Genomic DNA, 57,551 nt, shown 5'->3' on the forward strand with positions numbered 1-57,551 from the left:
CACGCTGGAGGTAGGCGGGCAGGTCGTTCATGCTCACACCCCGCCGCCGGCGGACGTGGCCGTGCTTATCGAGTCACTGCCAAAACCTGACTAAGATGAGCCAAGTCAGGTTAGAATGACGGAAAGTACAACAAAGGAGTTGTTATAACGATGAGCCTGGGTCAGAGTCTGCTTAAGAATTTTGCGCGGCGCACGTACGGCGTTGCGGGTGCGCTGTTGGTCATCGCGATTTTCCTCCAGATTGCGGGGCCCTTCGCCATGCTGGAGCTCAATGAGCTTTCCGCTGGCACCGCGGATCCGGTCAAGGTTGGCTTGGCCTATGTGGTCAAGGTGCTCATGGACATCTTTACCCTGCAGCTGGCCGGGGTTGCCGCGCTCATCGCTTTCCTGGCTCACCCCGTGCTGACCTCGGTGGTGAAAGAGGAGGGGAGCGGGGCGGGCGGCGTCGTCGTACCTAACGGCGCAGCGGAAGAAACCACGGCGCACTAAACTCTCCGCGCAAGTGCGTGAGCTAGTTAGCACCCGGGCGGTTCGCGCGCGGTGCCAAAGTCCCGAGTGCGCGAAAATCTTCGCGGCTCAGGGCGAAAACGCCGAGTTAATCACGGCCTGAGCATGACGCGCGCGGGTGTTTTGAGAGACAATAGAAACAGCGGATATTCCGCGCAGGTAGCCACAACTATGTGGCACGGTCTATATGAAGGAGTACCTGTGGCATTCATTGAGGCAGTTAACGCCCGCGAAATTCTCGACTCCCGTGGCAACCCCACCGTTGAGGTTGAAGTTGTCCTGGATGATGGCACCTACAAGCGCGCATCGGTTCCCTCCGGCGCGTCCACCGGCGCCTTTGAAGCCGTGGAAAAGCGTGACGGTGATAAGGGTCGTTACCTCGGTAAGGGTGTCGAGCAGGCAGTGGAAGCGGTGAATGAAATCATCGCTCCGGAAATCATTGGCATGGACGCCAACGATCAGCGCGCTCTTGACGCGCTGCTCATTGACCTGGACGGCACGGATAACAAGGGCAAGCTCGGCGCGAACGCCATCCTGGGTGTGTCCCTCGCCGTGGCGCACGCCGCCGCCGAATCGGCCGGCCTGCCGCTCTACCACTACATTGGCGGCCCGAACGCCCACATCCTGCCCGTTCCCATGATGAACATCCTCAACGGTGGGTCGCATGCCGATTCCAACGTTGATATTCAGGAATTCATGATCGCCCCGATCGGCGCCGAAACCTTCAAGGAAGCGCTGCGCTGGGGTGCTGAGGTGTACCACACCCTCAAGAGCGTTCTCAAGGAACGCGGTCTGGCCACCGGCCTGGGCGATGAGGGCGGCTTTGCACCCAACCTTGATTCCAACGCCGAAGCTCTGGACCTCATCGTCGAAGCGATCGAGCGCGCCGGCTACACCCCGGGCAAGGACTTCGGTCTTGCCCTGGACGTTGCCGCCACCGAATTCTTCGAGAACGGTGTTTACAAGTTTGAGGGCGGCACCAAGTCCTCGGACGAAATGATCGCCTACTACGAAGAGCTCGTGGAGAAGTACCCGCTCGTGTCCATCGAGGATCCGCTCTCGGAAGACGAATGGGACGCCTGGAAGAAGCTCACCTCCGAAATCGGTGACCGCGTCCAGATCGTTGGTGACGACCTCTTCGTCACCAACCCCACCCGCCTCCAGAAGGGCATCGAAACCAAGGCCGCGAACGCGCTCCTGGTGAAGGTGAACCAGATCGGTTCGCTGACCGAAACCCTCGAAGCCGTGGAGCTCGCGCACCGCAACGGCTTCCGCACGATGACCTCGCACCGCTCCGGCGAAACCGAGGACACCACGATTGCGGATCTCGCGGTGGCCACCAACTCCGGTCAGCTCAAGACCGGTGCTCCGGCCCGCGGCGAGCGCATCAACAAGTACAACCAGCTGCTGCGCATCGAAGATGAACTCGGTGAGGACGCAGTCTACGCCGGTCGCGCTGCTTTCCCGCGCTTCAAGGCCTAAGCTTCTGGAAGCTCCGGGCTGGCTAGCTGGGTAATCAGGTAGCCCGGTGGCCCACGGATAGCGCTGAGCGCCGCTCCTTCCTTTCGGGGAAGGGGCGGCGCTTTGTTGGGTGGCCGTTTGGTGCGCGCATCCGAATCGCCGCGGCGGCAGGTGCGGGGTGTTTTTCCGAGGTGTACTTCGCATGTACGACATCTGCACTACATCTCTGAAAACATATACTGCCCGGCCTGGGCCTCGTGTGACTATTGGGCGTTGTGAAACTCGTGAGATTCTTAGGGGATGATCGTCGCGTTTACCCGAAAACAAAATGCAACGGCAGCTACGTTGAGAAATTGTTTTGATGTCGTCAGGTTGCTGTGAGGGACTTGATCACTAGGTTGCATTGTGTGACCTTGGCGGGGGCGCGCCCTATTCGCGGGCGGTGATGCCGGGCGCCTAGACTGGTAGCCATGAGTGTTCGCCGTCCCCCCTCGCGCCCCGAGCGTAACCGCCGCATCTCCGCGCGCGGAGTTCTGGGGAATCAAGGATCTGAAGCGAACCAAGGAAATCAGGCGAAGCGCCGCGACGCGGCGCTAAACCGCAGGGATGCTGCGCCGAATCCCCGGGACGCCGGGGCAAACCCCCGCTCAAGTGGTACCCGGCGAAAAGGATCCGACCTCATGCCGCGCGGTAAAGCAGGTAGTCGGAAACCGAAGCGACCCGATAGGGGAGCGCGCGGCGATGCGCAGGCGCGTTCAGCCCACTCAGCAGCCCGTTCACCTCACTCGGCTGCTCGTTCAGCCAGCTCTCCGGCTCGCGCCGGGGCTGCTTACCGCAGTGAAACGCCATCACGCCCGGGTGCTACCCCGCGGCCCGGAACCAAGCCCCGCACCGGAGGAAAACCGTGGCAGGGGGGAAATCAGCGCCAAGCCGCCAGTAACCGCTCGGATAAAAGCAGCCGGCCCGGGCGGGGCGGTACGCCAGCGAACAAAGGCGGGAGAAAAGGTCAGCGCCGGGCCATAAAAGTGGAATCCGGCCAGCGCCAGCACACCGTGAGCTTGCGAGCCGTAGCTATCGCGCTTTTTACGATCCTCGCCATTATTATTGTGACCCCCACGGTTTCGCGCTTCTCAGAACAGCAGCACGAATTGCGGGCGGTGCGTGCGGAGCTGGAAAATGTGCAGCAGCACACCCGGGAACTCGAAGTGGAAAAGGCCCTGTGGAACGACCCGGATTACGTGCGGGCCCAGGCTCGGGTGCGGCTCGGCTACGTTGTTCCCGGCCAGCGGCTCTTCGTGGGCGCGGACCCGAACGAGGGCACCGCCCAGGAGCAGCTGGAAGAACGGGTCGCCACCGTCAATCGCGAACGTCGCGCGAATACTCCGTGGTACATCACCGGCTGGGATTCCATCACCATCGCGGGTAATTCCGTGGACGGGCAGATCGATAACCCGGACGAAGCCCCAATGTACACGCCGCCCACGCCGCAACCGGCTGGAGCCACGCAACCGGAAGTCGAAACCCCGGCGGATGGCTCGGCTCCCGCCCAGGCAGATCAGTCCGCAGAACAACCCGCAGAACAACCCGCGCCGGAAGACGCCGCAAACCAGGCACCCGATACCGCGCCCGCCCCCGAAGGAGAATAAGCATGACCGATGTCCTCACCGAGCGCGACGTCACCCCGGAGCTCCTCACCCGCATTGCCGCGAATGCCACCCCGCTACGTCCCACCGACCGCCCCGAGGTAGCCGCCCAACTCGGGCGCGTTCCGCGCGGCCTCGTCGGCATCGGGGCACGCTGCGCCTGCGGCCGCCCCGCGGTCACCATCACCCTGCCGCGTCTCGGCCACGGCGAACCCTTTCCGACCCTCTTCTACCTGTGCCTGCCCTACCTGGTCAAAGAGATTTCTCGCCTGGAAGCGCGCGGGGAAATGGCCACCATGACCGCTGCTTTATCCGACGACGCCGCATTGCGCGCCGCTCACCTGGCCGCCCACGAATCCTATATAGCGCGCCGCTCCCTGCTCGGTGAGGTCCCGGAAATTGCCGGGGTATCCGCCGGGGGTATGCCCGAGCGGGTCAAATGCCTGCACGCGCTGGCCGGCTACGCGCTGAGCGCGGGGCGGGGAGTATGCCCGCTGGGGGACCGTGCCCTTGAGCTCGTCGGCTGGGACGCCACCACCTGCCACTGCGAGGATGCACCCGCCGCGCCCTCGCAGCGGGTTGCCGGTATTGACTGCGGCACCAATTCCATTCGCCTCCTCATTGCCGATGTTCCCGGAACGGACGGCAGCGCCCTGAGTGACGTCACCCGCCAGATGGAAATTGTGTACCTGGGTCAGGGGGTGGATGCTACCGGGCACTTCGCCCCCGAAGCCCTCGAACGCACCCTCAACCAGGTTGATATATACGCGCGCCTCTGCCGGGAAGCGGGGGTGACGTCCATTCGCTTCGCTGCCACCTCCGCTACGCGTGATGCCTCCAACCGGGCGGACTTCCTCGATGGGGTAGTGGCCCGGATCGGGGTGCGCCCCCAGGTGCTCACCGGCGCCCAAGAAGCCCAGACGTCTTTCTCCGGCGCAATTTCCGCGCTGAGTTCGCCCACCTCCCCGGTGCTCCTTATTGACCTCGGGGGTGGCTCCACCGAACTCGTGCTCGGGCGCGCGGACGGCAGCGTGATAGCCAGCCATTCCATGGATATTGGCTCGGTGCGGATGCGCGAACGCCACCTGCGTCACGATCCGCCCACCCCGAGCGAACTAGAAAACGCCCGCGCCGATATCCGCGCGGCCTTGGACGAAGCAGAGAAGCACGTTCCCCTCGGGAAGGCCGAACAGGTGGTCGGGGTGGCCGGTACCGTCACCTCGGTAACCGCCACCTGGCTGGGCCTGGACACCTACGATTCGGCGGCCGTGCACGGCACCGCGATGCCGCTCGCCAGTATTGAGAAGGTCACCGACTGGTTTATCCACGCGCCCCTAGAGGAGCGCGCCGCGCTCGGCTTTATGCACCCGGGGCGGGCCCCCGTGATCGGAGCCGGGGCGCTGGTCTGGCAAGAAGTGGTGCGCCGCATCGCCCAGCGCCGCGCCGCCGCGGGCCGCCCGCTCGCCACCATCACCACCTCGGAACACGACATCCTTGACGGCCTGGCCCTGTGGGCTGCCCGGGAACCCCAGCCTCCCGCCCGACCCGCCGCTTAGGAGGCAGAGTCCGGGCTGCTACTGGCGGCGTCGTCGTGCAAGGTACCGGCGGCGCGGTGATGCCGCACCCGCACCCGGGTAGCGAGTGCCCCGAGAACCACAGAGAGTAGTGTGCCGAGGAGTACGCCCACGCGCGCGTGAGCTTCGTGCGGGTCGGTGGGCGCGAAGGAGAGCTGCGCGATAAGTAGCGATACCGTGAAGCCGATGCCGGCCAAAATCGACATGGGGAAAATATCGCCCAGGTGCAGGCCCTCGCCCAATTTAAGGCGGAAAACTTTCACGAAAAGCCAGGTGCCGCAGAAAATGCCGAAGAATTTGCCCAGCGGGAGACCTAGGTAGATGCCGATGGCAACCGGGTCGGCGAGCAGCGCGGTGATCCCGCCGGCATCGGTAATATTCACACCCGCGGCGAAGAAGGCGAAAATGGGTAGCGCAATCCCGGCCGACCAGAAAATAAGCCGTTCGCTATAGCGTTCCGTGAGCGGAGTGTCATCCGCGTCGGTGGTGGACGTGGGGATCATGAAGCCGAGGACTACCGCGGAAATGGTGGCGTGTACTCCGGCGCGGAAGAAGCAGTACCAGCACACCAACGCGAGCGGCCACAGCAACCACCAGCGATTCCAACCTTTCCAGCACAGCAGCCCGAACACGGCCGCCACCAGCAAGCCGCCGCCCAGGAAGAGCACGTTGACCCCCTCCGAGAAGAAAATCGCGATGACGATAATTCCGCCCAGGTCGTCGGCCACCGCGAGCGTCATGAGGAAAATACCGGCGGCTTTCGGTAGCCCTTTACCCACCAGCGCCAGCACCCCGAGCGCGAAAGCGATATCGGTGGCAACAGGAATGGCCCACCCGTCATAAATATGGGCGCCGGAAATGGCCTGGGTGGCGCAATACACCGCGATCGGCCCGAGCATGCCGGTCACCGCAGCCAGCACCGGCAGGGCTGCTTTGCGCGGGTCGTTGAGGGAACCGATGGTGAATTCCTGCTTGAGTTCCATGCCCACCACGAAGAAGAAAAGTGCGAGCACGAAATCCGCTGCCCAGTGCGCCAGGTCCAGGTGGAGCCCTAAGCTTTCCGGACCGATTTTCGTGGCTGCCAGCGCGAAATAAGTATCGCGGCCCGGGGAATTGGCCCAGATGAGCGCCACGACCGCCGAAATGACCAAGACCAGCCCGGCAAAAGATTCATTACGCAGTGCCTCGCTGTAGCGTGTGACCGGCGCTGCGAGTTTCCCCACCCGGCGCAGGCCCGTGCGGAGCTTGCGCTGCCCGGTTTCCGCGGTGGATTCGGGTGTGGTGGCCGATTCGTGAGTGGTGTCGTGGTTCTCGCGCTGTGTCATTCCCTCTCGATTCTGTCTGCCCAGGTTTTGGTGGTACGACGGCGCAGCTAGCGGCCGGCGGCCCCTTCTCAGGTAAAAGCCGGTGAAGCGACGCGCTTAGGATCCCTCCTACTCTACAGGGTGGGGCAACAAGGTAGTATTCTAGGGATGTTCATACGGGCCGGCGTGCTCGCATGTTCAGCCCCCGTAGCCCAATTGGCAGAGGCACCCGACTTAAAATCGGTTCAGTGTCGGTTCGAGTCCGTCCGGGGGTACTGATTGGATATACCATGTTTCGGGAGCTGATGCTCGGGGGTAATCGCGGAGGTGGTTCCGGGTTTATTCCGGTTTATTCCCGGAAACAGTGATCTTAGGCTGATTGAGGAAAACCAAGAAGTCTTTCAGGAAAAATTCAGGCACGGGCTTGAGAATAACCCTGGAGACGATAGTGGACGAGTTATAACCAAGTTTCTACATAACCTGGATGCTAACCGGACGATGGTCGCGTCTGACAGTAGGCGGGCCGCCTATCCGGCGGTCCACCACAATACAGGAGGGTATTTTGTCGAATCCCGTGATGAGTAACAACCCGTATTTCCGCAAGGGTGCTGCCACACCGAACCAGCAGTTCCGCGGTGGCAATATTGCAACGGAACCGCGCCAGGGGTACCAGGCCGGCCCGGGTGTTTATGAACAGCCGAGCGGTTACGGTACGGAACAGCCCGGCTGGCACAACCAGTACAATTTTGCGCATCCGGACTACGGTCAGGCTTATCCGCAGCAGGACTATGACCAGTACGCGGGCGGCTACGGGCAGCCCGGTGCTTTCGGGGCTCCGGCTACCGCCACCATGACCTATGACGATGCCATGGTGAAAACCGCGATTCTGCTGGCGGTCTCCATCGTTGCCGGCGCGGCCACCATGCTTTTCGTGCCGCTGGACTACGCGATGATGCTCGCTATCCCGGCCTCCCTCATCGCTTTCGCGGTGGGCATGTTCGGGGCTTGGCGCCCGATGGTTGGCCCGGGTATCTCGATTGCCTACTCCCTTTTCCAGGGCGTGGCTCTCGGTGCGATCACCAATGCTTTTGACACTCTCTATCCGGGGGTCGCTTTCCAAGCGATTCTGGGTACCGCGATTGTGGTGGGTGTGGCGGTGTTCCTCCACATGTCCGGCAAGGTCCGCACCACGGCCAAGGGCCGGCGCGTGGTCCTTACCATCATGATCGCCTACATTATCTTCGGTTTCGTCAACCTCATTCTTATGCTGACCGGCGTGACCAACTCGCTGCGTAATATTACGGTGGGTGGCTTCCACCTCGGAATCATCCTCGGTCTGGTTATGATCGCGGTGGCAGGCTACGTGCTCATCTCAGATCTGGAAACCGCCAAGCTCGCGGTGGAACGCCACGCCCCGAAAGAATTCGCGTGGACGGCAGCTTTCGGCATCGTTATGACGGTCCTGTGGATCTACCTTGAAGTACTGCGCATCGTGGCCTACCTGGCCGCATCCTCGCGGAACTAAGGCTGATAGCTCAAACGAAGGCCGGGACGGAAAAACATCCGTCCCGGCCTTCGGTGGTTTCTGGTAATGGTCCGGGGCTAGCCGAGCGGGCCAGCACCCGGGAGCGGGCAGGCGATTCCAGTGCGCGCATGGCATTGGTAGCCGTGCGGAACCTTATGAAGATATCCCTGGTGCTCCTCTTCGGCCAGGTAGAAAGGCCCGGCAGCCAGGGCCGGTACCACTTCCGTCACTATAGCTCCCCGCCCGGCCGCCCGAAGAACATCCTCATAACCGGCAATCATGGCCCGAGCGGTGCGCTCCTGGATGTCCGTCGTCGTAAAAATAGCGCTGCGATACTGGGTGCCCACATCGTTTCCCTGCCGGTTAAGTGAGGTCGGATCATGGGACTCGAAGAAAAGCTGAAGTAACTTCTCCAGCGGAAGCACACGCGGATCAAAAACCACCCGCACCGTTTCCGCGTGCCCGGTGCGGCCCGTGCACACCTCCGCGTACGTGGGATTCGGCGTGGTGCCGCCCATATAGCCAACCGCGGTGCTCAGCGCTCCGGCCTCCCAAGCCAGCTTTTCCGCACCCCAAAAACACCCGGAGGCCAGGTAGATAAGCTCCTCACCCGGACCGGGTTCGGCAAGCACGGGCGTACCCAGAACCACGTGCGGCGCCGGATTCGGATTAATCGGATCGGGCCGGCCGGGCAGTGCGGGGGTAGCAGACAGATTCACGATCAGCTCCTTAGCTCTTACCTAAATGTTCGCCTTGCTTTCCGCTTTCCTTGGTGCCTTCGCGTGGCACCTTAGCCTTCTAGCTTCCTAGCCTTCGTAGGGCTTGATATCAAGGATTTCCACCTTGACGGGGCGGCCCAGGCGGTTCTTGAAGGTGGTTTTCTCCCCCTTCTTCAGGCCCAGGATTGCTTGCCCGAGCGGCGCGCTTTCCGGATACACTTCCATCCCCACAATATCCGCGGCCTCCCGCGAACCGAGGAGGAAGGTTTCTTCCATGCCGCCAATGGTGGCTGTCACAACCGTGCCGGAGGCCACCTCATCACCCGAGGGAGGCTCGGATACATGGGCGTTTTCCAGCAGAGCGGTCAGCTCTACGATCCGCCCCTCCAGTTTCGACTGCTCTTCGCGAGCCGCCTGATAGCCACCGTTCTCCCGCAGGTCACCTTCCGAGCGGGCCGCTTCGATCTTCTTGGCGATCTCCGCGCGCTGGACGGTAATCATGTCATTGAGTTCGGCCTTGAGGTGCTCATACGTTTCGGGGGAGAGCCACGCTCCCTTGGTGTTTTCAGACATCTCTTCTCTTTCTCGTCACGGGGTGGGTGCGAGATATGCACCTACCCGGTTGGTCATTCGGTTATGAGTCCGCGCTCGCGCGGCGCAGCTCGGCACGCCTTCGTGCGGCGATGCGGTTGCGGGGGCCCGAGCGCTGGGCGCGGGTGGGACGCCCCACTCGGATAAAAAAATTCATGCCCTGACAGGCATGTTTCTCCGGCTAAGCATACCAGCCTTCCGCGGCTTGCAACATTCCCGTGCGTATTCCAAGATTCCACCATGTCACGATCCCACGATTCCCTCCCGGCACCCAGCCGTGTTCCACTCCGTTATCGCCCCGCGGCAGTGCCCGGAGCATCTTGGTAGAGTAGCGCGGTGAATCGGCCCGGTGGCAGCCGCGCCCATGAGCGCACGTCCACAGGCCCGTATCACTAGCACAAAACCCGCGAGCTAAGCCCAAAAGCCAGCTGCGGAAGGAGAAGGATAATGGACGAACGCCGCCTCCTTAGCGTCCACGCCCACCCGGACGATGAATCATCAAAAGGCGCAGCTACGCTGGCTAAATACGCCCGCCTCGGCCGGGTCCGGGTGGTCACCTGCACGGGTGGAGAACGCGGAGATATCCTCAATCCTTTATTCGACGGCGCAGCTCTGGCCGGGCGCACCATGGCGCAGCTACGCCGGGAAGAAATGGCGGCAGCAGCCCGCATTCTCGGTATTGAGCACGTTTTCCTCGGCTTTGTGGATTCCGGACTCCCCGAGGGCTACCCGGATGTTAAGCTGCCCGCCGATAGTTTCGCTCGGGCCGCGGATACGGATGTACACCGCGCCCTCGTGGCCCAAATCCGCGAATTCCGGCCCCAGGTGGTGACCACCTATGACGAAAACGGCGGCTACCCGCATCCCGATCATGTGCGCACCCATACCGCGACCCTCGCGGCGGTGCGGCTGGCGGGAGAGCCGTGCTGGCCGGAGCTGGGTGAGCCCTGGAAGATCTCCAAACTTTATTACGACGCCAATCTTTCCTTCACCCGGCTGAGCGCTTTGCACGAAGCGATTCTCGCAGCCGGCCAGGTCAGCCCATTTACGGAGTGGCTCCAGGAGGCCGCGCAATTCCCGCGCCCGCGGCATGCCGCAAGCACCCGGGTCGGCGTCGTCGCATATTTCCCACTACGTGATGCGGCCATGCGTGCCCATGCTTCTCAAATCGACCCGAACGGGCTTTTCTTCGCTGCGCCGCGGGATCTGGAGGCGCAGGTGTGGCCGCACGAGGATTTCTACCTGGCGGCCTCCACCGTGGGTCCGGCCCCAACGGAGGGTGAAACGGACCTCTTCGCGCGGGTACCCGGACTGGAGAGCGAAGAACCGGCGGCAGCGCGTTACCGTTAGTTACTGCCCGTTCCCCACCCGTTCCCCGGCATCTTTGCGGGCGTCTTGCGTGATGAGCTTTTCCACGCCGTTGCGGTAATCCTCGGATTCAGCGGCGACATCCTCCGCCTCCGCACGGAGTTCTTCCACGGAGAGCTGCGCGGTGTGGCGGGGCATGGTGGCGAGCACCTGCGCGGCCTGGGTACGCGGATCCCAGCGGACCTCCGGCCAGCGCGGAGCCAGCCGGGCCAGCGCCTGGGCGAGGAGCTCGGTTACCGCGAGCCGCGCGAACCATTTACGATCTGCCGGCACCGCATACCACGGGGCATATTCCGTGGAGGTACGCTCGAACATCGCCTGGTAGGCATCCATATAGGCGGGCCACTGGGCGCGCGCGGCCACATCAGAAGGCGAATACTTCCAGTGTTTATCGCGGCGCGCCAGCCGGCGCAGCAGCCGGAAACCCTGTTCCTCATAGCCGATAAGCAGGGCCACCTTGACGAGCGTATATCCAGCATCCACGAGTTCACGTTCGAACTCATTGATTTTTTCGTACCGCTCCTCAATTTCCGCGGGAGTGGCCAGCTCATCTACCTTCCCGACCAGCACATCTTCATAATGCGAGCGATCAAAAACCCCGATCATCCCGGCCGGTGGTAGCGCACGCCGAATCCGCCACAGGAAATCGTGGGAGAGTTCCTCCGCGGTGGGTACCCCGAAAGACCGGAGATGCACGCCCTGCGGATCGACCATCCCGAGCACATGCCGGCAAATACCGCCCTTACCTGCGGTATCCATCCCCTGCACGATGAGCAGCACTCGCCGCTCGCCGCCCTGACGCGCTTCGGCATAGAGCCGTTCTTGCAGCTCCGCAAGGAGCTTCCCACGCTCCTTCATGGCGGCTTTCCCGGCCTTTTTATCCCCGTGCCAGCCAGGTGTGGATCCGGTAGCAACGGAGGCGATCTGAAAACCAGCCCGGATTTGCAGCGCAATACCGGGTGCCGTGGTCCAGCTACTTTCCCGGTCCCGCGCCTCCGCGTTTTTCTTTGTGCTCATTTTCGCTCCTGTGCCTGAGAAGTTTCGTGTGATGCTGCGCACCATTCTAGAGGAGGGGTACGACGTCGCCCGCGCCCTTGCGGGTCGCGGGGAGTAGGCGGGCGGCGGGCTGGCTAGCCGTTGGCGCTGAGGCGGCCGGCACCACTGCGCTGCCTGGGCTTATTATGCGACAGCAAAGAGGGTAAGCCAGACCGCCACCGCGTGGCAGGCGTAACCCGCCACTGTTCCGGAATGGAAGAATTCGTGGAATCCCCAGGTGCGCGGCCAGGGATTGGGCCAGCGGAAAGCGTAGGCGAGCGCACCTACTGTGTAGCAGATCCCGCCGGCAATGATGAGCCAGACGATAGCCGGGCCACCGGCTTCCCACATATCGGGGAGGAACCAGATGGCCACCCATCCGAGCGCAATATAGAGGGGAACGTACAGCCAGCGCGGTGCCGCCGGCCAGAAATTGGAAAGCGCAATCCCGCCGAGCGCCCCGCTCCACACAATGGCCAGTACCAGCGCGGCGGTGCCGCCCGGTAGCAGGGCGAGGGAGAGCGGGGTGTAGGTTCCGGCGATGAGCAAGAAAATATTCGAGTGATCCAGGCGCCGTAAAATAGCGTGCACTTTCGGCCCCCACGAACCCAGGTGATATACCGCAGAGTGCCCGAATAGCACGACGGCGCTCAGCCCGAACACGATGACTCCGATGGTGAGGGCGGCAGTGGGCGCGAAAACTATTTGCACGATCATATTTGCCAGTGAGAGTGGGGCAATAATGGCGTGCTGCCAGCCGCGCAGAGCCGGTTTCGGGAGTAAGGATGCGGGTAGCGAAGGTAAATTGTGCGCTGCCCGGGGCCGCCCTGCTGCGGCACGAGAGTTCCGGTCTTTCTTTTCGCCATGTGGTGGCTGAGAGAGGGTATTCGCGTGGCGTTCGCTAGTGGCGTGACAAGGACGGGTCATGGTGCTCCCCACGTGGTCGGTGAATACCTCCGGGATGTCCGAAGATCAACAAACGCGGCGGTGGGCAAGGCGGGAGGTGTGGCTCCGGTTCGCCGCACCGCTTTGAGTCGCTGGCGCAAGTGTACGCCGCTTCCCTGAATATTTTCCGGGTATCTTTTCCTGTTCCCCCAGGATGGGCGGGCTACAGTTAAACGGTTAGGCATCTGGTTGCGCGGCTCGGCTCCGGTTCTGACGGGGTGCGGCTCGGGTGCAGCCTTGCCGGGCGCGGCTCGTGCCACAGTGGCTAGAACGAGGGAGGGGAAGAGCGTGGGAATGTCATCATGGCTCTACGCAGCCTATGAGCGCCGCTTGGTGCGTGAGCTTTCCGGGAAGCGTATGCCGCAGCATGTGGCAATTATGCTGGACGGAAACCGCCGTTGGGCGCGGGAACTGGGTGAATCTGCTACCTTCGGTCACCGGGCGGGGGCTGAGCGTATCGCTGAAGTCCTCGGTTGGTGTGAAGACGCTGGAATTGAGGTGGTGACCCTGTGGTTGCTCTCCACGGATAATCTTTCCCGGGCAGCCGAAGAAGTGGGTCCGCTACTGAGCATCATCTGTGAAACTGTCGAAAATCTGGCGCGCTCTAGCCGTTTCCGCCTGGTGGCGGTGGGGAATCTCGATCTTCTTAGTGAGGAATATGCCCAGCGCCTGCGTGCCGCGGCCGCGAGTACCGAAGCCTGTACCGGTTTACATGTGAATATTGCGGTGGGCTACGGCGGGCGTCAAGAAATTACCGACGCGGTGCGTTCCTACCTGCGCGACCAAGCAGCAGCCGGGCGTAGCCTCGCGGAGGTTGCCGAAGATTTTTCCCTCGCGGATATTACCGATCATCTTTATACCCGTGGCCAACCGGATCCTGACCTGGTGATTCGCACGAGCGGGGAGCAGCGCATGAGCGGTTTTATGCTCTGGCAGTCCGTGCACACCGAACTCTATTTCTGCGAAACCTACTGGCCGGATTTCCGGCGCGTGGATTTTTTGCGCGCGCTACGTGACTATACGCAGCGTGATCGACGCCGCGGGCGCTAGGCCGGGCGCTACAAAATCAAGCTCTTATAACACCGTGACCGTGGCGCCTATGCCCGTTGAAGCGCGCTAAATTAGACCTTCGCGGCTCTGGTATTCGAAGAAGCCTTCGCTGAGTTCATTGCGGGTGAGCGGTTCCCAGCCTGCATGTGCGGTCATGAGGCTGCGCGCGGTGGTGGCGAAAGCCCCCACGGTGTACAGGTGGGACATGGACATGGTGGCGAGTCCGGGGCTGGCTTCCCGCCCGAGCAGACTCACCCGGTCCAGGGTATCGATGGTGGTGGCTATAAAAGCGCTGCGAGCTCCCGCAACATCCACAAAGGGGCGCGGGAGGGAAGCTACGTGGAGGCGGTCACCCGAGGCGGTAATCATGAGCGCGGCACCGTCCTCAAGAAGAATAGCCACGAGCCGCGGCCCGAAACTGAACCAGTGTTCGGCCACCGCGGCGAACTCATTTTCGGGGCCGCTGATACCGTAGAGAAGCCGGATGTCTTTTGAGGTTGCGACGACGACGTCACTCAGCTGCAAGAAACTTTCGGCTTGGATACGGACCCGATCCAGGTTGCGGGCCCGGGGGTGGCGCAGCGCCGGCGAGTAGATGATGGTGGAGGTGGATCGGCACACCCGCAGCCATTCGCGGACGGTGTGGGCTGCGGGCATGGCATGGCAGGCATCTCCACCGAAAATAGTGGCCGAGGGGCTGAAGAGATCAAAATCTAGTTTGCGGGCGCCACGTTCCGGAGCCGGCAAAATATCCCAGCTTTCTTCCGGATCCCCGTGTCCCTCCCCGTAATGAGCTTCGGTGAAAGCAGCCGGGGGTGGGGTGGGCAAGCCGGAGGGGAGAGCGGCGCTGGCCGGAGGTGAAGCGGGGCGCAAGAGGAGCTCTACGCCGTGCTCGGCGGCGTAATCACGCACGACCTGCGGATCGGAGGCTTCGGAGATATCGGTGACCATTCGCACTTCGCGTGCCAGGTGGGCTAGATTAACCGCCACCTTAAACATGGTACCGGCACGAAAAGGGGTTTCCTGTTCGCGCTGGTTGGCGATGGCATCGCCAATGACAAGAACTGTCATGCGAAATCCTCGGGATGGCGGGTGAGTGGGGTGGTATCAAGACCCGTTCCGTCCGCGAATTCTTCCGGGTCGAAATCGTCATCATCGCCGGCCGGCGGGTTCGTAACGGAAGGCTGCGGGTGAGCGGTGGCGCCACCGGGTGCGCCGGGGGGAGCTGCCGCACCGCGTTGGGTAGCGGGGGCTGCCGCACCGCGTTGGGTAGCGGGGGCTGATGCGGCCTCGGGTACGGGTTGAGGAGCTGCCTGAATAGCCGGTACATCTTCGGCGCGTACTTCGCGTACCGCTTCCCGTAGGGCAGCCACCCGGTCTTCTTTGGATGCCTGCGGTGGGATAGCGGGTGCAGGTGCCTGATAGCCGCTTGCTTGTACCGCGGTCGAGGGGGCTTGATGAGTGGGAGCGGTAGGCGGAACAGGGGTTCCTGTGGTTCTTGCCGGCCCCGCGGCCTGGGCTGGAGCGGTAACCGAGCTAGTCGAGTCGGAGAGATCCGCGAGGCTTTCGCCGCGTTCGGCCGCATCAATACGGGCCGCAGCGCCATCAAGCCAGCTCTGGCAGTGGCGGGCCAGAGATTCCCCTACCTCCCACAGTCGCAGGGATTCTTCGAGAGGGATGGAGCCCTGCTCCAGGCGGGAAACAATATCGACAAGTCGGGCCCGGGCTTCTTCGTAGTTGAGGGTAGCCACGCGCGCCTCAATATCTTCGCGCGGGCGGGGTACGGATGCGCCTGATGCGTGGGGTGAGTCTGGCGCTGGTGCCGGGGGTGCGAAGCCCTCAGGAGTGGTTCCCTTAGCTACCATGCGCGCTCCCTTTCACTTCGAGATGGAGGGTTCCGGCGGCCAAAATGGCACGCAGGTGTTCTCCGATTCGGACGTCGTTTTCTTGTGAGACTACTCTGTTGTCCCCGCTTAGGATAACCGAATACCCGCGTTGCAGTGTTGCCTGGGGTGAGAGGGCCCGCAGCTGGGAAAGAAGTGAGGAGATATCTTGGGAGCTGGAAGCCATATCGCGCCGGATATGGGCCCGCAGCCAGGAGCGCAACGACTGGATATCCTGTTCGCGCACTTCCACCATAGTTCGGGGGCGGGCCAGGACGGGCCGGGCGCGTAATGCTTCGAGTTCTTTGGTGGCACGGTCGAGTCGATGGCGCATACCCTGGCGCAAGCGGCGCACGGCTGCCTGTACCCCTTCACGTTCAGCTTCCCGATCCGGAACGATGCGCTTGGCGGCATCCGTGGGCGTGGAAGCTCGTAGATCTGCCACGTAGTCACTGATGGGATTATCGCCTTCATGCCCGATAGCGGAGACCACCGGAGTGTGGGTAGCCGCAATAGCACGCACGAGGTGCTCATCGGAGAAGGGGAGGAGGTCTTCCACGGACCCGCCCCCGCGCGCCAGCACAATGACATCCACTCCCGGGTGGGCATCTAGCTCGCGCAGGGCCGGAATCATCTGGGCCACGGCATCCCGGCCCTGTACTGCTACTTCGCGCACCTCGAAACGTACCCCGGGCCAGCGCAGCGAGGCGTTAATAATGACATCCTCTTTCGCTTTGGTATTGCGCCCCACGATAAGACCCACCGTGCGGGGTAGGAAGGGGAGGGGCTTTTTACGTTCCGGTGCAAACAGTCCTTCGGAAGCGAGTTTGGCTTTCAGAGCCTCCAAACGCGCGAGAATATCACCCACGCCAACGGGGCGGATTTCCTGTGCCCACAGGGATAGCGAGCCATTACCGGTATAAAAATCGGGAACGGCCCACACCACCACCCGACTTCCGGAAGTGACGGTTGCGGGAAGTAGGTGGCTGAGTATTTTAACCGTCATAGAGACGTTTTCTTCCAAATCCCGCAAGGTGAGGAACTGGACTTTTGCTCCGGGGCGGCGCTGGAGGGTAATGACTTCGCCTTCCACCCATAACCGCGACATTTTCGCCACATATTCCCGGATTTTTACCGAGAGCAGGCGTAGCGGCCACGGGTGATCCGGTGTTGTCTGCGCAGCCCGTTGCGGCAGGGTTGCGGGTACCGGAGTTGTTGAAGCCATATCAGTTATCGTGCCATGTTTTGCCCCGCACTGCTACGGGACAATCCGTGTTTCGTGATCATCTTCGCCGTCGAGCGCTTCGCGCAGCCCAGCATCGTGGAAGCGTTTGACCTGACCTTCTTCCGCAGCAATGGTTAGCGGGGTAGAAAAATCGGCATCTAGGCTTTCCAGGCGGCGCGCGGTGACCAGTACGCGCGAATCGAAAGAGGAGAGCGCGGAATTGTAGTTTTTGACCGCTGAGGTGAGAGAGTTCCCGAGCTTTTCCAAGTGGCCGGCCACCACCCGGAGCCGATCCGTCATTTCCCGCCCGAGCGTAATAATATGTCCGGCTTCTTCACTGATCTTGCTGGAGGCCCACAGTGTTGCCACGGTGCGCAGCAGCGCCAGGAGCGAGGCTGGGGAAGCGGGGACTACCCCGAGGGCCAAGGCATCTTCCAGGAGCGGGGGATCTTCCCGCAGCGCCTCCGCGAGCAGTGATTCTCCCGGAAGGAACATAATCGTGAGCCGGGGTGACCCTGGGAAAAGTGCGGGGTAATCCCTTTTAGCCAGCGCGTTGACGTGGGAACGCACCGCCTTGGCGTGCTGTTTGAGGAGATCGTGGCGCCGCGCGATTTCCTCCGCCGTGGTAGCCGGGGCGGCCTGTGCCTGGAGCATAGCGGTGAGGGGAACCTTGGCATCGAGAGGGAGATGTGCGCCGCCGGGCAAGTGGATAACCATATCCGGGCGCGAAAGCCCGGTACCGCTACCGTGCCCGCTGCCTGCACGTGAAGCAACCTGCTCGGAAAAATCAACGTGGGGGAGCATCCCGGCGGCCTCCACCACCCGGCGTAATTCCACTTCACCCCACATTCCTCGCGCCGAGGTGGAGCTCAGCGCCCCGCGCAGCGCCTGGGTGGCCCGCGCGAGATCTTCCTGGGTGCGGGCCGCCGCGGTGAGCTGGGTGCGGATTTCGGTGCGCTGTTCACCTTGGAGGACCTGCACATCACGGACCCGCTGCTCCATCACCGTGAGCTGCTGGGTAATAGGTGCCAGGGAACGCAAAATGTTGTTATCTGTTTTAGCCCTGGCGATGAGCCCGTTATTTTCCTCCTCTAAACGATCCGAGCGGGCCTGGGCGGCCGCCAAGTGCGCCCGCACCGCCCCGGCATCGCGCTGCGCCTCCTCTAGTTGGTGGCGCACCCGCGCCAGCTCCCGCGCCGAAACTGCGCCACCCAAGCGCACTCGCGCGCTCAAGAAGCCCAAGGCGAAACACGCGCATCCCACCGCGATAAGAGCACCTATAACAATCGAGATATCCATAGCGGTATTCAAACACCCGCTTACGACAGAAAAATGGGAGGGAAGCGCGCTGGCGTCGTCGCCCCTTGTTCCACGTGACAGACTTTGATAGCTTTCAAGGTAGCGGTACATAGCACATCTCATCACAAAAAATTAGGGCTAACGTCACCGCTGGTGGTGCCGTGAAGAAGCGGCACCGGGAAGAAAGGAACACCATGTCTACTATCGTTGTGACCGGAATGGGCTCGGGTATCGGCGCTGCCTGCGGGAAGATTCTGGAAGAACGCGGGCATACGCCCGTCGGTGTTGATTTGCGCGGGGCGGAATTTGAGGCGGATCTATCCAGCCCGGAGGGGATCGCGGATGCGGTCGCTCGGGTGGTGGAAAAGTACCCGCAGATTGACGGTGTGATCGCGAATGCGGGAACCCAGAGCAATTCACCTCTCGATCTCAAAGTGAATTTCTTCGGTGCGCGCGACACCGTCCGCGCTTTCCTTCCCTACCTGGAAAAAGCGGAAAACGGGCGCGCGGTAATTACTGCCTCCTGCGCCAGTTTGCAACCCAGCGATCCCAAGCTTGTACAGCTGCTCCTTGATGATCGGCGCGAAGAAGCGCTCGCTTACGGCAAGGAACTCGCCGCGCAGGGCCCGATGCAGGGCTACGCGAATTACGCGTGCTCCAAGCGCGCGATTGCCACGTGGGTGCGCCGCGCGGCCGTGAGCGAGGAATTCGCCGGGCGCGGCGTCGGGCTCAATGCGGTGGGCCCGGGGGTGGTTGCCACCCCCATGACGAAAGAACTCCTCTCTACCGAGGAAGGGCGCAAGCAGGCTTTCGGTGCGCTGCCCGCCCCGTACCACGGCGCTTCGGAAGCTCGCGATATTGCCGATGCGCTCGTCTTCTTCGTGACCGGACTCTCGCGGACCATCACGGGGCAGATCCTGTATATCGACGGCGGTGCGGACGCAATTTTGCGCGGCGAAGATATTTGGCACGCCCCGAAATCCATGGATGCGCCCGCGCAGTAGCGCAGCACCCCGGTAGCGCTCCGCGCCACTAGCGTACGTCCGGATAGCAGCCCGCCCTCCTTTCTCTTAGCTAGAATGGAGGGCGTGGCTTTAACAATTGGTATTGCAGGACTTCCCAACGTCGGAAAATCGACCCTTTTTAATGCGCTCACGCGCGCAACGGTGCTCGCGGCGAACTACCCCTTCGCGACGATTGAGCCGAATGTGGGTGTGGTGCCGCTCCCGGATGCGCGGTTGGCCAAGCTCGCCGAAATTTTCGGATCTCAGAAAATCCTGCCGGCGACGGTCGATTTTGTGGACATCGCCGGAATCGTGCGCGGGGCATCCAAGGGGGAGGGCCTGGGCAACCAATTCCTCGCCAATATTCGCGAAGCGGATGCAATTTGCCTGGTCACCCGCGCTTTTGCCGACCCGGACGTGGTCCATGTGGAGGGCCGCGTGGACCCGAAAGATGATATCGAAACGGTCACCACCGAACTCATCCTCGCTGATATGCAAACTCTGGAGAAGGCCATCCCGCGCCTCTCCAAGGAAGTGACGGGGAAGAAAACCCCGAAGGAAACACTCGATGCGGCGCAGCGGGCCTACGCGCTCCTCGAGGCGGGGGAAGTGCTCTCCAACCACGCCGCCGAATTCGACGCGGACACCCTGCGTTCCTTCCAACTCATGACCTCGAAACCCTTCATCTACGTTTTTAATACCGACGACGACGGCCTCGCTGACACCGCCATGCAGCAGGAACTACGTGACTTTGTGAAACCTGCCCAAGCCATTTTCCTCGATGCCAAATTCGAAGCGGAACTGGTGGAACTCAGCGAAGAAGAAGCCCGGGAAATGCTGGAGGCCACCGGTCAAGAAGAATCCGGCCTGGACCAGCTGGCTCGGGTGGGCTTCGATACCCTCGGCCTGCAAACCTATCTCACGGCCGGCCCCAAAGAGGCCCGCGCCTGGACCATCCACAAGGGCGATACCGCCCCGCAGGCCGCCGGTGTCATCCATACCGATTTCCAGCGCGGCTTTATTAAAGCCGAGGTGGTCTCTTTCGATGACCTGGTGGAATACGGCTCAGTAGCCGCCGCTCGCGAACACGGGAAGCTGCGCCAAGAAGGCAAGGATTACGTTATGCAGGATGGCGACGTGGTGGAGTTTCGTTTCAATGTAACCTGAGGCGCGCTAGTGTTAGCGGCATGACAACACGTGCTGCTATTTACCTCCGTATCTCGCTCGATGCTGCCATGGACGGCCTCGCCATCGACCGGCAGCGCCAGGACTGCGAAGCCCTTGCCGAGCAACGCGGCTGGGACGTCGTGCATACCTACGTCGATCAGTCGATCTCCGCGTCGAAGAAGGACGTGGACCGCCCCGACTACGACGCGATGGTGGCGTCCTTTGAGCGCGGCGAGATCGACGCGATCATTTGCTGGGACCTCGACCGCCTCACACGGCAGCCCTGGCAGCTCGAAGAGTGGATCGACAGGGCAGAGGAGCAGGGGCTGAAACTCGTCACTGCGAACGGTGATGCTGACCTTGCCACCGACGGCGGCAGAATGTACGCGCGCATCAAAGCAGCCGTGGCACGCGGCGAGATCGAGCGAAAGAGCATGCGCCAGTCTCGTGCGCAACAGCAACGCGCCGAGCAGGGCCGCTGGTACTCCGGCGGTGTGCGCCCTATCGGCTACACCTCCACCGGCGAGATCATTCCATCCGAAGCCGCCGCCGTGCTCGGTATGTTCCGCGCTGTCGAGAGGGGCAACTCCATGCGCGACATTGCGCGCGCCTTATCTGGGGTCGATCAACCGGGCTTGCCGGATATCCCGACCACGCCGCGCCATATGTACACCGTGGTCACAGAGCGCAACGCTCGACGCCGCGCTGAAGGCCAGGAAGAAAAGCCGGTTCCCGACGCGCAGCCGTGGGCCTACACGTCGTTGCACTCGATCCTGCGCAACCCCGTGTATGCGGGTTACTCCACTTATAAGAAGGCCAAGCGCAAAGGCGTGAAGAACAAATACCGCCGTGTCACGCATATCGTCCGCGACCCCGATACCGGCGAGCCGGTGAAAGGGCAGTGGGAGCCGATCGTCACACCAGATCTGTGGTGGCGCGTGCAGAACGTGCTCGACGATCCCGACCGGCTGACCAACAAGGAGCGCCGGAACACTCGCCGCCATCTCGGCTCGGGTCTGTATGTCTGCGACGAGTGTGGCAACCCCGTGCGCACACATGCCGACCGCTACCGCTGCGCCGCCTGTGGATTAGTGCGCACACATAGCGTCGATGATTTTGTGCTCGCCGTGATCCGCGCCCGCCTTGGCCGTGACGACCTGGCGGACCTGCTGCCGACTGTGGACGACGACGAGGTCAACGCCATCGACGACGAACTCGCTGAGCTTCGCGCAAAGCTCGCCCGCGTCCAGGCTGACTACGATGAGGAGCTTATCGAGGCCCGTGACCTCAAGCGCGCGCGAAACCGTTATGAGCCGCAGATCGAGAAACTCGAAACGCGCCGTGCCCGTCTTGCTGGCGCATCGGCGCTGCTCGACACAACCGGCTACGCCTCGCCCGTGGATGCCTTCGACAACGCAGAGCTTGCCGTGCAGCGCCGAGTCATCAATACCCTGTGCCAGGTGCGCCTGCGCCGTGGCGTGCGCGGCACCAAGACCTTTAACCCTGAATCGGTGCAGATCGTGTGGAACTAGGTTGCAGTGTGTGACACGTCAACAATCGCGCGCATGCGCTGCGGCGCGCAAAGCTCTTACGAAGGAACGCCACGGGAGCCGGCAGTTCGGGGGAGATCTGCCTTCGTGTATCGGGGGCGACACTGCTCAACCGTGGCGTTCGCAGGAAGTATGACACGGCTCTTGTTACCCCAGAGGTCGTAGGTTCGAATCCTGCCCCCGCTACCAACTTCCAAGCCCCTACCAGGAGAAACACTGGTAGGGGCTTTAGTTATTTCTCTTAAGGCGCACGTCCTGGGACTCAAATCGGGACTTTAGCGATGGCATTTTGTCACTTAAGCCGGTTTGGAAGTGATGGGGTTAAGTGACAATTTTCGATTTTGTGACCTTGGATGACTGTGTCGTTTTGAGGAGTCGTCTGCACGGATTTCAGAAGTCCTCTGTACTATCGCCATCCACTCCGGAGAGGCCGCGGGCGTTCGTCCACTTCATCTGGAACGCGATTCGACAGAGCGCATTCAATACGATGGTCTTTTTCTCCCTGCGAAGGATGGGGGCAGTTTAGGGTACCAGGGTGTTGACCAGATCGAGGAATTCCTCAGCGTAGGCAATTTGCTTGCGTAGCTTTTCGTAGCGGGTGCGCGTCTCCTCACGAATGTCGGCAAGGGTGGCCTTGGCATTACTCCGTGCCTGCTGTGCGGTATCACTGTCCTGCCCGCCATCTGAACTATGAAGAATCTCCGCAGCTTCCAGGAATTCCCGCATCTGATCCAGAGTAAACCCCAGCGGTTTCATCCGTCGCACCAGCAAAACACGACGTACATCAGCCTCACTATAAAGCCTGAACCCACCAGGGCTACGCCCCGATGGGGTAATCAGGCCGACGTTGTCATAATAACGCAAGGTGGGAATCGACAACCCCGTCTGGTCAACGACCTCGCCGATCTTGAAATTACTGTTTTGCATTGCCTGTTCTCCTTCACGGTGATGTTGCCCACGGGTTCCTGTGCCTGGGTTGGCGGTTGAGTAAAACTCCCGCTACCATGACCACCATCACCAAACCTAAAGTTACTAGAGGGTTGGATTCCTTTCGGGCGTTCGCCCAGTTACCTATCCCCTCAAAGATTGGACATCTATGACTGAAACTAGCACGGCGGCCCCCCGCCCCCTCCTGAGTCCAGACGGCGCTGATGCCCCTACCGGGATCATCGCATCCTTCCGTTACGCATTTTCTTCCCCCCGCCCGTATCCGTATAGAGATTCTGGCCGGACTGGCGGTATCCCTGGCGCTGATCCCTGAGGCCATTGCCTTTTCCATCCTTGCCGGTGTTGACCCAGCCATGGGTCTGTTTTCCTCGGTAGTCATGGCCATTGCGATCGCCTTTACCGGTGGCCGCCCGGCAATGATCACCGGCGCCACCGGGGCTATTGCCCTAGTCATTGCTCCTGTGGCGCGTGGTTACGGGATGGATTATTTCATCGCCACCGTCCTGTTGGGCGGTGTCCTACAAATCGTGCTCGGCGCCCTCGGTGTGGCGAAACTTCAGCGTTTTATCCCCCGATCGGTGATGCTGGGTTTCGTCAATGCACTGGGCATTATGATTTTCACCGCCCAACTCGAACACCTCATTGATGTGCCTTGGATAGTCTACCCACTCGTCGGCTTGGGTGTGGTGATCATGATTTTCTTCCCCAAGCTCACCAGTGTGATCCCCGCCCCGCTGGTCACGATTATCGTGCTCACCGGTTTGGTCATTGCCGCCGGTTTGACTGTCCCGACGGTCTCGGACATGGGCAAGATGCCGGAGACCTTACCGTCCCTGTTTATTCCGAACGTGCCGTGGACGTTGGAGACCCTGCAGATCATCGCGCCTTATGCCCTGGCCATGGCCGTGGTCGGTCTCATGGAATCGTTGATGACCGCCAAGCTCGTCGATGACATCACCGACACTCATTCCGATAAAACTCGTGAATCCTGGGGACAGGGGGTGGCTAATATTGCCTCCGGTTTCTTCGGCGGCATGGGTGGCTGCGCGATGATCGGTCAAACCATGATCAACGTCCGCGAATCCGGGGCACGTACCCGCCTATCCACCCTGTTAGCCGGTGTGTTCCTGCTGGTCCTGGTCCTGGCACTGGGCGACATCGTTGGCATGATCCCGATGGCTGCCCTGGTGGCAATCATGATCATGGTCTCGGTCGGCACCATCGACTGGCACTCGGTGCATCCACGCACCCTGAAGCTCATGCCGGTCTCTGAGACCATTGTTATGGCCGTGACGATTATTGCCACCCTAGCCACCAGCAACCTGGCCATTGGTGTGGTGTTGGGTGTGGTCACCGCGATGATCATGTTCGCCCGTCGGATGGCACATATCGCTTCCATTGAAAAGGTCTCCGAACTCGACACCGACCACGACGGGAAGATCGATACGCGGACCTACCGGGTGCATGGCCAGTTGTTCTGGGCATCAAGCAATGACCTGGTTTATCGCTTTGATTACACCGATTCTGCCCGTCATATCACTATTGATCTCACTGAGGCGGAGATCTGGGATGCCTCCACGGTCGCGACCTTTGACGCGATTACGCAGAAGTTCCAGGACAGAGGCAAAACCGTGTCCATTATCGGGCTCGACGGTCCCAGTCAGGACCGGCTGAACCGCCTGTCTGGCCGGTTTGGCACCGGCCACTAACATCCCCCGACTCGAGCACATCGACTTGGCGCCCCAACTTATAACCGGGGCGCCAGTTTATTGGTGCTGTTGCAAAGTTGGGGCATAGGAAGAGCATAAAAGAAGCGTAGCGGTTAACCGCTACGCTGTGTTGTGGGGATTTTTACTTTTACGGTGCACGTGTTCTAGTTAGTGGTTCGTTTCTTTCCTCGGGTGATTGCGACGGTATTCCTCGACTAAGTGAGCAATACCCGGCGCAGCCTGGGACAACATCCAGGTCATAAGCGCTATAAGAACCCCTATGACGATAAGTGTTAACGCCAACCAGCCCAGTGTTGGGCCGATGCCGTTGGCCTCCTGGACGTGACCCCACAAGGCAGACACGCCGTCGGGTATGCCGAGCATACTTAGCAGCCCGTTCCCCAAGGCTCCGACAGCAACGAGTGCGATAGCAACGAAGAGAACACTGGCTGCAATCCACGAGGCAGACATGCAGGCCTTAATAAAGTTCGTGTTCGACTTTTCCATATCGTCGTTATACTGCTTGCGTTCTGCGCGTATCTCCTCCAGCAGCTTTTCGTTGGACTCCTTCTCCTGGAGCAGAGCGCTGCGAGCCTTCTTAGAGGCTTCTGCTGCCTCGTGCAGGCTCTTAGGCTCTTTCGACATTGCCTCAGATACAGCTACTTCTACCAGCGGTTCCAGGCTAGAAGTCAGGCTCGAAGTCATCTGAGCGTTCAGGCTCTGGCTGCGACCCGGACCACATCTACTCAGACACCATCTCCGGCACCAACTGGCAACGGCCTGGTCTTGATGACGCGCTGGCGTACATGCGCCCCGACGACACGCTCGTTGTCACGCGCTTGGACAGGCTCGGCCGCAGCCTCGCGGACACCGTGAACACCATCGCTGACCTCGCCGAGCGTGACATCAACGTCAAGGTGTTGGAGCCAGCGCTGGACACGTCGAAGCCCACCGACAAGGTGGTTATCAACGTCATGGCAAGTCTTGCCGAGTGGGAGCGTGACCTGCTTGTCCAGCGCACCCGTGAGGGCGTGGCGCACGCCCGCGCACAGGGCAGGGTCGCCGGCCCCAAGCCGAAGCTCAGCGCTGAGCAGGCGCAGATGGCCAAGGAGCTTATCGACGGCGGCAAGTCCGTCAGCGCTGTAGCGCGCACCTTTAACGTCTCGCGGCCGACGATCTATCGCGCTCTCAAGCGCATCGAAGCCGACGCTTAAGCACAGGCTGCGTCGCTAGCGCTCGCACCCGGCGAGAAGGCATCAGGCTGCGCTAGCGACGCTCGGCACACATGAGTGCTGCACTGCTGGGATACGCCTGCGACCGGCAGAGCCGGGCCGAATACGGGATTGACCACATACACCCCGTATTCGTGCAAAGGAGCACTGCCATGTCCACCCATTCTCACACGCTTGCATCCCACGGCGAGATCCTCGCGAACCTCCCCGGCATCCTCGGGTTCTACCCGAACAACTCGCTGATCCTCGCGTTCTTCGTCGACGACGAGGGCGTCGACACCGTCCGCCTCGGCCCGGTCGCACGGTTCGACCTGGACGAAGCAGTGGAGAAGCTCACCGAGAGCCGCGAGCGGTTCGCAGCGTGGGTCCACCACCTCGAACTCGACGCTGTTATCGCGTACATGATCAGCGATGACATTGCGCAGCCGGTCTTCGACGAGACGGCCACGTACCTCACCAGCGGGGCCTCGCCGCTACCGCCGCTGCTCGGGGTGGTGCAGGTGCCCGAGATCGTCACTGGGGCTGCTTGGTGGTCTGTGTACCAGCATCCGCTCATCGACGAGCCGCGCCACGGTGTTGTCGGCGAGGTCGCCGCATCAGCGGCGCTGCAGCAGATGCTAGAGCACACCGGCGAGCTGCCGGAGCCGAGCAAAGACGACATCGAGGCACGGTTGAACAGCACTGACCACGGCATCGACGCTGCCGAGCACGCCGACATCATCGAAGACGCGCTGGCGTATATCCCGCCCATGTTCGCAGACGTGCTGCAGCGTGAGTATGAGCAGGCGGCGGCAGGGATCACCCAGCCGAGCGCTCGCGCTGTTCGGTCTGCGCTGAAATGCTTCACCACGCCGCGCTTGCGGGACACGCTGCTTGCCGCACTGCTCGATGACCCGCAGGCGGGCCTTGCGTTCATAGAGAAGGTTATGCGCGCTGTCCCGACCAGCTGGCCAGGCATGCGCTCGCAGCTCACCGCCACTGTTGCCGTGCTCGCTCACGCCACAGGCCAGCCGGGGCTAGCTGGCGTGGCTGCGCAGCGAGCCACCGAGATCGGGCCAGACGAGAACTTCCCGTCGCTGGTGGCGAAGCTGACCGACATCGGCCAAGGCGAGCGGATGGTCGAACTCGTCCGTGAGGGCGCTGAGAAGACCCGCACGATCTTGTTTGCCGAGTAGCACCACACACCCCGTTGTAGCAATGCAACGGGGTTTCTTTTTCTCGCGGGGCCTTGGCTTGCGACGACAGACACCGCAACGAGGCAGGGGAGTGACCTTTAGACAGCAGAGCTGTCTCCAACAGACGGATTGACCATCAATCCGAACAAGGAGGCACGTGATGCGCGACATCACCCACACCGACCTGGAACTGCTCTACCAGCTCGCCGACGGCATCGACGGCGAGGACGCCGATCCGGGCGCAGCACAAGAACTGCGCGACCTAGAGGCGGCAGGCACACCGCTGCCCTGGGCAGTGCTGTAACGACAGCGCAACCACCCCGCAGCAGCAAAGCCGCTGCTTAAGTACCCACATTGCACGGCAATTCACACCCACTCACGTAAGGAGAACCATCATGTCCAACCCCTTCAACAACGGCGCCATCGTCGGCAACGCAGCTCGCGCCCCGAAGCTGTTCGAGCACGCAAACGGCGGCGCGACGGTGAAACTCAGCGTCTATGCGCGCAACACCTTCAAGAACAAGGCCACCGGCAAGGTGGAAAGCGAGATCGTGGAGCTGACCGGCTACGTCCAGGACGCTAAGAACCCCGGCGTGTTCGGCTGCGTCGGCTCCGGCGACCGCATCGCGGTGAGCTACTCGTTGAAGACCGACGTCTACACCGACAAGGACGGTGTGAAGCACTACCCGCTGGTCGCCCGTATCGACACCGTGCAGCTGATCGATTCCAAGAAGGAGTCCGCTGCTCGCGCTGCCCGTCGCGGAGGCGAGGCGGCGACCGCCGCCCTGGCTGGCGCTGAGGGCGAAGAAGTACCGTTCTAACTACGAAACCCCGCAGGGAAACCTGCGGGGTTATTTTTTCAACCATTTCACACGCCAATTTGCTGCGAATCACTTGTGCAGTTTTACGGTGCAGTGGTGCGGTGCTTTTACTGGCGTTTCTGCTGCGCAACTCACTGCACTATGTAGTGTCTGTGACATTTCATTAACACGTAGGTTGCACTGTGTATTGGGCACCCATTTCATCGACACGTTTACTGCGCAATCAAATGCCCTGTCACTTTAATGACATGTGAATTGGGCAGTGAAGTGGTTTGTCATCCTATTGACACCTTTACTACGCAACAGAATGACAACGACATTCTGTCGGCCCTTCTACGGACATCTCTTCTGCGCAGCACATGCCCCGTCGTACACACCGACGTGCTGCGCACTATCTCCGCCACTCAACAGGCCAATTCACTGCGCAACGTAGTGACACCGGCCCCGCCTAGCCGAGATTTCTTCGATTTTCGCTGAATATCAGCCGTTTACCCGCCGCCAATGACCTACGACGCCGACGGCCCCCTGTTAGGCCCGCAGAAGGCCGTACAGGGCAGGGGAGAGCAGTGCTACAACTCCATACCGCCATCACGATCACGCTGCTGTTGCTGCTGGCGGCGCTTCTCGATGCGCTCGCGTGCACGCTGCTGCGCCCCGCCCTTCTTGCCTGAGGTCTGCGACTGCCTGAACAGCGTGTAACGCTCAAGCAACTCTGGGCTGCGATGCAGTTCTTGCACCAGGAACTTCTTATCCAAGTGCTCCAACTGTTGTCCTGACTTCACCGCTTCTTCGATGATGATGGCGGCTTCATCTTCGGCGTCCGTGTGCGCGTTGCGGCGGATCTGATCAGCCTCATCGCGGGCATCCTTGCGCGTTACTGCAGCGTCGCGTGTGGCCTCGTCGCGGATGCTCGTGGCCTCATCTCGTGCTTTGCTGCGGATCGTCTCGGCGTCGCGCTCAGCCTGCTTACGGGCCTCGTCGGTCTTGCGAGTGATCGTCTCTGCTTCGCTGCGAGCTGCGGCTGTAATATCGCCCGCCTTGGCCCGCGCAGTCTCTTCGGCTCGTTCGAGCAGCTCGTCTGCTTGCGCTTCGGCCAGGCCCAACTCCTGCTCAGCATCCTTGCGTGCTTCGCTGCGGATCTCTTCGGCTTCTTGCTCGGCCTTCTCGCGTGCTTCCTTGAGCACACGCTCGGCAACCTCGCGAGCCTGTGCTTCAGCATTCTCCTGTACGCGCTGGGCTGCTTCGCGGGCTTCTTGCGCCTGTTCAAGTTCCTTAGCAGCCTGCTCGCGGTCACGATCAATTGCGTCCATGTCGCGCTGCACGGATCGCTTCTTGACTTCCACATCATCCTCGCGCTTGGCGAGATCGCGCTCCCGGTCTTGTTGCTCGGTGTAGCGGTCGAGGTTGAGTGACTCGTCATGACGTTCGGAGACTTCTAGTTCCACCGGATAGCCGAGCGAGTGCATGTGTTCGCGCAGGCCCCGTTGCGCGTCGATGAACTTCTGGTTACCCGAGATCTGCTTGCCCTTCTTCGGGCCGGATGTGTACCGCACTGAGGTGTCAGTGTTGTACGCGATGCCGGGGCGGCAACGGAGCTTGTCGGGATCTTCGGGCTTCGGTGAGAACGTATCCGCCTGGAACTGGATGTGTGGCGTTGATTCGTCAAAGTTCATATCACCGCCAGCGACTGCGTCGATACCGCCGGGGATGAAGTTTTCTGCAAGCCAGCGCATTGACTCTTCGAGGTACTGCTTTGCTTCCTCGTAGTCGCGGGCGACATAGCGCGGACGTTTCACTTCGCGCCCGTCCACCTCACTGGTGTAGTAGTCGGGGATCTCCTTGCACATCGACTTCGGCAGATACACGACGAACAGCGACGTCTTGAAACTGTTCTTCTGCACGCGCACTCCGTCCATCCGAGGCGTCTACGGCCGCCACAGGGCCGTACAGCCGCTGCCACAAAGATGAACCAATCGAGTCGCGGCGCTACACATGTGCATCAACCGCTGCCGCTGGATCTGCTGCAGCGCGACGCGCTCGCGAAACACACGTCGCTGGCGGTGCTCATTACATGCGCTTGCGCGCATATCTCCGCCGCGAGCGTGATGCGTCTGCACCGATACTGTGCTTATGGCACGGGCAGATATGGAGTGTATTAATCAGGCCCGTGGTTCAACCCCCGCAGCAGCATCAACACCGCCTGGCGGCGGATGGCTCGCTGCGGGATTCTCACCACCCTGCAATAACCGCCTAACGGCGGTGTCACGGTGCAGGGTGTGGCTGTGCGCACCACGTAGGCGATGTCGGTCTTGCCGTGCGGTTAGACACCTTGCGCTCGCAAGCTCGCTGCAGGTGTCTCGATGACGCGGGAAGACGCCGCAAGCGGCGTTTCCACCCGTCATCGGCCCTTACTTTAAGACCGACATACAGTGGCTGACGCCGCATGTGGTGCGCACAGCGTGGCGACCTGCAGGTTTTGCGTAGGCACCATGTGCGCTTCGCGCATCAACGGGCCGTTTCGGGTAAGGGTCGAAGACCGTGTCACAACCCGAAACACGCAGGTCGCAGCCCCCTTCTGTGTCAAAACCCCTATATGTTTGTCGTTATAGGGGTAGAAGGGGGAAAAGGGCATAAGGGGGTGCGACGCCTCCGCTGCGCTCCGGCGCTCGGCATAGCCGAGGCACTGCACCGGGTATTACTACTCGCTGGCGCTCGCATAACCCGGTGCCCGGCGCTGGCGCGCCGCCCCTTATAGCCCCAGACTCAGACCTCGCTCGCTCGGTCTGGCTGGGTCTACCTTTCCCTCCGCTGCGCTCCGGTCAAGGTGCCCAATAGTGCAGCTGGCGCTGCACCTTGTGTGATGACCCATGCTCTGCATCACGACACTGCCGGCAATCCGATATATCCCGTTGATATACATTCGGATATGCCAGCATCGATGTGTCGTGTTTGGGTCATCACGAAACGCTCCATCACGGCAAGCCTGCCGAGATGGATATTGGCGTATCTCACGACGCGTCCATTATGCGGCATGCGCCGCATACCATCTGCCGTCGCGGTTGCATCTTCAGCAGCACAGCTGCTGAAATCTGCTCTGTCCACGCTGCTGTCTTTGCTGCACCCACGGCCCCGTCTTCGGCATATTTCAAGTCCACACAAGACTATGCCGGCCAGAACCGCGCATAACAGCAGCGCGACATACCGCCAGCCATGTGGCGGATGATCCAGGCGACGGGGCAGACGTGTATATGCCCCGTCGCCGATACCGGCGCAAGCATCGTGACAGTGTCACGTGTAGCGGTGCCGCAGCCACCCGCACACACGCGAAAACCCCGCCCTTGCGAGCGGGGTGTGTGGCGACATCAAACGTGACGGCTGTACGTCGTCACGCCGCGTGGCCGTACACACATGAGGTGATTGCGTGTACGGCTAAAGGGTTAGTCGGGTACAACTTCTAGATGCCGCTTCGGCTTACTGCCCTCGGTGCTCTCAGGCGTGTCGCCGTCACCGTTCTCAGGTGTATCGCTGTCCCCTTCGGTGCTGGCGGACTTGTCACCGTCCCCTTCGGTGCTGGCGGACTTGTCACCGTCGAGATTCACCTCGAACTCTTCGGCATACTTGCGCAACTGCGCAAGGCGCTCCTTTGTCGCTTTGTGTGCACGGCGCGCCTCGTTCACGGTATCTTTTGCTTGCTGCTCATCGCGCAGCGCTGCTGCGTAATCGTCTCTGAAAGACATGGTTTGTTCTCCTTGGTTGAATGAACTGTTTATTTGGACTCGGGGCACGACGGTGGAGCGCGCGTGTGTAGTAGCACGGCCATCACCCATCAGCCCTCGCACTCAGTTCAAGACCCAGCCTGACTAGCTGAGCTAAGCGGCGGGATCTCGTCGTAGGCGGGTTTGTCCGCATTAGTGCTTCACACCGCCCAGCACCGTGACGAGCTGCTGGCGCTGCTCATCTGTCAGTTGGGGCGCTGCATTCACGACGGCATCGACGAAGCCGTCGAATAGCTGCGGGGCAGGGCGGCGTGCGGCCGCGAGGTAGGCGTCGAGATCGTCTTGGCGAATCCGATAGGCGGTGCCGAAACGGTGGAATGAAAGACGGCCCTCTTTAATAGCTTTTCGCAACGTGGACTCGGAGCCGACGCCGAGATCGGCGAGTTCCTGCAGCGTGTAAAAGCGTGGCGCGACGGCGGTAGTCGTGTCCTTTTCGGACATAGAAAAACGCTCCTGGGCAGATTGATCTGTCCCGGAGCGGGGTGCTTTACCGGCTTGCTATTCAGGCGGCTTGGAGTGCCGTGCTCAACTCGCTAGAACGGTGGTCTGCCGTCCCATCGCTTTACGGGAGCGCTTACTCCCTACCTGACCGCTTTTGTGGTTGGCAATGCCGTTGCCGACCGGTCTATCTCGTCGGAGGAACCGCGCCTATCACGGTCGAGAGGCTGTCTCTTTATGAATTATCCTCGGGGTTATCCCCCGTATGCGGCTGGCTAAACCAAAAACGAATTAAAACGCCACATACGGTCTGGGGGCCATCGTACGGAACTTATGCGTCGCGCACAATAGCCTGCGACCTAATCTTTACGAATCGAACCGAGCACGTTTCTACACGCCACGTGGCACGGCTGGGGTGTTGTGGTGGGGCAGCTGTTGTGTGGCGGCATGGTGACACGCAAGGGGCGCGCCTTTTTGTGACCTGTGACACGTCTATAGTGTGCTCGTTTCGTAGTTTTGACCTCGTTTCGTAATTTGCCGATCAAAATACGAAAAAATTACGAAACGCTCTACCTGCGGTTTCGTGATTTCCGCAAACGAAAAGAACAAAACTACGAAACACGCGATAACGCTGTGACCTGCACAGACACGTCACATTTCGGGGATGTTTCGTAATTTTGCGGCATTTCGACCCAAACCTTTTAAGGGAGAGACACAGACACACATTACGGGCACATGTCTACGACATAGACCGTCCTCATTGAGGGCACGCTGCAGGGGTTGTAGCTATGTGACACGGCCGGGATGCTGCGTCACGGTGACACGCAAGGGGCGCGCCTTTTTATGACCTGTGACACGTCTGTAGCGCGCTCGTTTCGTAGTTTTGACCTCGTTTCGTAATTTGCCGATCAAAATACGAAAAAATTACGAAACGCTCTACCTGCGGTTTCGTGATTTCCGCAAACGAAAAGAACAAAACTACGAAACACGCGATAACGCTGTGACCTGCACAGACACGTCACATTTCGGGGATGTTTCGTAATTTTGCGGTATTTCGACCCAAACCTTTTAAGAGAGAGACACAGACACGCATTGCAGGCACATGTCTACGACACAGAGCGTCCTCGTTGAGGGCACGCTGCAGGGGTTGCAGCTATGTGACACGGCCGGGATACTGCCACGCTGCAACACGTCCGTGGCGCGCCGTTGTGTGACACGCAACACAGGTGTTGTGTGTTCGTTTCGTAGTTTTGACCTCGTTTCGTAATTTGCCGATCAAAATACGAAAAAATTACGAAACGCTCTACCTGCGGTTTCGTGATTTCCGCAAACGAAAAGAACAAAACTACGAAACACGCGATAACGCTGTGACCTGCATAGACACGTCACATTTCGGCGGTGTTTCGTAATTTTGCGGTATTTCGACCCAAACCTTTTAAGAGAGAGACACAGACACGCATTGCAGGCACATGTCTACGACACAGAGCGTCCTCGTTGAGGGCACGCTGCAGGGGTTGCAGCTATGTGACACGGGACACAATCGCAATCAAGGTGTCTCTTCTTATTTAGATTTTCTTCAAAAAGTGGAAAAATTACGAAACGAAAACCATTTACGCTGCTCAACGTATGTTTTTGTGTTTCGTAGTTTTGTTCTTTTCGTTTACGAGATTACGAAATGACCCGCAAATACCTACCGTGACCTGCGGTGATGTGTTTCGTATTTTTCTGCGTAATTTCACGTCGCCCGAAGCAGACACCCTGCCGTGTGCTTGCTGCAGGGCTGCGGCCGTCCCTCCATGTGGAGCGTCAGTGTCGATGCTGTAACTTAAACGTACATACATTTGTGGCGCTCTCGTTACGTGTCTGTGCATTGCCGAGCTCTTTACTGTTGTGTGTGGGCGCGCAGCCGTAGTGTCCGTGCCACTCCGAGTAGGGCGCGTCGTACCCCAAACCCATGTTCAATTAAATTCCAATCCAGAGAGGTCTTGCACTGTTGCGGTGCGGTTGTCTTCTTTCTCACCGTATTGGACCCTGCGAAATTAATTGGATACGATAGGCCCATGTTGATTTCAGGTTCCGTTTTCATGCGGCCGCTCACCAGCCGCTAAGGCGGTTTTCTCCCTCCCGCAGGTTAGAAACCGCTCCGGTCCTTTAGCCGGGCGGCCATTTGCCATGCCCGGCTCCGTTTCAACTCCACGGAGCACACCTGATGTCTACATACGGATACGGCCGTCACGAACATGGCCAAAATTTTCTCACAGACCACAAGATCATCAACTCCATCGTCGATCTTGTAAAACAAACCTCCGGCCCCATCATTGAGATCGGGCCAGGAAGCGGTGCCCTCACTCACCCGATATCCCACTTGGGGAGGGCAATAACGGCAGTTGAGGTAGACGCAAAACTAGCTGCCAAACTCACAAAAAAGACCGCCTCGGCGTCGGTCGAAGTGGTCCATGATGATTTCCTCAACTTCCCGTTACCCGCCACTCCCTGTGTCATTGTGGGAAACATTCCCTTTCACCTCACCACTGCCATTCTTCGAAAGTTGTTGCATGCGCCGGCATGGACTGCCGCTGTACTCCTCATGCAGTGGGAAGTCGCTCGCCGCCGGGCCGGGGTAGGTGCAAGCACGATGATGACAGCTCAGTGGTCCCCATGGTTCACGTTTCACCTTGGTTCCCGAGTACCAAGGTCTGCTTTCCGGCCACAGCCAAACGTTGACGGGGGGATCTTAGTGATCCGCCGGGTGGGTGACCCGAAGATCCCGATAGAGCAACGCAAAGCCTTTCAGGCGATGGTGCACACCGTTTTCACCGCCCGGGGACGCGGGATAGGGGAAATTCTCCGAAGGGCAGGGTTGTTTTCATCACGTTCAGAGACACAATCATGGTTGCGCTCGCGAGGAATCGACCCCGCAACCCTACCTCCCAGATTGCACACCAGCGACTGGATCGATCTCTTCCAGGTGACTGGTTCCTCTTCACCGCGCCATCGGCCCATTTCACAATCGGGAAGTAGTCAACGCCCTCCTCAACGGAAAAATCGAGGCCGGCGGCGGTAATCCCCCCACCACCAAAACCGAAATCCACCAGTAGTAGTGAACGACCCATGTTCGTCTACCGTGAGCCGCGTTATGGCAGTGACGTGTTCTCGTCGGGCACAGTCATAGTTCCCGGCGTTGCCAGCGACAGGGTTCTACACCCAGCAGCGGGACCGATCAAAATCACCCGCACGGGGAACGACCCTGCTGGTGGTTTCGATTTTGATGAAAGCGAGGAGACATAGCCCCTCGCCAACTCCCCGTAGCTGGCGAACAGTAGCTCCTGGCGCTGGCGCTCGTTGGTGAGTTTGCGTGCCACATCGAAAGCCTTATCGACTTCCCGGTCCAAGTTGTTGTGGGCCTTGAGCAGAATTGGGTCCATCGATAACGGGTTGTAGTGCTCCGCGAGTGACCGCTGGGGGTGCCGCTCGCGTGCCCGCAGCACCAACTGTCCAGCGTCGATGATTCGCTGCTGCGCCTTCTCATCTAGTTCACACAGAGCTGGTCCGCAGTTGTAGCTCCCGATGTACTCCGAAAAACGGAAAAAATAAATAGTGGGGATCAACCTTCCACTTTCCATTCTTCCGGCTCAGAGTATTGAGGGGTCTGGGACCGGGTCCGTAAACCCTTTATGTTTTTCGCGCACAGCGGTTTTTAGCGACGCACCCTATAGGTTTTCCGCAGAACCTATATGTGTTTCTGTGCACCCCCATATGTTGTCTGTTTCTAGCGGTATTTCGTTGTACTTTGCGCATCGAATAGTTATTTATCGACGACACTCCGTCGAATTCCGTTTTAATGTATAGGTAGCTCTTGGTAACGAGCATGGGAACGAAGGTTGATACTGTGCTGCGCGCGGTGCGTGAGGGCGACGCCGCAGCTATTGTGGCGGCTTTCGCCTCCCATCCCGATATGATCCGGCAGGGCAATATCACGGATATGGCCGGTGCTCGCCGCTATATCGCGCAGATTTTGGAAAATCCCGATTCGCAGCTGGCCTGGGTCATCGCCCGGGAAGATAGCGGTGAACTCATCGGTATGGTTCGTATTCACGCGGATGGAGATGAGAAAAGCGGGTGGTTTTCCTACTGGTTGCACCACGATTACTGGGGCCGCGGAATCATGTCCAGAGCGGCGGCAACAGTCGCGGATTGGGCGCTGTGCGAGCGCGGGCTGGAGCGCCTGGAACTCGGGCACCGGGTGAATAACCCCGCCTCCGGCGGGGTGGCCCGCGCGGCGGGATTCCTCAAGGAAGGAACCGAACGCGGGAAATTCCTGATCAACGGGCGGCGTATCGATGTTGATTTGTACGGAAGGTTGGCGAGCGATCCGCTGCCTCATTACCGCCCCGTTCCGTATCGTGGATAACCAGCTCAGAACCTCTTCCCTCAAAAGTGTTTTTCGTTACACTTAAAGAGTTATGGATACCACGACACCTGAAGAATTTTCGGTGACAACCACGCGGCTGCGATTGAGGCTGCACCGGCCCGATGATGCGCCGTGGCTGCATAGCATTTACAGCCGTGAAGATGTCACCAGATACCTCATGACCGATGCCTGGAATCCCGAACGGGCGGTCAACGAAGCTGCCCAGCGCGCCCAGGCGCGGGATTTGCGCGGCCCGCAGGCCGCGCTCGCCGTCGTCATAGAACTCGATGCGCAACCCATCGGGGACGTGCGCCTGTGGATGACCGATCCGCAGCACGGCGTCGCGGAGATTGCCACCGTGCTCCACCCGGATTTTCGCGGTCACGGCTACGCATCGGAGGCTATGCGGGCCATGATTCGCTATGCCTGCACCCGGTGCGGAGTACATCGCGTTGCTGCACAAATGGATGCGCGGGATCGGGTCTGTGAGCTTATGCTCCAGCATGCGGGAATGCGTAAAGAAGCGCATATGCGCCAGGACTTCTGGCTCAAGGGGGAGTGGACGGACACCATCGTCTACGCGGTGCTCGCCAGTGATCTGCGTGAAGGTGGTGTCGATGCTGAAGCCGATGCCGAACCGGAGGGTGTTCGCACCGAGCTAAAAGGGGAGCACCCCACGTCCGATTGAAAGGTAAATGAGAGATTGGTAATCTGGGTGTCGCTCACCTAAACGAAAGGACACGTTTATGAAGATCGCCATTATTTCCGGATCAATTCGCGCGGGCCAGGCCACCGAGGGTGTGGCCCGGTACGTCGCTCAACTCGCAGCCCAGCGGGCGGGGGAGGTCGCTTACGAATTCGTCAATATCAAGGATCTCGATATTCCGCTCCTCACCAGCCCCGTGGTTCCGGCTGCGGCCAACGGTCGCTACGATGATCCGGCCATCCAGCGCTGGGCCGATAAAATCAGCGAATTCGACGCCTTTATTTTCGTGACCCCGGAATACAACCACGGGGTGCCCGGGGCGTTCAAGAACGCGGTGGATGTGTTGGGCGCGGAGTGGATGAATAAGCCGGTTGCTTTCGTGGGGCACGGCTCCATCGGGGGTGTGCGCGCTATCGAGCAATGGCGCCAGATTACGGCTAATTTCAATATGCCAGCTATCCGTTCCGAAGTGAATTTCATGATGTTTGAGGACTGGACGGACGGCGAATTCACTCCGCTGGAACGCCGTGCGAGTGAGGTGGAAGCCGTGCTGAGCGGCCTCGAACACCTCACCGCCCAGGTTGCGAAGTAAAGAAACCTCCCGTGACACGTGCCTGCGCCGCGGCGGTATGGCGCCCCTGTGATTCCCCACTGGGGCAGTTCGCCGTTGCGGCGCAGGCGCATGCGGTGATCGCGGTGGTGCTTCCCGGGAGCCCGGGCCCGCAGGCGGTTATCGAGATTGAGAATGAGGCCGAGCGGCGCCGGGCGGAGGAGCTTGCCGCGCGGGCATGTGCCCAGCTCACCGAGTATTTCGCGGGCGAACGCACCCATTTCAGGCTCCCTACCGATCTGCTTCTCACCCGCGGCACCTTCGCGGCCCGGGTGCAGCGTGCCCTCGAGGAAATTCCCTACGGGGAGACCCGCTCCTATGGCCAGCTTGCTGCAATGGTGGGCAACCCGCGGGCGGTTCGTGCGGTGGGATCGGCATGCGCGCACAATCCGATACCCATTGTGCTGCCATGCCACCGGGTGCTTGCCGCGCGTGGCGCCCCGGGTGGGTACGCGGGTGGGCTGGATATGAAAAAAGCGTTGCTACGGCTAGAAAATTCTGTTGTGGCTGAAACTGGCCTTGCGTCCTAACAAGTCTGGTTGTGCCAGAAAAACTCCCGCGCGGGTACAAACTATGCCGCTAGCTCATGAGCCGAGGAGCGGGAGAACCTCCGCAAGATCAGTGATGCGATAATCAGCATCTGCCTCCAGCTCAATACCGGGAGTTTCCAGGAGAGCACCGGCCACTCCAACTTTATGTGCGGTTGTGATATCAATAGGTCGATCCCCAATAGCGAGGGTGCGGGCCGGATCTAGGTGGTGCTTGCTGAGCATATGGGTGAACATTGCCGGGTCGGGTTTGCGCGGGAAACCGTCCTCGGGGCAAACCATATCGGTAACTTGGAGTCCCAAGCCCTCCAGGAGGGTGCGGGCGCTCGTGCGATCCCGGTGCGTGACCACCACATTGATCCCGGAAACCGCGGCAAGAACATCACGCACATGGGCCATCGCGGGCGGCGGTGTGATTTTCCACGAGTCTTTCAATTCCTGTTCGCGCGCCCGAAACTCGGCTTCCGGAATCCCGAAACGGCGTGAAAGCTCGGTGATGGCGAGGTTGGTGGAGCGCCGGGTCAGGCGAGCAACTTCCAGGAGGGAAACCTCCTGACCGGAATCAAGAACAACCGCCTGCAAGGTGGCATCCACATGCGGATAGGTATCCACCATGGTTCCGCCCATATCCCAAATGATGTTATGGAACATAATCCTCCTCGCCCGGGAGCTGCCGCCGCGCGTACCGGCACCTCTTGGCTCCGCTTACCGGTACACCTCGCCTGCACACTCCCTCCAGCCTAGCCAGTCACTGCCCCGACCTGCCACGGACGTTCGGCGCGGCTGTCGATCCCGGCGCTAAAATAAACGAGGTGAGCGGACGCTTGCGCACCCTGCGCCACGGAGGCGCCCGCACCGCTAGCATCGGATGAGAGGGAACGCCGTGCAGTATCTTCCGGAGGAATTTCACCTCAGCGCTTCGGACCGGGCCACCATGATCGGTGATTTCCAGTATTTCCACGCCAATCCCGAGCTCTCTTTCCAGGAAGTGGAGACCTCGCGAGCTCTCCGGGAACGCCTGGAAAACCTCGAACTTTCCGGTGCGGTCACCCGTGAGATTATCCCCGTGACCGATACCGGTTTTGCCTGCGTGCTGCGCAACGGTTCCGGCCCGGTGGTGGGCTATCGCGCTGATATGGACGGCCTGCCCGTTGCCGAACGTACCGGCCTGAGCTATGCCTCGCGGGCCACCGGAATTGATGCGTCCGGGAAAAATGTTCCGGTTATGCACGCCTGCGGGCACGATTCCCACATGTCGATCGCGCTCGCCTTGGCCCGGGCCTTTGCGGCCCATGCGCAGCTGTGGCGCGGTACCATCGTTTTTGTTTTCCAGCCTTCGGAAGAAAACGGTCTGGGGGCACGCGCCCTGGTGGAGGCCGGTCTGTGGGAGAAAGCTCCGCGCCCGCAGGTCATGTACGGCGGGCACGTGGTGCCACGCCCGGCCGGCTGGGTCAATCTTTATCCGGGTGGAGTGCTGCCCGGCTCGGACGGTTTCGAAGTTATTGTGCACGGGGTGGGCGGGCACGGCTCGCAGCCCCATCGCGCCGTCGACCCTATTGTGATTGGTTCGGCCATCGTCACCCGCCTGCAAACAATCCGTTCCCGTATGACGGATCCGGACCGCAACGCGGTGGTGAGCGTCGGCGTTTTCCAGGCTGGCAGCCAGGACAATATCATTCCGGACACCGCGCGCCTGTGCATCAATACTCGGTTCCGGGATGAGGAAACCCGCGCAATAATCAATACCGGTATCGAGCGGATTGTGCGAGCCGAGGCGCTCGCGGCCGGCGCCCCCGAACCGCTGATCCGCCAGATCCGTCAGGTAGATGCCACCGTGAACGACGACGCAGCTGTTGCGGCCTTGCGTGAGGTGATCGGTGCGGAACTGGGGGAGGAGAATCTGGCCAGCGAAACTTTCGGTTTCAGTGAGGATTTTGCGGTCCTCGGGCAGAGCGCCGGTGCGCCTTCGGTATTCTGGCTTTTCGGTGGTTTTTCGCCCGCGCAGCTCGACCCGGCGCACGGGGAGCCCGCCTCGAATCATTCCCCGGATTTCTACGCGGATCCGGAGCTTGCCCTGGAGCCTGCTTATCGGGTAGGTGCCTGCGCCCTCTATTCCCAGGTGCGTGTCGATTCCTGAACTGCCTCTACGGCAATATCCGGAGGTAATTTCGGATGCGCGCTACTTCCAGCTGACCGCCTCGCCATCCCATTCCCCGAACTGCACCTCATCGGGGAAGCGGGTGCGCATCACCGCGATTGCTTCCGGATTGGCGTCAATGAGCAGGAATTGGCGGTCCAATTCACGCGCCGCGGCTCCGGTGGTACCTGATCCGGCAAAGAAATCAAGGACGCGGTCCCCCGGGCGAGAAGATGCGGTGATAATCCGGCGCAGAATCCCCAGTGGTTTTTGGGTGGGATAGCCGGTTTTTTCTTTTCCGGTGGGGGAGACGATGGTATGCCACCACACGTCTGTAGGAAGTTTGCCGCGTGCTGCCTTTTCCTTGGTGACTAATCCGGGAGCCATATACGGTTCTCGATCTACATCTTCCGAATTGAAGTAGTAGCTGGCCGGGTTTTTCACGTACACCAAAATAGTGTCGTGTTTGGCGGGCCAGCGTTTTTTCGTGCGAGCGCCGTAATCGTAGGCCCAAATAATCTCGTTGAGGAAACATTCCCGCCCGAAAAGCGCATCGAGAAGCACTTTCGCGTAGTGTGCCTCCCGGTAATCAAGATGGAGATAGAGCGTTCCCGAATCGGTGAGGAGCCGCCAGGCTTCTTCCAGGCGTGGTTCAAGAAAACCCCAATATTCAGCGAAGCTATCATCGTAGCCGAGTACCCGCTCCACGATCGTTTCGTAACGCTGGCCCTTGAAACCGATACGATTCCCGGTGCTGGAACGCCGGGTCACCACCGTGGAGCGGCGTTGGGGGCGGCCGGTATTAAAAGGCGGATCGAGGTAAATAAGCTGGAATGATTCAGCCGGTAAGCTCCGGAGCACCGGTAGGTTATCTCCGAACACCACAGCATCCGTATCCGCATCATTCCACATCTGTGTATCCTCACTTTCTTACCGCCGGCCGCCCGCGCGCGGGCCGGCCACTATTCCTGGAGCGCACGCCCCGCGCCCAGTTATCTGGAATTTCCGGACAACTGGGCGCCGTGCGGGGTGTTCGGTTAGTGCAGCTCAGCGCCCGGCTAACCCCGCCGTGGGGCGTTCCTGGCGCGCATAGTTAGCGCAGCCGCGTTCCATCCGCCAATTCAAAGAGCGTGCGCAGCACCGCCCCGTTACTGGAACGCAAACCGCTGTGCTCATGAGTGGACGTTACGTACCGGTGGATCCCAGGAAGCAGTGCCCCCGTTTCCAAGGAGAACTCCAGGGGCACATAGGCATCATTCACGTACACAGCAGCCGCACCGCGCGCGCCCGATTCCCGCAAAGCATCCGGGAAGTAGAGTTGCGGCCACTCCCAGGTGGCCAGCTTCTCAACTACATCCTTCCACGGTTGGAATGCCGGCACGGTATCCGCCCATTCCGCCCACACATGTTCACCGTAGAGAAGCGAAGTATCGGTACGGAAATCCTCCGGTTGGGTACGCTCCGCGCTCCAATCGGTGACCACGCCGTCCGCGTAGGAGGATTCGTGCAGCACATAGTAGAGCGGGTTACGCCCGTCGAAAGGCATAGCGGCGGCAAGGTCATAACGGAAAGCGGTGGAAGCCGGATCCTTTTCCAGCAGGTAGTACAGTTCTCGCCACCCGTTATCCGAACCGAGAAGGTGCCCGAGGGAACGCAGCCGCGAGGGCGAGACGATTTCCCCGGTGGGTAATTCAATGGAGCCGCTACCGGCCAGATCCACCAGCTCCCGCACCCGGTCGCGATGCGCGGGGAAACGCCGGTAGTACTCTTCACTGTGCTCGCGCATCTTTTCCCACGTGAGGGAATAGACATCATCAGCGCTGCGGCGCACCGCGGTAAGCCCGCCGGTGAGGAAGGCCTGGTCGATATGTTCGGGCGCTACCGAAAGGTAATGCACGGTGGTGAAACCACCGAAGGACTGCCCGAGGAGGTTGATTTTCTCCACCCCGAGTTCTTGGCGCAGCGCCTCGCAATCGCGCACGATGCCATCGGCACGCATGTGGCTGAGATATTCGGCCACCTCCGCGGTGCTTCCGGTGCTCAGGATATCTTCCCCAACGGGTGTGGAGCGCCCTGTACCGCGTTCATCCACAAAAACAACCCGGTAGCGTTCCAGGGCCACATTTAGCCAGGAGGGTTCCAGCGGGGACAGGCTGGGCCGCCAGGCTTCATAACCGGGCCCGCCCTGCAGGTAGAAGAGATAAGGGAGGGATTCCCCGCCCGGGCGGGTGGCGATACGTGCGAACACCTCAATGGTGCGCGTATCTTCCCGATCCGCGGTGAGCGGGACGGTAAGGGTGAGTTCATCGAGGCGAAGCTGCCCGAGGTAATGCGTTGTTGTCGTCATACTAGGAACGCTACCAGGCGCTTCGACATTAGTAGCTACACGATGACCTCGCGGGAAATCTCTACGGTGCGATCCGCCGGGAGACTCCTCACCCAGGCCGGCGATGCGGAATGGCGCGCGATCCGCGCAAAAAGCCAGGCTTGCCAGCGAGCCAATTGTGGAAAATCACCGGTGGCGGCAGAACTCGTGGCGCCCGGAGCTGCGTCGTCGTTCTTCCCGCGCGAGCGTACCCCCAGATGGCTGAGTACCCACTGGGCCTCGTTCAGCTTCCAGGAACCCCACCCGTATTCGCGTTGCGCCCATTCCAGATCGGCCGGAATATTACGGATATCCATGAAGCCGTAACGCATCGTGAGGTGCACAATGCCTTCCACCCGCGGGCTCACCTGCGTACGGGTGATGCGTTCGGCGCGCTCGATATGGGCCTGCGGGGCCGTTTTAATGGAGAGAATAATAACGTGGTCGCGCAGACTGCGATGCAACGCGGTGGTCGCCCGCAAAGCGGCCGGAACCGTGGTGGCGAGGGAATGCGGATAGATCACGGTACCCGGAACGCGCCGTAGCGGATTTTTCTGTAAGTTCGCCGCGAATTCCGCGAGGGTACCTTCGGTCCGTGCCCGGGTGGCTGCCACCACTGCCTCCCCGCGCCGCCAGGTGAGCATAACCACCATGAGAACGAGGGCGATAAGCAGCGGTAGCCAGCCCCCGGTTACTAGTTTTGCGGCATTAGCGGCGAAAAGCGGCACTTCCACCACGCCGAGTACCACCGCCAGCGCAGCGCTTTGCCACCAGCGCCAGTGCCAGCCGATCACCGTGAGGGCCAGAAGCATGGCGGTAGTAAGAAGGAAATCGGTGGAGACCGCAAGCCCGTAGGCGGAAGAAAGCCGCTCCGAATCGCGGAAAATGACCACGACGGCCGCCACTGCGGCCACCAGCAGCCCGGTGATATCCGGCAGGTAAATCTGCCCCGCTCCGCTCGCGGAGGTATAGCGAATCCGCAGGTGCGGCAGATATCCCAACCGGGAAGCCTGGCGGGCAATGGAATAGGTGCCCGCGATCACCGATTGCGAGGCGATTACCGTGGCGCCGGTGGCCAGCAGCGTGAGTACCAGAGCCCACTGGGAAGAAACCAGATGGAAGAACGGATCGGCAATAGCCTCCGGATGCTCGAGCAGCAGTGCGCCCTGCCCCAGATAGTTACACACCAGCGCGGGCAGCACCACCGCGAACCACACCGCGGAAATGGGGCGTCGCCCGAAATGGGCGATATCGGCGTAGAGCGCTTCGGCACCGGTTACCGCGAGAACTACCGCGCCCATGGCGAAGAAACCGATCGCCGGGTGGCGAGCCACAAAAGTGAGGGCCTCATGCGGGGAAAGTGCCGCGAAAATTTTCGGATGCGCAGCAATATGCGGGAGGGCGATGAGAGCCAGACCCGTGAACCACAGCAGCATGAAAGGCCCGAAAATAGCGCCAACCCGCCCGGTGCCGTAGCGTTGCATCCAGCCCAGGGTGAGAAGAATCACCAGTGCGATGGGCACGATAAGGGTGGCGGGGAAGGTCGGGAGCGCCACCCGGATACCTTCGATAGCGGAAAGCACTGAAATGGCCGGGGTGATAACGGCGTCGCCGAAAAAGAGCGCCGCTCCGAACATGCCCGCCACCGTGAAGAGCGCGGCGACCCGCGGCCGCCCACCGCTGAGAGTGCGCAGCAGGGTGGCGAGGGCAATAATGCCGCCCTCGCCGTCGTTATCCGCACGCAATACAAGAATGACGTACTTGAAGGACACGATAAGAAGGAGCATCCACACCACCAGGGAGATCACTCCGAAAATCGAGGCGTCCGTGAGCGGAACGGCGCCGCCATGCACGGTGAAAACCGCGCGCACAACGTAGAGCGGACTGGTTCCGATATCACCGAAAACAACGCCGAGAGCGGCCAAACCAACACCCGCGCGGGCCAGAGCCCCACCACGGTGGGCACCGTGTTCCCCACCGTCACGCCGCAACGACGCAGCGCGAAAAATTTTTGTCATGAGCGGGAATCCTAGCCACCCTCGCTGACGAAAAAGCATGGAAAAGGTCCGGTGTGATGTTCTAGTCACCCGGTGTACCATCGTCCCAGGAAGCTAATCGTTGCGGTGAGGAGTTCAATAACAATGATGGCAATGCACGGTGGCGCCCAGCTCGCCAACAGTGGGGCGCAGGTCCTCGCCTGGGTGGTTATTAGCGTATTGGTACTGGCCCTCGGGATTCTGCTGCTGTTCTTGGCGCGCCGCCATGCCGCGCGCGGCACCATGGAAGTTACGCCGGCAGAGATTGCGGCCGGTGCCGTCGTGGAAAATGACGGTGCGGGGAACGACGGCGCACCTGAGGCCGCCGGCGGGCCTGGCACCACCGGAACCGATCCCGCGGGGGATTTCTGGGATTCCCCGGAGGGTAATCCGCGCCCCTAACCGCTAAAACAACGAGGCCGGGGTGCCCCGGCGGTCACTAGACTGGGAGGCCATGAGTATGTCTGAGTTTGCCGAGTCCACGCCTGATACTGCGCAGGCGGATACCGTGCTGGTGCAGGAAGGTACCGCCGCTGATCACCACGCCCGCGGATACGCGCAGTTCATCGCGGCGTCCCCGTCCTCCTACCACGCGGCGGCACAGCTAGCGCACATTCTGGAAGCACACGGTTTCACCGAGCAGTGCGAAACGGAACCCTGGGAGGCGTGCGGGGCACGCTATGTGCGGCGCGGCGGGGCATTGATTGCCTGGGTGAGCCCGCGGGGCGCGGGCTCCGGCGAACTAGCGCCGTTCCGAATCCTGGGTGCACATACCGATTCGCCCAGCCTCAAACTCAAGCCGGCCGGTACTTCTCGCCACGGGGGCTACACCCAGGTGGATATGGAAGTGTACGGCGGGCCACTGCTCAATTCCTGGCTTAACCGTGACCTTGGCCTGGCCGGGCGCATCACGGATATGGACGGTCGGGAATACTTGGTTCGTACCCCGGCCTGCATGGTGATCCCGCAGCTCGCCCCGCACCTTATTTCCGGTAACCGCGATAGCCTCACCTTGGATCGCCAGCAGCATCTCCACCCGATTTTTACCGGAGCGCGCGGGGATGCCGGGGTGGAATCGGAGCTCGGCGCCGATACCGATAGCGATCTTTTTGAAACCCTGGCGCGCTATGCCCAGCCGGGCCCGGAGGGCCGGGAAACGCCCGGTGCCGAATGGATCGGCTGGCATGATATCTACGCATATGATGTCGAGCCGCCGCGGCGCAATGGGACGTACCTATCCGCCGGGCGTCAGGATAATTTATCCTCTGTATATGCCGGCCTTCGGGCGCTCCTCGATGGGGTGGCGGCGGGCGTGGGGAATGACGCGACTCTTCCCTACTTCCCAGTTTTCGCTGCTTTCGACCACGAAGAAGTCGGTTCGGGAACCACCAGCGGAGCCAGCGGGCCCTTCCTGGAAACCGTGCTGACCCGCATCGCGGAAAGCTTCGGGGTGCGCGGGGATAGCTGGTACCGGCTACTGGCGCGTTCGGCCTGCATGTCTGCCGATGCCGGGCACGCTCTCAACCCGAATTACGCGGAGTATTACGACCCGGATTCCGCCCCGCGCGCCGGTGCGGGCCCGCTTATCAAAATGAACGCCCAGCAGCGTTACGCCTCCGATGCCGAATCCGTCACGCTCGCTCTCCGGGCGGCTAGTGATGCCGGCGCTGCTTATCAGTTCTTCATTTCCCGGAATTCCATTCCCTGCGGCACCACCATCGGCCCGCTCACGGCTACTCGCCTGGGTATCACCACGGTGGATGTGGGCGTGCCCCTCCTGTCCATGCACTCGGCGCGCGAGCTCTCCCACGTGGATGATCTCTACCAGCTGCGTCGCCTCATTCGCGGTTTCCTTTTCGGGGATCGCGCAACTGATATGCCGGATGCGGATCTCGCGGATACCGGCGGGGGAGCGGGGTCGGGCTCAGAAAGTGAGAGCAATGAGTAGCGTCCCCGTCACGAACGTCGCCTATCTGCTTGATCGCACCGCTTTCGCCAACCCGGATCGCCCCTGTCTCTTCTATGACGCCACCGCCCTGACGGTCGGTGAGGCCCGCGATATCACCTCCCGCCTTGCCCAACTTTTCGTCCAGGCCGGTGTCTCACACGGGGACCGCGTTATGATCGTGGCCCATAATTCTCCCTATCACTATCTGGTTGCGGTGGCCTGCGCCCGCATCGGTGCGGTTTACGTTCCGGTGGACGCCCGCCTTCACCCGGTGGAGATTCAACGCCTCGTCGATTTTGCGGCCCCGCGCGTTCTTATCGCGTGCGCGGAGATAGGTACTGCCGGCGCCTTCACCTCCACGGGAACTCTTATCCATTTTGTTATCGACGACGACGTCCTCGCACCACCCTTCACTCCCGCCCTCACCAACGGCTATATTGCTCTGAGCGCGGCAACCGGGAGTTTCACCGCTGATTTCGTTGCCGATGGCACCGCCGGTCATCCCGCTTTTAATACCGAGGGATACCCGAGTGGGGTTGCCGTTATGATGTTCCGGCCCGCGCCCCCGGAAGCGCCCCGGGCCCTCGAACTTACCCATGACAATTTGTGGTGGGCGGATCGTATTTTCCATGATGCTCTGGGCTACGGACGTGATGACATTTTCCTACACAGCGCTCGATGTTCCTCTATCGCCGGGTTCAACGGCGGCACGCTCTTCCACTTCGCGCGCGGGGGCCGCATTGTTATTGCGCGTACTCCCTCTCCGGCCGGCCTGCTGCACCTTATTGAAGAACACCGGGTCACCACCATGTTCGGCACTCCCACCACCTATTCTTTTATGCTCGACGACGACACCTTCCTCGCCCGGGATCTTTCCAGTCTCCGCTACGCTTTCGTGGGTGGAGCAGCGGTACCGCCCGCTCTTATGGGGCGCCTGGATGCCGCGGGTCTGCATCCGCTGAACATATGGGGGTCTGTGGAAACAGGCGGCGTCGGCCCGTATCTTCCCACCGCGCGCGTGGCGCACAAGGCTGAAACGGTGGGGCGTGCCATGCCCCACGTGGAGATTCGCTTGGTGGAGCCGGGTAGCGATACCCCGGTGGCGCCCGGGGAAATCGGAGAAATGCAATTACGCGGACCGAGCATTTCGGCCGGATACTGGCACGGGGAGAATTACCAGCGCTCCTCCTTCGCGGGGGAATGGTTCTGCTCTCAAGACCACGCGCGGGTAGATGCGAATGGATATATCACTCTGGTTGCCCGGGTCACCGATACCATCAAAACTGGGGGAGATACCGTTCACCCCGAAGAAATTGAGCGGGTACTCCACCAGTACCCGGGAGTGCATTCCGCTCTGGTCACAGGTGTGCCAGATCCGGTGTGGGGCCAGGTGGTGGGCGCCGCCATTGTGATGGATTCTCACGAAGCCCGTTCCGAAGATTTCGCTACCCCGGATCCGGTAACCGGCGGTTTCGCGGTGGTGCCCCAGAGACTACCCGTGCCCAGCCTCGATCAGCTCAGGGCTTTTGCTGCCCAGGCGCTCGCCTCCTTCAAGCTCCCGCGCCTCCTGGTGGTGCTTGATGAGCTTCCGATGGGCGATGACGGGAAGGTGTCCCGGGCGCGGCTGCGTGATCTCTTCGGGCACGGTACTGCCGCGCCCGCCCCCGCGGCGCCCTAAAACAGTGCTTATCTCATTGCTGGAATGATTTTGAGAAAAACTATCTCAACATATGAGATATACCTGGCGTGAGACGTGACTCCTTCCTGAACGTGTCCAGACTTGCATACCGTTGAAAAACGGCTCCATGCTGCGGATTCCTCTCTTTTTTGCGAGCGTGAACATTCGCACATGAAAAAAGCCTGAGCCTAAACGTAAAGAAATCGTCAAGACTCGTGTAGGCTTTTTCCATGGTTAGAGCGGTGGCGCTGGCTATCCGCACAGGATGTCAATGCGTGTTCCATCCTGTGGAGATCGTCAACGCACCGGATTCTCGAGAATTCGGCACCGCTTTTGCATATTCCACGCGCTCACGGCGCGAACATGATCACTCCGTACCGGGGGACTGCCCCCGCGGCACGGAAACAGTCAATGAGGAGGTTCCTTCGTGAAGAAGACCGCTTATCCCTTGGTGGCCGGAGCAGCCGCGCTTGCTCTGGTCATGACTGGTTGTTCCTCCAACGGCAAGGGTGGCCCCACCCAGGTCGAAGGAAATGTCAACCGGACCGCTTCGGTTACCGTCGGTGCCGATGAATTCCTGGGCTACAACGGCTTGACGCCCACTACCTACAGCTCGGCCAACTCCCTTGTTGTTGACCGTATGATGCCCGGCTTCGGCTACTACTCCGCCAATGGCGAGTGGAAGCATGGCACCCCGCTCGGTGACTATGAAATGGTTTCTGAGAACCCCCTCACCGTGAAGTACACCTTCAACGATGAGGCCAAGTACCAGGGCGGCGAACTCATCACCTGTGAAGACGCCTATATGGACTGGGTTTCCCAGAATCCGAAGTGGATTATGGACGGCCAGGCTGCTGCCGGCTCCGATGAGCCGCTGTTCAACCACGTGTCCAGCCCGGATACCTACGCCGATGGCGTTCCGGAAGGCCCCCAGTGCAACCCGGGTGACCGTTCCTTCACCATTACCTACGCCGCACCGAACCCGGACTGGCAGCTCGTTGTTTCCGGCCCGCTTCCCTCGCACGTGGTAGCTAAGAAGATTGGTATCTCCAAGAAGGAGCTCTTCGAAGCCCTGAAGAACAAGGACTTCGAAACCGCTAAGAAGGCCGCTGAATTCTGGAATAACTGGAATTCGCCCACCCCGGGCCAGCTGCCCGCCGCGGAAGATGCGCCGTCTTTCGGTCCCTACACCCTCAAGGAAGGTGGCTGGGAAGCCGGTCAGTACATCACCATGGTTCCCAACCCGGATTGGTGGGGTGAGAAGCCCGGTCTCGATGAACTCGTGATCCGCTTCATCCCGCCGGAAGGCCAGGTTCAGGCCCTCGCCAACCAGAACGTTAACGTCATTGAGCCGCAGGCCACCAAGGACACCCTTGATGCCCTTAATGGCACCCAGGGCGTGACCGTCCTCGAGGGTAACACCATGATTTGGGAGCACTTCGACTTCAACTTCAAGCCGGGCTCCATCTTCGCCAATGACAAGGGCGGTCTCGCGCTGCGCCAGGCCATGGCCTACTGCATCCCGCGTCAGCAGATCGTTGATTCGCTTATCAAGCCGCTCAACGACAAGGCTGAAGTTCTTAACTCCCGCGAATACTTCCCGGATAACCCCGAGTACAAGGAAGTCGTGGCGGCCTCCTACAACGGTGAATACGACACCGTGGACATCGAAAAGGCCAAGGCCAAGGTTGCTGAATCCGGTATCGCCAACCCGGTGGTCCGCATTGGTTACAACCAGCCCAACCAGCGCCGTTCCGATGAGGTTGCCCTCGTGACCTCCTCCTGCGCACAGGCCGGCATTACCGTCCAGGACGTCGGGGCCCAGGGCTTCATGGCCCCGGGTGGCGGCTATGAGAGCGGCGACTTCGACATGGTGCTCTTCGCCTGGTCCGGCTCCGGTCAGATCGTTTCCGGTGCGAATATCTACAAGTCCAACGGTGGTCAGAACCAGACCGGTTACGCCAACGCCACTGTTGACACCGAATGGGACAAGGTTGCCTCCAGCCTGGATCCGAAGGTCCAGAAGGAAGCCAAGAAGGTGATTGAGAAGGAACTGTGGAATGACCTCTTCGGTATCCCGCTCTTCACCCACCCGGGCATCGCGGCGTACACCACCGGTATGGAGAACGTTGAGCGCAACGTCACCCAGTCCGGTATCGCCTGGAATGCCGAAAAGTGGAGCTGGGGCTCCGCACCCGCCAAGGCTGAGTAATTAGCCTTATGCATAGGAAGTAATAGTTATTTTCTAGCTGCACCGGAGGGGCCGCAAGTGCGGCCCCTCCGGGCGTGCAGTTTCCTTACCCTTCCTGTGTTACATCCCACGTCCCATTTCGTCTGGAAATGCTTATGTACTATAGTCACCGAGTAAAATTGTCCGAACCGGCGCCCATCGGCACACAGAACGGAAAGAAGTCTCGCGGTGTATAAATTCATCGCCAAACGAATTGGCATCTCAGTACTTATCCTCTGGGCCGCGTCGCTCCTTATTTTTGTTCTTACGATCAATTCGGGCGACCCCCTCGAGGATCTTCGCGAATCCAATAACCCGAATCGCGAAAATCTCATGCAGCAGCGCTCCTCCTTCATGGGTCTCGACCTGCCCTGGTACGAGCGCTATTGGACCTGGCTGACCGGAGCGGCGAAATGCTTCATCGGCCAGTGCAACCTGGGCGTCAATCGTTCCGGACAGTCTGTTAATGACATGCTCGGTCAGGCCGCTTCCGCCACCTTGCGTCTCGTGTTGGCGGCCACTTTCCTCGCGATCTTCTTTGGAATCTTCTTCGGTGTGATGAGCGCAATCCGCCGCTACACCGGTTTCGATTACGTCGTGACCTTCCTCGCCTTCACCTTCTACTCACTGCCCGCCTTCGTCTTCGCGGTGCTCCTGAAGGAATACGGCGCTATTCGCTTTAATGACTGGCTGGCAGACCCAACAATCTCACTGGTTACTATCGTCATATTTGCCGGCATCTTCGCACTCTTTGTACAGGCCCTCGTGGCCGGCGGCCCGAAGCGGCGCGCCATGGCCGCGGGCATCAGCTTCGCCGTGGCTTTCGGTGTTATGGAATACATTTCCGTGACCCGTGCCTTCCTTGAACCTACTGGCGGGCTGTGGATTGAAGCTCTTATGGGCCTGGCTGGCACGGTGCTCTTCACGGGTCTCTTCCTCGGATTCTCCAATAAGCGCGGCTTTGCAGTGGTGGGTGCCAATGCGGCAATCATGTTTGTTATCGTGGCGGCCTGCTCGAATATGCTCTGGGAGCCGACCTGGGGCTTCCTCATCTTGATTCTGGCTCTCGGGATTGCCGTATCCGTGGGCGTGTCCTACTTCTTCGGTGGCTACGCGCGCCGTTCGGTGACCTGGGCATCGATCTGGGCCGTCTTCTCGGTGTGGATCGCGATTATTTTCGATTTCGCCGCTCGCTACTGGTCTACCTACCTGCCGCTCACCCAGAACCGCCCGATTTCCACCATCGGTTCGATGACTCCGAATTTCCAGGGTAGCCACGTGTTCTGGCTCAGCTTCCTGGATTCCTTCACCCACCTCCTGCTGCCGACGATCTCGCTGACGCTTATGTCCATCGCGTCCTATACGCGCTATACGCGTTCGTCCATGCTGGAAGTTCTCGGCCAGGATTACATCCGCACCGCGCGGGCCAAGGGTCTGCCCGAACATACGGTTATTACCCGGCACGCTTTCCGTAATGCCATGCTGCCGCTGCTCACTATCATCGCTTTCGATTTCGCGGGTCTCATCGGCGGTGCGGTCATCACGGAAACGGTCTTCGGCTGGAAAGGCATGGGTGAACTCTTCCGAACCGGTCTGGCCCAGGTAGATCCGGCCCCGGTTATGGCTTTCTTCCTGGTCACCGGCGGAGCCGCGGTGCTCATGAATATGGTCGCGGATATCATGTACGCCTACGTCGATCCTCGGATTAGGCGGTAACCCATGAGCCTGACTACCCCCATGAATCGTCACCAAGCCCGAGGAGAATCCGATGAGTGAGAATCGTTCGAAAACAACCGTCGCGCCGCTCGACCCGGAACACGTTGTTGAGGCCGACGACGCTCAGCTCGCCTCGTCCAGCCCCTCCTATTCGCAGGGGCGCCTCGTGCTGCGCCGTTTCTTGCGGCATAAGCCCGCGATGGTGTCCGCCGTCGTCCTTATTCTTGTGACCCTGGTGGCCTTCCTGTCCATCGGCTGGAATATGAGCTTCTTTGGCCTGCACTGGCACTTCTCCGGTCTGTGGCGGCACAGCTACACGGACGTGCTGGATGTCGTCAATAACGGCAAACCAACCATGACCTGGACCTCGCTAGGTGAACATCCCTTCGGGCAGGACAATATTGGTAAGGACTACTTTGCCCTGACTATGAAGGGCACCCAGATTTCTATCATTATCGCTTTCGTTGTCGGGTTGGTCTCCACCATTATCGGCACGATTATCGGGGCCGCCGCGGGTTACTTCCGTGGCTGGACCGAAGCGATCCTCATGCGCATCACCGACCTCTTCATCGTGATTCCGCTGCTCATCCTCGCGGCGGTTATCGGCAAGATGGTGGGAAGCCAGGGCATTTTGTTCCTCGCGGTTATGCTCGGTGTGCTCTCGTGGACGGGCCTGGCGCGCCTGGTGCGCGGTGAAGTGCTGTCCTTGCGCGAACGCGAATTCGTTGCCTCAGCCCGCGCGCTGGGAGCCTCCCCGTGGCGTATTATTTTCCGCCATATTCTCCCGAATTGCTTGGGCACGATTATTGTTTCGGCAACCCTGTCGATTTCTTCGGCGATTCTGCTGGAAACTTCGCTGTCCTTCCTCGGCTTCGGGGTGCGCCCGCCGGCAACTTCGCTCGGCCTGCTTATTTCTACCTACCAGACCACGTTCTCGACGCGTCCCTGGCTCTTCTTCGCCCCGGCCGGTCTGATCCTTATCATCGCGCTCTCCATTAACTTCATTGGTGACGGACTGCGTGATGCCTTCGATCCGCGCCAGCGTTCAGCGGTATCGCGCCGCAAGATGAAGGCCCTTGCGGACGGGCATATTGAGAACGACGTCGAAGCTGATCTCATGCCGGTGACCACCGCGGCCACCACCGCGACGGGTGGCGAGCACGCCGCTCCCGCATCCGACGCCACCGAAAGGAAGGGCGAGTAAATGCGTCTTGGAAAACGCGCTGCAACAACGCAGGATAAAGCTGCCGCGACAGCGGCCACGCTCAAGGCTGACCAGCCCGTCGTCACCCCGCACCCGAAAACCGATAAGCCGGTGCTCGGCTTCGGTGAACTGGATGTCAAATTCGCGACCGAATTCGGCGCGGTTCATGCCGTGCGTGGTGTGAGTATCGATGTGCGCCCGGGTGAAGTGGTGGGCCTGGTCGGAGAGTCCGGTTCCGGTAAATCCGTCACCTCCACCACGGCCCTCGGCCTGCTCCCCTCCAATGCTGTTATTAGCGGAAGCGTGCAGGTAGCCGGGCGTGAAGTGCGCGGGATGACCTCGCGTGGCATGCGCGCGTTGCGCGGTGCCGAAGTGGGCATGGTGTTCCAGGAACCCATGACCGCGCTTAACCCGGTTCTTACTATCGGCCGCCAGATGACGGAAGGCTTGGAAACCCACGGGCTCGCCTTCGGGGAAGATGCCCGTAATCGGGCGGTGGCCATGCTCAAGGCCGTCGGGCTGCCCGATGCCGAAGAGCGTATGAATCAGTACCCGCATCAGCTGTCCGGTGGGCAGCGCCAGCGCGTGGTCATCGCGATTGCGCTTATTGCTAACCCCTCCGTCATTATTGCGGACGAACCGACAACCGCTCTGGACGTTACGGTCCAGGCTGATATTCTCGACCTGCTGCGCTCCCTCAAGGATCAGCTCAATACCGGCATCCTCCTCATCACCCACTCCATGGGCGTCATCGCGGATATGGCCGACCGGGTTCATGTGATGTTCAAGGGTGAGATTGTGGAATCGGGCGACGTCGTCCAGGTTCTCAATCATCCCAAGCATCCGTATACGCGCCGCCTGTTGGAAGCAGTTCCGCATCTGGGCCAGGGCCGTGAGCAATTCGGCTTCTCCCTGGAAAAGGAAGCTTCTATTGACCTCAATAAGAAGGTGCTAGAAGCTAAAGATCTCGTGATTGAATACGAGATTCCCGGTAAGGAGCCTTTCCGCGCTGTGGACCATGTGTCCCTAGATGTTGCGGAACGTGAAATTGTGGGTCTCGTGGGCGAATCCGGTTCCGGTAAATCCACCATCGGCAAGTGCGTGCTCGGGCTGATTCCGGCCGCCTCCGGTGAGGTGAAGATTTTCGGTGAGGACCTGGTGGGCGCTTCGCGTAAGCACGCCCAGGAGCTGCGCCAGCACGTGGGCGTGGTCTTCCAGGATCCGGCCGCGTCCCTCGATCCGCGTTTCCCGGTGGGCGATTGCATTATGGAACCGCTCGATGTGCACAAGGTCGGAACGAAGGCGGAACGCCGCCAGCGTGTGTACGACCTGCTCGATGCGGTGCGGCTGCCCCGTTCTTCCTTCAACCGCTACCCCCATGAGCTTTCCGGCGGTCAGCGTCAGCGCGTGTGCATCGCCCGTGCCCTCGCCCTGCGCCCCAAACTCCTCATCGCGGACGAGCCGACCTCCGCCCTGGACGTATCCGTCCAGGCCCAGGTTCTGACCATGCTCTCCGAGCTCCAGGATGACATGGGCTTTGCTTGCCTGTTCATTTCGCACGATCTTGCGGTGGTCGATATGCTCTCGCACCGCGTGGTCGTGCTGCAAAACGGCAAGGTTGTGGAAGCGGGCCAGCGCGAGGACGTCCTTCACAATCCGCAAGAAGCCTACACTCAGCGGCTTCTCGCGGCCGCTCCGGTTCCCGAACCGATTGAGCAGCGCCGTCGCCGCGAAGAACGCCACGCGCTGCTGCGTAAGCAGGGCCGTGAAGTCTCGCGTTTGCGTTTGAGTGAGAACGACGACGCCGCTATCTAGGCGAGAGCTACTCCGGCGCTCAGGTGAAAGCCAGGCCGCAGGCGGCGGCTAGGCAGGCCACCCACGCCACACACAAAACCGCTCGGGTGCGATCTACGGATCGCACCGGGCGGTTTGTGCTAGGTACGGGTGGTGGAGCGCATTCCTGCGCTCTTTCCTGCGCTGCCCGCAATTGTTCCGCAGCTCGGGAGAGGGTCACCCACCGGGTAGCGGTGCCACGCCCGGCAGGTACGGGAAGATCAACGTGGCGGGCTGCGGCTGGGTGACGCGCGGGGAGGAGGCGGCGCCCGGCTGCGAGCGCTCCGCCCGCCGGGAACGCCGCCGCATCCCAGTGTTCGCCACCCTGAGCATGGGTTGTGAGATAAAAGCGGGTGGTGAAGCGAGCTACCGCACCCCAAGGTAGCCGGATGGTACGCAGCGGGTTAATAATGCTCAGACCTTCCGCGTTATAGCGCAGCTCGGGGAGGAAAAAGAACGACCACGCCGCTCCGGTTATCCCGGCGGCAAGGAAGAAGGCAACGGGGGCGGAGAAGGGCATAGCAACCCCGGCCGCAATAAAGATGAGAGGCGCGAGCCCGAGGGCGATGAGAAAACCGCCCTTGACGATCTGGCCGCGTGAACGCAGGGTTACCTCGCCTCCTTGACGCGTGACACCGCCGGGCCCGGCCACCTCGCCGGACCCGGACGTTTCGGCCCCGCGGCCTGCCTCGCTCGCGCTCACAGCGCCACCGACCAGGCGATACCGCCGAGCACCCCGAGCACTCCGGCCACCGCGAAGGCGAGCCGATCCCAGGCCCAGTGCCGTTCCACCCGGGGGTGCTCGCTGGGAGCACCGGTGGGAGCATAACGAGAGGCTACCGACTCAATGAACTTTCGCACCGGGAGCGTTGCCGTGGTGACCGTGTGGTCACCCGATTCGTGGACCGGGATGACGCGGCGGGTATCCGGGGTAGGGCGCCCGACGGTACCGAAAGCGCGGGCGTGGATGGCCGCCCCGTCCGTCGTCGTTATAACAAGACCGTACCCGGATTCGACCCCGCGCAGCCGCGGGAACGGAACCCGCAGATCGCGGAAAGTATTGCGTATCGTCACCCCGGAACCATCTACGTCCACGCTGGGCAAATAAAAGAGGGCGTAGCCGGCCAGGCACATGCCTGCCGCAAATACAGCCGCGGGAGGCAGATAGCCCCACCCGCCCTGCCACACCTGCATGACCAGAGCAATGATTCCGATAGCGCCGCACAGCCCGGCGGCGGGGGCGGCCGAGGCGCCGCGAAGACGATAACGTGCAGACATAAGCATATTTTCCCACGTTCACGGCCTGATTGCCGAAAGCTGCGGGCGGCGGTGGTGATTCTTGACATGGTGGCATATACAGTGCGGGCCAGGCGAGTAACATTGCCAGGGGTTTGCGCTCGCGCATCCCTAATATCGCAACGCCGGCGCGGGCCGGCAGGGAAGTAGGTTATGGATAGTCGCAACGATCTTCGCAACGTTGCCATTGTGGCGCACGTTGATCACGGGAAAACTACGCTCGTGGACGCGCTCATGTGGCAGGCCGGGGCTTTCGGAGAGCGCGCCACCGTGGAAAAAACCGGGGAGCGCGTTATGGATTCGGGAGAACTGGAACGCGAAAAAGGTATTACCATCCTCGCGAAGAACACCGCGATCCATTACCGCGGGCCGGCCGCGGCCCCAGCCGGTGCGCCTGAAGGCATCACTATTAATGTGATCGATACTCCCGGACACGCCGATTTCGGCGGGGAAGTTGAACGCGGACTGTCCATGGTGGACGGTGTTATTTTGCTTGTCGATGCTTCCGAAGGCCCGCTTCCGCAAACTCGTTTCGTGCTGCGTAAAGCCCTCGAGGCCTCGCTGCCCGTCATTATTGTTATTAATAAGGTGGATCGCCCGGATGCGCGCATCGCCGAGGTGGAATCCGAAACCCAGGATCTCCTCCTTTCCCTCGCCTCTGACCTGGATCATCCCGACCCGGATATGCTTGATTCCCTGCTGGAAACCCCGGTGATTTACGCTTCGGCGAAGGCCGGGCGCGCCAGCCTCACCCGTCCCGCGGATGGCCAGCTACCTGAAAGCAGCGATCTGGAGCCGCTATTCGAGGCGATCGTCAACTATATTCCCGCCCCGCATTTTGAGGCGGATGCGCCGCTGGCCGCCCAGGTTACCAACCTGGATGC

General features: G+C 60.8%; 50 protein-coding genes and 1 tRNA gene (1 of these 51 running past the window's edge). 30 read left to right on the forward strand and 21 right to left on the reverse strand.

Features of this window, described 5'->3' with window-relative positions; genetic code table 11:
* Positions 1-150: 150 nt before the first annotated feature.
* From PWJ82_RS00005 to PWJ82_RS00025, 4 genes are all read left to right on the forward strand, one after another.
* Positions 151-489: a hypothetical protein gene (locus PWJ82_RS00005; protein WP_274734768.1), complete on the forward strand. Its 339-nt coding sequence runs from the start codon at positions 151-153 to the stop codon at positions 487-489.
* 219 nt (positions 490-708) lie between these two features.
* The gene (gene eno / locus PWJ82_RS00010) at positions 709-1,989 is read left to right on the forward strand and encodes a phosphopyruvate hydratase (protein ID WP_016443220.1); all 1,281 of its coding nucleotides are present in this window, start codon (positions 709-711) and stop codon (positions 1,987-1,989) included.
* Between the two features lie 1,031 nt (positions 1,990-3,020).
* A complete protein-coding gene (locus PWJ82_RS00015) occupies positions 3,021-3,614 on the forward strand; it encodes an FtsB family cell division protein (RefSeq protein WP_274734857.1) in 594 nt (197 codons plus the stop codon).
* 2 nt (positions 3,615-3,616) lie between these two features.
* Positions 3,617-5,167 carry a DUF501 domain-containing protein gene (locus PWJ82_RS00025; RefSeq protein WP_425536583.1) on the forward strand — a complete coding sequence of 517 codons (1,551 nt, stop codon included), beginning with the start codon at positions 3,617-3,619 and terminating at the stop codon, positions 5,165-5,167.
* Here PWJ82_RS00025 and nhaA read toward each other — a convergent pair.
* Positions 5,164-6,510 (reverse strand): Na+/H+ antiporter NhaA, encoded by a 1,347-nt coding sequence (gene nhaA, locus PWJ82_RS00030; protein WP_274734769.1) that lies wholly within the window; start codon positions 6,508-6,510, stop codon positions 5,164-5,166. The genes PWJ82_RS00025 and nhaA overlap by 4 nt on opposite strands.
* Before the next feature lie 180 nt (positions 6,511-6,690).
* Here nhaA and PWJ82_RS00035 point away from each other — a divergent pair.
* Together PWJ82_RS00035 and PWJ82_RS00040 are read left to right on the forward strand one after the other, a co-directional pair.
* A tRNA-Leu gene (locus tag PWJ82_RS00035) sits at positions 6,691-6,764 on the forward strand.
* A 302-nt stretch (positions 6,765-7,066) separates the two neighbouring features.
* Positions 7,067-8,014, forward strand: coding sequence for a Bax inhibitor-1/YccA family protein (locus PWJ82_RS00040; protein ID WP_274734770.1), 948 nt, complete (start codon positions 7,067-7,069; stop codon positions 8,012-8,014).
* A gap of 77 nt (positions 8,015-8,091) precedes the next feature.
* Here the strand turns inward: PWJ82_RS00040 and msrA are convergent, their stop codons facing one another.
* A complete protein-coding gene (gene msrA, locus PWJ82_RS00045) occupies positions 8,092-8,733 on the reverse strand; it encodes a peptide-methionine (S)-S-oxide reductase MsrA (RefSeq protein ID WP_274734771.1) in 642 nt (213 codons plus the stop codon).
* A gap of 87 nt (positions 8,734-8,820) precedes the next feature.
* Positions 8,821-9,306 (reverse strand): GreA/GreB family elongation factor, encoded by a 486-nt coding sequence (locus PWJ82_RS00050; RefSeq protein ID WP_016443212.1) that lies wholly within the window; start codon positions 9,304-9,306, stop codon positions 8,821-8,823.
* Positions 9,307-9,771: 465 nt separating this feature from the next.
* Between PWJ82_RS00050 and mca the strand changes: the two genes are divergently transcribed.
* Positions 9,772-10,674 carry a mycothiol conjugate amidase Mca gene (gene mca / locus PWJ82_RS00055; protein ID WP_274734774.1) on the forward strand — a complete coding sequence of 301 codons (903 nt, stop codon included), beginning with the start codon at positions 9,772-9,774 and terminating at the stop codon, positions 10,672-10,674.
* Here the strand turns inward: mca and PWJ82_RS00060 are convergent, their stop codons facing one another.
* Both PWJ82_RS00060 and trhA read right to left on the reverse strand, forming a co-directional pair.
* Positions 10,675-11,709: a PPK2 family polyphosphate kinase gene (locus PWJ82_RS00060; RefSeq protein WP_274734775.1), complete on the reverse strand. Its 1,035-nt coding sequence runs from the start codon at positions 11,707-11,709 to the stop codon at positions 10,675-10,677.
* 162 nt (positions 11,710-11,871) lie between these two features.
* Entirely contained in the window at positions 11,872-12,654 is a 783-nt protein-coding gene (gene trhA, locus PWJ82_RS00065) for a PAQR family membrane homeostasis protein TrhA (RefSeq protein ID WP_274734777.1), read from the reverse strand.
* Positions 12,655-12,966: 312 nt separating this feature from the next.
* On the opposite strand from trhA, the gene PWJ82_RS00070 reads away from it, so the two are divergent.
* On the forward strand, positions 12,967-13,722 hold the full coding sequence (locus tag PWJ82_RS00070; protein ID WP_274734778.1) for an isoprenyl transferase: 756 nt from the start codon (positions 12,967-12,969) through the stop codon (positions 13,720-13,722).
* Positions 13,723-13,788: 66 nt separating this feature from the next.
* Here the strand turns inward: PWJ82_RS00070 and PWJ82_RS00075 are convergent, their stop codons facing one another.
* From PWJ82_RS00075 to rmuC, 4 genes are read right to left on the reverse strand one after another with little or no spacing between them, the layout of a single operon-like run.
* Positions 13,789-14,793, reverse strand: a complete 1,005-nt coding sequence (locus tag PWJ82_RS00075; protein ID WP_274734779.1) for a hypothetical protein — start codon at positions 14,791-14,793, stop codon at positions 13,789-13,791.
* On the reverse strand, positions 14,790-15,587 hold the full coding sequence (locus PWJ82_RS00080; protein WP_274734781.1) for an exodeoxyribonuclease VII small subunit: 798 nt from the start codon (positions 15,585-15,587) through the stop codon (positions 14,790-14,792). Before PWJ82_RS00080 ends, PWJ82_RS00075 begins: the two co-directional genes overlap by 4 nt.
* The gene (gene xseA, locus PWJ82_RS00085; protein ID WP_274734782.1) at positions 15,577-16,830 is read right to left on the reverse strand and encodes an exodeoxyribonuclease VII large subunit; all 1,254 of its coding nucleotides are present in this window, start codon (positions 16,828-16,830) and stop codon (positions 15,577-15,579) included. Before xseA ends, PWJ82_RS00080 begins: the two co-directional genes overlap by 11 nt.
* A gap of 33 nt (positions 16,831-16,863) precedes the next feature.
* A complete protein-coding gene (gene rmuC, locus PWJ82_RS00090; RefSeq protein WP_274734783.1) occupies positions 16,864-18,129 on the reverse strand; it encodes a DNA recombination protein RmuC in 1,266 nt (421 codons plus the stop codon).
* A 194-nt stretch (positions 18,130-18,323) separates the two neighbouring features.
* Between rmuC and PWJ82_RS00095 the strand changes: the two genes are divergently transcribed.
* From PWJ82_RS00095 to PWJ82_RS00105, 3 genes are all read left to right on the forward strand, one after another.
* Complete coding sequence (locus PWJ82_RS00095; protein ID WP_274734233.1) at positions 18,324-19,133, forward strand: SDR family oxidoreductase; 810 nt, start codon at positions 18,324-18,326, stop codon at positions 19,131-19,133.
* A gap of 84 nt (positions 19,134-19,217) precedes the next feature.
* On the forward strand, positions 19,218-20,300 hold the full coding sequence (gene ychF, locus PWJ82_RS00100) for a redox-regulated ATPase YchF (RefSeq protein ID WP_274734784.1): 1,083 nt from the start codon (positions 19,218-19,220) through the stop codon (positions 20,298-20,300).
* 20 nt (positions 20,301-20,320) lie between these two features.
* Positions 20,321-21,832 (forward strand): recombinase family protein, encoded by a 1,512-nt coding sequence (locus PWJ82_RS00105; RefSeq protein ID WP_070421670.1) that lies wholly within the window; start codon positions 20,321-20,323, stop codon positions 21,830-21,832.
* Between the two features lie 540 nt (positions 21,833-22,372).
* On the opposite strand, the gene PWJ82_RS00110 is transcribed toward PWJ82_RS00105, so the two are convergent.
* A complete protein-coding gene (locus tag PWJ82_RS00110) occupies positions 22,373-22,777 on the reverse strand; it encodes a MerR family transcriptional regulator (RefSeq protein ID WP_048733850.1) in 405 nt (134 codons plus the stop codon).
* 224 nt (positions 22,778-23,001) lie between these two features.
* Here PWJ82_RS00110 and PWJ82_RS00115 point away from each other — a divergent pair, with 224 nt between their 5' ends.
* Positions 23,002-24,507, forward strand: a complete 1,506-nt coding sequence (locus PWJ82_RS00115) for a SulP family inorganic anion transporter (protein WP_274734789.1) — start codon at positions 23,002-23,004, stop codon at positions 24,505-24,507.
* Positions 24,508-24,675: 168 nt separating this feature from the next.
* Here PWJ82_RS00115 and PWJ82_RS00120 read toward each other — a convergent pair whose 3' ends face one another.
* Positions 24,676-25,212, reverse strand: coding sequence for a hypothetical protein (locus PWJ82_RS00120; RefSeq protein ID WP_218079069.1), 537 nt, complete (start codon positions 25,210-25,212; stop codon positions 24,676-24,678).
* Positions 25,213-25,247: 35 nt separating this feature from the next.
* Here PWJ82_RS00120 and PWJ82_RS00125 point away from each other — a divergent pair, with 35 nt between their 5' ends.
* The 4 genes from PWJ82_RS00125 to PWJ82_RS00140 all read left to right on the forward strand — a co-directional run bounded on the left by PWJ82_RS00125 (position 25,248) and on the right by PWJ82_RS00140 (position 27,735).
* Positions 25,248-25,721 (forward strand): recombinase family protein, encoded by a 474-nt coding sequence (locus PWJ82_RS00125; protein WP_080972893.1) that lies wholly within the window; start codon positions 25,248-25,250, stop codon positions 25,719-25,721.
* Positions 25,722-25,891: 170 nt separating this feature from the next.
* Positions 25,892-26,914: a DUF4192 domain-containing protein gene (locus PWJ82_RS00130; protein WP_049181628.1), complete on the forward strand. Its 1,023-nt coding sequence runs from the start codon at positions 25,892-25,894 to the stop codon at positions 26,912-26,914.
* A gap of 160 nt (positions 26,915-27,074) precedes the next feature.
* Positions 27,075-27,218 (forward strand): hypothetical protein, encoded by a 144-nt coding sequence (locus PWJ82_RS00135; RefSeq protein WP_016456431.1) that lies wholly within the window; start codon positions 27,075-27,077, stop codon positions 27,216-27,218.
* Positions 27,219-27,309: 91 nt separating this feature from the next.
* A complete protein-coding gene (locus PWJ82_RS00140) occupies positions 27,310-27,735 on the forward strand; it encodes a single-stranded DNA-binding protein (RefSeq protein ID WP_274734792.1) in 426 nt (141 codons plus the stop codon).
* A gap of 569 nt (positions 27,736-28,304) precedes the next feature.
* On the opposite strand, the gene PWJ82_RS00145 is transcribed toward PWJ82_RS00140, so the two are convergent.
* The 3 genes from PWJ82_RS00145 to PWJ82_RS00155 all read right to left on the reverse strand — a co-directional run bounded on the left by PWJ82_RS00145 (position 28,305) and on the right by PWJ82_RS00155 (position 31,952).
* Complete coding sequence (locus PWJ82_RS00145) at positions 28,305-29,651, reverse strand: ATP synthase F0 subunit B (protein WP_040693938.1); 1,347 nt, start codon at positions 29,649-29,651, stop codon at positions 28,305-28,307.
* Positions 29,652-31,172: 1,521 nt separating this feature from the next.
* Positions 31,173-31,472, reverse strand: a complete 300-nt coding sequence (locus PWJ82_RS00150; RefSeq protein WP_024058949.1) for a hypothetical protein — start codon at positions 31,470-31,472, stop codon at positions 31,173-31,175.
* Positions 31,473-31,643: 171 nt separating this feature from the next.
* Positions 31,644-31,952 (reverse strand): helix-turn-helix domain-containing protein, encoded by a 309-nt coding sequence (locus PWJ82_RS00155; RefSeq protein WP_024058948.1) that lies wholly within the window; start codon positions 31,950-31,952, stop codon positions 31,644-31,646.
* A 2,206-nt stretch (positions 31,953-34,158) separates the two neighbouring features.
* Here PWJ82_RS00155 and erm point away from each other — a divergent pair.
* Entirely contained in the window at positions 34,159-35,013 is an 855-nt protein-coding gene (erm, locus tag PWJ82_RS00160; protein ID WP_016456425.1) for a 23S ribosomal RNA methyltransferase Erm, read from the forward strand.
* A gap of 70 nt (positions 35,014-35,083) precedes the next feature.
* On the opposite strand, the gene PWJ82_RS00165 is transcribed toward erm, so the two are convergent.
* Positions 35,084-35,572, reverse strand: a complete 489-nt coding sequence (locus PWJ82_RS00165; RefSeq protein WP_274734797.1) for a type IIL restriction-modification enzyme MmeI — start codon at positions 35,570-35,572, stop codon at positions 35,084-35,086.
* A gap of 245 nt (positions 35,573-35,817) precedes the next feature.
* Between PWJ82_RS00165 and PWJ82_RS00170 the strand changes: the two genes are divergently transcribed.
* From PWJ82_RS00170 to PWJ82_RS00185, 4 genes are read left to right on the forward strand one after another with little or no spacing between them, the layout of a single operon-like run.
* The gene (locus PWJ82_RS00170; protein ID WP_274734799.1) at positions 35,818-36,360 is read left to right on the forward strand and encodes a GNAT family N-acetyltransferase; all 543 of its coding nucleotides are present in this window, start codon (positions 35,818-35,820) and stop codon (positions 36,358-36,360) included.
* 52 nt (positions 36,361-36,412) lie between these two features.
* On the forward strand, positions 36,413-37,048 hold the full coding sequence (locus PWJ82_RS00175) for a GNAT family N-acetyltransferase (protein ID WP_274734800.1): 636 nt from the start codon (positions 36,413-36,415) through the stop codon (positions 37,046-37,048).
* A gap of 58 nt (positions 37,049-37,106) precedes the next feature.
* Positions 37,107-37,658 (forward strand): NADPH-dependent FMN reductase, encoded by a 552-nt coding sequence (locus tag PWJ82_RS00180; RefSeq protein WP_274734802.1) that lies wholly within the window; start codon positions 37,107-37,109, stop codon positions 37,656-37,658.
* An 11-nt stretch (positions 37,659-37,669) separates the two neighbouring features.
* On the forward strand, positions 37,670-38,206 hold the full coding sequence (locus PWJ82_RS00185; RefSeq protein WP_274734804.1) for a methylated-DNA--[protein]-cysteine S-methyltransferase: 537 nt from the start codon (positions 37,670-37,672) through the stop codon (positions 38,204-38,206).
* Between the two features lie 54 nt (positions 38,207-38,260).
* Here PWJ82_RS00185 and PWJ82_RS00190 read toward each other — a convergent pair whose 3' ends face one another.
* Entirely contained in the window at positions 38,261-38,875 is a 615-nt protein-coding gene (locus PWJ82_RS00190; protein WP_274734805.1) for an HAD-IA family hydrolase, read from the reverse strand.
* A gap of 217 nt (positions 38,876-39,092) precedes the next feature.
* Between PWJ82_RS00190 and PWJ82_RS00195 the strand changes: the two genes are divergently transcribed.
* Positions 39,093-40,361 (forward strand): amidohydrolase, encoded by a 1,269-nt coding sequence (locus PWJ82_RS00195; RefSeq protein ID WP_274734806.1) that lies wholly within the window; start codon positions 39,093-39,095, stop codon positions 40,359-40,361.
* Between the two features lie 42 nt (positions 40,362-40,403).
* Here the strand turns inward: PWJ82_RS00195 and PWJ82_RS00200 are convergent, their stop codons facing one another.
* From PWJ82_RS00200 to PWJ82_RS00210, 3 genes are all read right to left on the reverse strand, one after another.
* The gene (locus PWJ82_RS00200) at positions 40,404-41,273 is read right to left on the reverse strand and encodes a DNA-methyltransferase (RefSeq protein ID WP_274734807.1); all 870 of its coding nucleotides are present in this window, start codon (positions 41,271-41,273) and stop codon (positions 40,404-40,406) included.
* Positions 41,274-41,454: 181 nt separating this feature from the next.
* The gene (locus tag PWJ82_RS00205) at positions 41,455-42,708 is read right to left on the reverse strand and encodes an alpha/beta fold hydrolase (protein WP_274734809.1); all 1,254 of its coding nucleotides are present in this window, start codon (positions 42,706-42,708) and stop codon (positions 41,455-41,457) included.
* A 35-nt stretch (positions 42,709-42,743) separates the two neighbouring features.
* Positions 42,744-44,744: a potassium transporter Kup gene (locus PWJ82_RS00210; RefSeq protein WP_274734811.1), complete on the reverse strand. Its 2,001-nt coding sequence runs from the start codon at positions 44,742-44,744 to the stop codon at positions 42,744-42,746.
* 123 nt (positions 44,745-44,867) lie between these two features.
* On the opposite strand from PWJ82_RS00210, the gene PWJ82_RS00215 reads away from it, so the two are divergent.
* The 7 genes from PWJ82_RS00215 to PWJ82_RS00245 all read left to right on the forward strand — a co-directional run bounded on the left by PWJ82_RS00215 (position 44,868) and on the right by PWJ82_RS00245 (position 55,353).
* Positions 44,868-45,164, forward strand: coding sequence for a hypothetical protein (locus PWJ82_RS00215; RefSeq protein WP_274734813.1), 297 nt, complete (start codon positions 44,868-44,870; stop codon positions 45,162-45,164).
* A 52-nt stretch (positions 45,165-45,216) separates the two neighbouring features.
* Positions 45,217-46,710, forward strand: coding sequence for a M18 family aminopeptidase (locus PWJ82_RS00220; protein ID WP_274734815.1), 1,494 nt, complete (start codon positions 45,217-45,219; stop codon positions 46,708-46,710).
* Positions 46,703-48,388 (forward strand): class I adenylate-forming enzyme family protein, encoded by a 1,686-nt coding sequence (locus tag PWJ82_RS00225; RefSeq protein WP_274734817.1) that lies wholly within the window; start codon positions 46,703-46,705, stop codon positions 48,386-48,388. The genes PWJ82_RS00220 and PWJ82_RS00225 overlap by 8 nt, the downstream gene beginning before the upstream one ends.
* A gap of 427 nt (positions 48,389-48,815) precedes the next feature.
* Entirely contained in the window at positions 48,816-50,600 is a 1,785-nt protein-coding gene (locus PWJ82_RS00230; protein WP_274734818.1) for an ABC transporter substrate-binding protein, read from the forward strand.
* Positions 50,601-50,807: 207 nt separating this feature from the next.
* Positions 50,808-52,334, forward strand: a complete 1,527-nt coding sequence (locus PWJ82_RS00235) for an ABC transporter permease (RefSeq protein ID WP_274732895.1) — start codon at positions 50,808-50,810, stop codon at positions 52,332-52,334.
* A gap of 52 nt (positions 52,335-52,386) precedes the next feature.
* Positions 52,387-53,538 carry an ABC transporter permease gene (locus PWJ82_RS00240; RefSeq protein WP_274734819.1) on the forward strand — a complete coding sequence of 384 codons (1,152 nt, stop codon included), beginning with the start codon at positions 52,387-52,389 and terminating at the stop codon, positions 53,536-53,538.
* A complete protein-coding gene (locus PWJ82_RS00245; RefSeq protein WP_274734821.1) occupies positions 53,539-55,353 on the forward strand; it encodes an ABC transporter ATP-binding protein in 1,815 nt (604 codons plus the stop codon).
* Between the two features lie 19 nt (positions 55,354-55,372).
* Here PWJ82_RS00245 and PWJ82_RS00250 read toward each other — a convergent pair whose 3' ends face one another.
* Positions 55,373-56,074 (reverse strand): hypothetical protein, encoded by a 702-nt coding sequence (locus PWJ82_RS00250; RefSeq protein ID WP_274732890.1) that lies wholly within the window; start codon positions 56,072-56,074, stop codon positions 55,373-55,375.
* Complete coding sequence (locus PWJ82_RS00255; protein WP_274734822.1) at positions 56,071-56,649, reverse strand: PH domain-containing protein; 579 nt, start codon at positions 56,647-56,649, stop codon at positions 56,071-56,073. Before PWJ82_RS00255 ends, PWJ82_RS00250 begins: the two co-directional genes overlap by 4 nt.
* A gap of 171 nt (positions 56,650-56,820) precedes the next feature.
* On the opposite strand from PWJ82_RS00255, the gene typA reads away from it, so the two are divergent.
* On the forward strand, positions 56,821-57,551 hold the start of the coding sequence (gene typA, locus PWJ82_RS00260) for a translational GTPase TypA (protein ID WP_274732886.1). 1,192 nt of this gene lie beyond the right edge of the window; only the first 731 of its 1,923 coding nucleotides appear in the window; the start codon lies at positions 56,821-56,823; its stop codon lies off the right edge, out of view.

Origin of the sequence: Actinotignum schaalii, from assembly GCF_028864145.1 — a bacterium.
GTDB lineage: Bacteria > Actinomycetota > Actinomycetes > Actinomycetales > Actinomycetaceae > Actinotignum > Actinotignum schaalii_B.

Excerpts from the sequence above, each read along its gene's own strand:
- PWJ82_RS00200 (WP_274734807.1), bottom strand. The coding sequence starts at position 41,273 with ATGTGGAATGATGCGGATACGGATGCTGTGGTGTTCGGAGATAACCTA.
- PWJ82_RS00195 (WP_274734806.1), top strand. The coding sequence starts at position 39,093 with ATGAGAGGGAACGCCGTGCAGTATCTTCCGGAGGAATTTCACCTCAGC.
- PWJ82_RS00050 (WP_016443212.1), bottom strand. The coding sequence starts at position 9,306 with ATGTCTGAAAACACCAAGGGAGCGTGGCTCTCCCCCGAAACGTATGAG.
- PWJ82_RS00225 (WP_274734817.1), top strand. The coding sequence starts at position 46,703 with ATGAGTAGCGTCCCCGTCACGAACGTCGCCTATCTGCTTGATCGCACC.
- PWJ82_RS00155 (WP_024058948.1), bottom strand. The coding sequence starts at position 31,952 with ATGTCCGAAAAGGACACGACTACCGCCGTCGCGCCACGCTTTTACACG.
- PWJ82_RS00150 (WP_024058949.1), bottom strand. The coding sequence starts at position 31,472 with ATGTCTTTCAGAGACGATTACGCAGCAGCGCTGCGCGATGAGCAGCAA.
- PWJ82_RS00140 (WP_274734792.1), top strand. The coding sequence starts at position 27,310 with ATGTCCAACCCCTTCAACAACGGCGCCATCGTCGGCAACGCAGCTCGC.
- PWJ82_RS00180 (WP_274734802.1), top strand. The coding sequence starts at position 37,107 with ATGAAGATCGCCATTATTTCCGGATCAATTCGCGCGGGCCAGGCCACC.
- PWJ82_RS00105 (WP_070421670.1), top strand. The coding sequence starts at position 20,321 with ATGACAACACGTGCTGCTATTTACCTCCGTATCTCGCTCGATGCTGCC.
- PWJ82_RS00210 (WP_274734811.1), bottom strand. The coding sequence starts at position 44,744 with ATGACAAAAATTTTTCGCGCTGCGTCGTTGCGGCGTGACGGTGGGGAA.
- PWJ82_RS00075 (WP_274734779.1), bottom strand. The coding sequence starts at position 14,793 with ATGACAGTTCTTGTCATTGGCGATGCCATCGCCAACCAGCGCGAACAG.
- mca (WP_274734774.1), top strand. The coding sequence starts at position 9,772 with ATGGACGAACGCCGCCTCCTTAGCGTCCACGCCCACCCGGACGATGAA.
- PWJ82_RS00040 (WP_274734770.1), top strand. The coding sequence starts at position 7,067 with ATGAGTAACAACCCGTATTTCCGCAAGGGTGCTGCCACACCGAACCAG.
- PWJ82_RS00070 (WP_274734778.1), top strand. The coding sequence starts at position 12,967 with ATGTCATCATGGCTCTACGCAGCCTATGAGCGCCGCTTGGTGCGTGAG.
- PWJ82_RS00215 (WP_274734813.1), top strand. The coding sequence starts at position 44,868 with ATGATGGCAATGCACGGTGGCGCCCAGCTCGCCAACAGTGGGGCGCAG.
- PWJ82_RS00165 (WP_274734797.1), bottom strand. The coding sequence starts at position 35,572 with ATGGAAAGTGGAAGGTTGATCCCCACTATTTATTTTTTCCGTTTTTCG.
- PWJ82_RS00175 (WP_274734800.1), top strand. The coding sequence starts at position 36,413 with ATGGATACCACGACACCTGAAGAATTTTCGGTGACAACCACGCGGCTG.
- rmuC (WP_274734783.1), bottom strand. The coding sequence starts at position 18,129 with ATGGATATCTCGATTGTTATAGGTGCTCTTATCGCGGTGGGATGCGCG.
- xseA (WP_274734782.1), bottom strand. The coding sequence starts at position 16,830 with ATGGCTTCAACAACTCCGGTACCCGCAACCCTGCCGCAACGGGCTGCG.
- erm (WP_016456425.1), top strand. The coding sequence starts at position 34,159 with ATGTCTACATACGGATACGGCCGTCACGAACATGGCCAAAATTTTCTC.
- PWJ82_RS00245 (WP_274734821.1), top strand. The coding sequence starts at position 53,539 with ATGCGTCTTGGAAAACGCGCTGCAACAACGCAGGATAAAGCTGCCGCG.
- PWJ82_RS00190 (WP_274734805.1), bottom strand. The coding sequence starts at position 38,875 with ATGTTCCATAACATCATTTGGGATATGGGCGGAACCATGGTGGATACC.
- PWJ82_RS00005 (WP_274734768.1), top strand. The coding sequence starts at position 151 with ATGAGCCTGGGTCAGAGTCTGCTTAAGAATTTTGCGCGGCGCACGTAC.
- trhA (WP_274734777.1), bottom strand. The coding sequence starts at position 12,654 with ATGACCCGTCCTTGTCACGCCACTAGCGAACGCCACGCGAATACCCTC.
- PWJ82_RS00240 (WP_274734819.1), top strand. The coding sequence starts at position 52,387 with ATGAGTGAGAATCGTTCGAAAACAACCGTCGCGCCGCTCGACCCGGAA.
- PWJ82_RS00205 (WP_274734809.1), bottom strand. The coding sequence starts at position 42,708 with ATGACGACAACAACGCATTACCTCGGGCAGCTTCGCCTCGATGAACTC.
- PWJ82_RS00170 (WP_274734799.1), top strand. The coding sequence starts at position 35,818 with ATGGGAACGAAGGTTGATACTGTGCTGCGCGCGGTGCGTGAGGGCGAC.
- PWJ82_RS00130 (WP_049181628.1), top strand. The coding sequence starts at position 25,892 with ATGTCCACCCATTCTCACACGCTTGCATCCCACGGCGAGATCCTCGCG.
- PWJ82_RS00110 (WP_048733850.1), bottom strand. The coding sequence starts at position 22,777 with ATGCAAAACAGTAATTTCAAGATCGGCGAGGTCGTTGACCAGACGGGG.
- PWJ82_RS00095 (WP_274734233.1), top strand. The coding sequence starts at position 18,324 with ATGTCTACTATCGTTGTGACCGGAATGGGCTCGGGTATCGGCGCTGCC.
- PWJ82_RS00060 (WP_274734775.1), bottom strand. The coding sequence starts at position 11,709 with ATGAGCACAAAGAAAAACGCGGAGGCGCGGGACCGGGAAAGTAGCTGG.
- PWJ82_RS00220 (WP_274734815.1), top strand. The coding sequence starts at position 45,217 with ATGAGTATGTCTGAGTTTGCCGAGTCCACGCCTGATACTGCGCAGGCG.
- PWJ82_RS00120 (WP_218079069.1), bottom strand. The coding sequence starts at position 25,212 with ATGACTTCGAGCCTGACTTCTAGCCTGGAACCGCTGGTAGAAGTAGCT.
- PWJ82_RS00255 (WP_274734822.1), bottom strand. The coding sequence starts at position 56,649 with ATGTCTGCACGTTATCGTCTTCGCGGCGCCTCGGCCGCCCCCGCCGCC.
- PWJ82_RS00145 (WP_040693938.1), bottom strand. The coding sequence starts at position 29,651 with ATGGACGGAGTGCGCGTGCAGAAGAACAGTTTCAAGACGTCGCTGTTC.
- PWJ82_RS00025 (WP_425536583.1), top strand. The coding sequence starts at position 3,617 with ATGACCGATGTCCTCACCGAGCGCGACGTCACCCCGGAGCTCCTCACC.
- PWJ82_RS00135 (WP_016456431.1), top strand. The coding sequence starts at position 27,075 with ATGCGCGACATCACCCACACCGACCTGGAACTGCTCTACCAGCTCGCC.
- PWJ82_RS00115 (WP_274734789.1), top strand. The coding sequence starts at position 23,002 with ATGCCCCTACCGGGATCATCGCATCCTTCCGTTACGCATTTTCTTCCC.
- PWJ82_RS00080 (WP_274734781.1), bottom strand. The coding sequence starts at position 15,587 with ATGGTAGCTAAGGGAACCACTCCTGAGGGCTTCGCACCCCCGGCACCA.
- nhaA (WP_274734769.1), bottom strand. The coding sequence starts at position 6,510 with ATGACACAGCGCGAGAACCACGACACCACTCACGAATCGGCCACCACA.